The organism is Bacillus sp. TL12, from assembly GCF_022625245.1.
Lineage (GTDB): Bacteria > Bacillota > Bacilli > Bacillales > Bacillaceae_G > Bacillus_A.
The window spans coordinates 57,672-115,342 of the sequence record NZ_JAJJBY010000011.1 but is presented as its reverse complement, the minus strand read 5'-3'; the positions used below and the strand labels follow the sequence as shown (position 1 = coordinate 115,342).

The following is a 57,671-nucleotide window of genomic DNA, read 5'->3' as shown; positions in this document are numbered from 1 at the left end:
AACACTCTCTAGTTTACAACGCTTAATAAATAAAGGCATTCCAATTGTTCTCGTTTCCCGCTGCTTTAACGGAATTGTCCAAGACATATACTCCTATGAGGGCGGAGGGAAACAATTAAAAGATATGGGTATTGTTTTCACATACGGTTTGAACGCCCAAAAAGCCCGTATTAAACTACTTGTCGCTTTAGAATGTGCGCACTCGCAAGACAAAATTCAACAAATGTTTATGCAGGATTAAAAAATAAGCTGTCGAATTCGACAGCTTATTTTTGTTCTCTTGATACAACTGTTTGTGTAATTGCTCCACCATGAAATCTTCCATTCTCAATAAAAATTTCATTCGCATTATTGCCAGCTGCAATAACACCCGCTATAAAGATATTTTCAACATTCGTTTCCATTGTTTCTTCTGTAAATAGTGGGCGCCCTGTTTCTTTATCAATTTCTACTCCCATTTTTGTTAGAAAACTATGATCCGGGTGGTATCCCGTCATCGCAAATACAAAATCATTTTGAATTGTAAATGACTCTCCGTTACTTGTATACGTAAGTGTATGTTCGGTAATTTCTTTCACATGAGCATGGAACTGCATTTGAATTGTACCATTACGCACTAATGCTTCAAATTCAGGTAAAATCCACGGCTTAATACTCTGTGAATATTCTCCCCCGCGATACAACACCGTTACACGCGCTCCAGCTTTTACAAGTTCTAACGCCGCATCTACACTTGAATTTTTCCCTCCTATTACAACTACATCACGGTCAAAATACGGATGTGCCTCTTTAAAGTAATGAGATACTTTGTCTAAGTTTTCTCCAGGAACGTTCATATAGTTGGGGTTATCATAATATCCCGTTGCCACTACAATATATTTTGCAGTATATGTCTCCTTATTCCCATCACGCTTCGTCGTATTTACTCTAAAGAAGTTCCCGTCCTTTTGCACTTGTTCTACACGTTCAAATGCGTTGACACGCACACCTTTACGTTTTACCACTTCGCGATAGTACGCAAGCGCTTGATTGCGTACCGGTTTACGATTTTCTGTAATAAACGCAACATCACCAATCTCAAGCTTTTCACTAGAGGAAAAAAATGTTTGATGAGTTGGATAATGATAAATCGCATTCACAATATTTCCTTTTTCAATTACGAGTGGATTGATTCCCTCTTGCTGCAGCGAAATCGCCGCTGCTAACCCACATGGTCCGCCCCCGATTATTATAGCTGTTTCTTTTTGCATACTCGGTTCACTCCTAGTCCTATGCTTCAATCTCTATTTATTAAAAAACAAGAAAAAACCTACTTTCAGCAGTAGGCACCTATCTTTATTGTATTCATTTTTCATATATTTGTCATCTAAACGATACGTACATTCGATAGACGTCCGCTAAAAACTGTCTGAATCTTATTCCTTGTTGCCCCAATACATTTTCTGGATCAATTTTTCTTGCCGGATCTAGTGTTTTATGAGATACAATATCCGTTTTAGGATTTAAATTGAATGTATGGCATAAATAGGCATGGTACCATGTAAATCGTGTATATGAATCCCAAAAGTTAACAGTTCCTCCGTAGCACATTTCAACACCAATTGATGCTTTATTTGCATCATAACCAAACAAGTCATTATCTGTCGGTACGCCATATCTTACGTGATATGCTACCTCACTAATTGGAATAATTTCTAAAATAGTTGTATCATCTACAAAAGTATGTGCCGATGCTTTCGGTTGTACTTCATTAAAGTAATCACGATTTCCTATCGCATTACTACCAGGATTCCCCGTATCATGGCTTACAATAAATCTTACCTTTGAAAGGCGGATTCCTGGTCGCGAGCTTCCGTACCCAATATAATTTCGCTCTATAGGGAACATCACCATGTCTATCAACTCCGCTCTAGAAAATTACCTTTCTTCCTTATATATGTATTCAACCTCGATATCTATATGGCACATTTCTTACGCAAAGAGAAAATCAAAAATATTTGAAGTAAAGACCATAAATAATAAAATACTTACAGCAGTTCCATAAAACCCATAAAACCAAACACAGTCTTCTTTTGTATCTAAACCGAAAAATTTATTCACGGATTGTAACAAAGATGAGCGTTTCACATGTTTTTCTCGTAAAACTTCTACCCGTTCCATAACATCTGTTGGCATCATAAATCTTTGGTTTGCTGTCATTTTCATTATTAATCTCTCCTTATTTTGTTTCCGTTTTGTTTATCTAAGGAAAGTATAGCACAAACGTTCGTGTAGAACAAGCGTTCTTTTTTGTTTTTTATGATTGCACTTCCACTCTTAACATATCCCCTTATATTAACAGTCACAATTTATCCCGTATTAACAGGCAGTAAGGCTCGCACTGATGAAAGTTTCACTTTATCCATCCACTTTAAAAGTAATATTATAATTCCCCAAACTATAGCAATCACTGATCCAACAATACACACTCCAAACAATAAAGATATAATTCCTTCCCCAAAGATTTGTAGTACACTCACCTTTTCACTTGAATTTCTTTTTTCAACTCCCTTCTAAAAATACAATTCTCTTTTCCAACTCAGCCACTCGCTCACTTACATCACTCTTCCTTTGCAAATCTTATCCCTCCTTTTCTATAATCTTTATAATGCACTTCAATAAAAAAACGCGGTTCCCTTGAAGGAAACCACGTTCTCTCTTAACTTTCCGTTCTATTATACCCAACCTCTAAAGCGACTAGCTTCTGCCATCTTACGTACACCAACCATATAAGCTGCTAAACGCATGTTCACTTTACGAACTTGTGATGTTTCATAAATGGAATCGAATGATCTTACCATTACTTTCTCTAAGCGTTGTTCTACTTCTTCTTCTGTCCAATAATAACCTTGATTATTTTGTACCCATTCGAAGTAAGATACAGTAACACCACCAGCACTTGCTAATACGTCAGGAACAAGTAAAATACCGCGTTCTGTTAAAATTTTAGTTGCTTCTAATGTAGTTGGACCATTTGCTGCTTCTACAACAATTTTCGCTTTAATATCCGCAGCATTCTCTTCTGTAATTTGGTTCTCGATTGCAGCTGGAACTAGAATATCACAATCAAGTTCTAATAGCTCTTTGTTTGAAATTGTATTGTTAAACAATTTTGTTACTGTTCCGAAGCTGTCACGACGATCAAGTAAGTAGTCGATATCCAATCCATTTGGATCATGCAGTGCACCGTAAGCATCAGAAATTGCAATTACTTTTGCACCAGCATCATGCATAAATTTAGCTAAGAAGCTTCCAGCGTTCCCAAACCCTTGGACAACAACGCGAGCACCTTTAATGTCGATACCGCGTTTTTTCGCAGCTTCTCGAATACAGATTGTTACACCTTTCGCAGTCGCTGTTTCACGGCCATGAGATCCACCTAATACAAGTGGTTTACCTGTAATAAATCCTGGTGAATTGAATTCATCAATGCGGCTATATTCATCCATCATCCATGCCATAATTTGTGAGTTTGTAAATACATCTGGAGCAGGAATATCTTTTGTTGGACCAACAATTTGACTAATTGCTCGTACGTATCCACGGCTTAATCTTTCTAATTCACGGAAAGACATTTCTCGTGGATCACAAATGATACCACCTTTACCTCCACCATATGGTAAATCAACAATACCACATTTTAAACTCATCCAAATAGAAAGTGCTTTCACTTCGTTTTCTGTTACGTTTGGATGGAAGCGAATTCCACCTTTCGTTGGACCAACAGCATCATTGTGCTGTGCGCGATATCCTGTAAATATTTTAACAGTCCCGTCATCCATACGAACTGGAATTTTCACTGTCATCATACGAATTGGTTCTTTAAGTAATTCATATACCTCGTTTGGATAACCCAATTTTTCTAGGGCTTCACTAATAACAATTTGTGTTGAATTTAATAATTCAAAGTGTTGTTCCCTTTGTTGTGTTTGTGTTTGAGCTCCCTTTTCGGCTACCATAGTAAGTAAACCCCCTGTAATTTCACTTGTTTAGTAAACCTTCATTGCCTAGTATACACCGTTAAATTTGGAATGCAATAGAAAACGCTAACAAATATATACAAACTTATTTTTATTGCAAGCGTTTTCAATATCATTATAGTCCTTTTATCACTTTTAGAAAAGTAAAATACTTAAATATTTAAATATTTTTTATACTATAATGTATTTTAATCTCTCGAATATCGTAAAACACTAACAAAACCTCAAGCCAATTACATTAGCTGAGGTTTTGTTTTAAGATAAAATACTTGTATATTTGCTGAATTGCTTGAGAATCCATTAATTCTTTTCCATATTCTATAATACGATAAATTGTTGCTGTAGAAGAATTACCGTATTCCGCTAAAATTGCAATAATATCCGCCTTTAATAACGCTGGTTCTTCTTCCATCCAAAGATAAAAACGTCCATCCCATGTGTAAAGTTTCCCCCCGGTTACACCGAGATTATACAAACGACTTGCCAAAGTAATCACATCTTCAAACGTTGCAAATTCATACAATATATGCTCACTCTCATCTAGAGTTACTTGCATTTCAATAAACTCATCACGAAACTCATCTTCTGTATCTGTTTCATGATTTTCTTTTGTAACAATCACAACCATTCCTTGTGCCTGTAAAGAAAAAACTTCAACTGCAATTGGACCATCTGCTTCAAACCCAAGTTCTTTATTTGCTTCTTGCATCATATCACGAAATAACTGTTGCACTTTTGGAGCATTTTTCCATAAATCCTCCTTAGTCAACCCTCGCTCAGATAAATCGTCAAATGTTAGGAAAATTTTAATTTTATTATAATTCAATCGTTCCAACCTCATCTTGTAACCTCCCTACGTAACCGTTGTATCTAATTTTTATTATATGAAATAGAAAATAGATGGTTCTTTTCGAACAACTATTCCGACATTTTTAACCATTCATCCCATTCTTTTTTTGTATCGCCAATACATATATTTTGAAGTTCAACCTTGTCTTCATCTGAAACAAGCTGGCTTGCAAACCCAATAAGTCCAGTGCAGATTTTCGGATTCTGACTTTGCAACTTCTCAATCAAATTCAGCGCGCTTTTCAAATATCGTTCTTTTGAACATGCTATAAATACATATTTAGGTGTGAATTGCTTGATGGCTGCACAGATCTCATTTTCCTCTAGGCCTGTCCCCAAATATATTGCTTGATAGCCCTTCAAACGTAAATATATCGTAAAAAGAAACAAATGTAATACATTCATTTCTCCTGGTGCACAAATAGCCAAGGCTTTTGGCAAAATAAAATTAGTTTGCGTATTATGATAAATCATTCCAACGCGTGAACATAAAAACGAATCCACATACCGTTCTTGTACAGCTGTTATCTCATCATTTTTCTGCATAGTCTCTAACTTATCAGCAATCGGGATAAATATATGAGTGATTACTTTTTCTATTGTATAAATAACAAATGCCTCGTTTAATAATTCACGGGCATGTATTTCATCAAATTTTAACAAATAACCAAGGATATCGTCCACTAATAAAATTTCTTTGCTATACGTCATCTCAATTGGATTGTGATTTTGCAATCGGTTGCTTTCTAATAACTGGACTGCTTGACCAATTGTAAATCCTTCATTTACTTTATTCATTAACCATTTTAAGATTCTCACATGCTCTTCTGTATATAGACGGTACCCTGCATCATTGCGCTTTGGAGCAATAATATGATATCGTCTCTCCCAAGCCCGCAGTGTACTTGGCTGAATCCCAAGCATATTCGAAACAGCTTTTATATTATATTTTCCTTTTAAAGTTGGCATATTTTCCCCACCTTTAAACCGAATATCTCTTAATTTTCTCTTTGCAATGTAATTAAGTGTGTTTGAGCTGGAGCTCGAAAACGTAGTGGTATTAATGTCGTTCCATACCCATTACTCACAAATAGAGTTGTACATGGATACTCATATACACCGCCTTTTAGATAACGTTTAGAATGGAATAAACGAATTTGCCCTCCATGAGTATGACCACTTAATACGAGAGAAATTTTCTCTTGTCCAGACATTTTGTTTACAATAGCAGAGTTGTGGCTAATAAGAATGCGAAAGCCATCTTCTTGACAATCCGCTAGCGCCAAATCTAAACGATCTCGTTCTAATCCAACATCATCCACCCCTAATAAACAAAGTTTATCGCCACTCTCTGATTCAAACAGCACTCGTGTATTATCTAAAATCTTCACACCATTTTCTAGTAATAACGCATCTAATTCATGATAGTCAATTTCATAATCGTTATTTCCCCATACAAAATATATAGGACCAATTCCGCTTAATGTTTGAATATTAGCAGCAATTTGTGATAACGATACCCCCTTCTCAGCTAAATCACCACCAATAATAACAAAATCAGCGTTTCCTTTTACATTTTCAATTAAGGAAGGTGAGATAACTCTCCTATGAATATCTGAAATAAAAAATATCCTAACTTTCCCAAAACTTTTTGGGAAATTCACAAATGATAAAGTATGTTCTAGTAACGTATTACGCACTGCTTCTCTATACATCAAAAAAAGAAAAATGAAACCAATACATATGAATGTGCCACCTAATCCAATCCATAACATATACGTTTCTCAACTTCCCTCTCAAAAAATATAATCCCATCAGACTATATTGCCGAAAAGGCGAATAATGCCTTATCAAATATGAACGGCTTCATTCACCTTTTTCAGTTCACTCCTACAACAATTATTTTACTGTTGCTATTCCTTCTCTATCTTTTCTTTAATAGGAATTTTCAATTCTTTTCCTACTTCTAATTGGTCATCTTGTAAATTGTTATAGCTTTTAATAATTGTAGCCCCATCTTCATTCGGAAAGTACTGTTTCCCAATACTTTCAAATGTCTCCCCCTCTTTTACAATGTGCGTTTCAAATTTTTCTAGCTGCTTCTTTTCTCCTTCACCGTGTTTATTTGAATCGAAAAAAATCACTTCAAACGCATTTTTTCCAGAGGTATCATTCTTGTTGGCACTTTTTACTTCGATATACTTATCCGTATACCATAAAATACTAAGCGGTAACAAAATAAATAAAAATGTTAAAACCCGAACAAAAAAGTGGTTAATCTTAAATTTAGATTTTTTCTTCTCTTTATTTCTATGAACCTCACTTCGCGGCGGTAAACCTTCTTCTGTTTGCTCTTCTTCCAACTCTTCTTCCAACTCATCTTCAAAATCAGGAATTTGTTTTCTCATGTTGTTCACCACCACCTTCCACTTATTTTCTTAATTGAAGTCCCATAATAAAATCAACAAGAAAGTGTGCAAATATTGTTATAAATAAATTCTCTGTCCATTGGAACACATATCCAAACAGAAAACTAATCATACATACAAAGCAAAACAGAAATGGCTTTCTCACATATCGAATATGTAAAACAGCAAAAATAAGGCTTGCAACTACAAGTCCAAAATGCGTCTGTAATACACCTCGAAATAAAAATTCTTCAGCAAATCCAATAACAAACGTAATACAGAATAATTGTATTACAGAAGTTCCTTGGAACATTCGATCATTAATTCCCCCATCATCAAACCACGATTCTGGCAGCACTTGCATTGCAATATAATCAAATAACACAACAACGCCCGCAACCACACTACCTATTACAAGAATTGAAATGGGTTCCCATTTCCACAAATCATAAAATTCACTCCTATTTGGAAATAATATATAGGCTAACACACAGCCAACACCTATAATTATTAATTGTGTTATATAGAGATTCAGCCGTATTTCTTTCGGACCTATGTCTTCAATACTACGTCTTTGAATGTTAATCATTCCTCCGTTCTTTCATACCAAAGAGAAATTGTAACTCTGCTTCCCAATTATAGTCGAAAATTGATTGTCTTGCTCGTCTTTTTTTGTAATCTTCTTTTGAAATACCACAGTAGTTACAGCAATTTTTCACCTGCACTTCCTTCTTATATCCAAATAGATGTAGCATCTGTTCCCGTCTGCATCCTTTATACTGTAGCCATGATTTCATATTTTCTAGTTGACTATATTTATTCCGAAGACGCTCATCTACTTCTAACATTATTTTTCCCCTTGTTTCATCTGACAAGGATTCCATAATGAGCTTCTTCTGTTGCATGATTTTCATCTTTTCTAAGTGATAACGTACAAAACGCCAATGTTGCTCACTAAACCTTGCAGCATTATAACAAATTTCTTCCACATCTTCTATTGGCAATACTTTCGTATGAAACATCTTTTCTTGTAGTAAGGAAAATAAAAATTGAATTTGTTGTTTATTTGGTAATTCATCTTCAATGATAGAAACCGGTAAATCGTGATCTAGCGGACTACAAAGTAGAATTGCAATGCTCGACTCTCCATCCCTTCCCGCTCTACCAATCTCTTGTAAATAAGAAGCAATATTTGCTGGATAATGAAAATGAATAATATACCTTGTATTCGGCTTGTTTACCCCCATACCAAATGCACTTGTACATATAACGAGTTGTAGTTGATTATTCATAAATTGCTGCTGAATTAACATCCGTTCTTCGTGTTCCATTCCACCATGATAAAATGCAACATCTGCTATACCTTTACTCCTTAAATATTCTGCCAGACGCTCCGTCCAAGCCCTGCTCGAACAATAAATAATTCCTGGTCCTTGCAAATAAGTAACATGCTTGAGAAGCGCTTCCTTTTTCTCTTCTATTGTTTGTACAAATTGTACCTCCATTGCAATATTTGGGCGATCAATCGAGTACAAATGCTCTGCTACATTCGTAAGTTTTAAACTTTTTATAATGTCCTGTAATACTTCTTTTGTTGCAGTAGCCGTTAATGCCAACACAGGAGGATGTCCAATACCTGCTATAACTTGGTCTAATTTTTTATAGTCTGTTCGAAAATCATAGCCCCATTGCGAAATACAATGTGCTTCATCTATCACAAATAGTGAAATATGAATCTTTTTTAGTTCTCTTACTATTACTTCAGATTGCAACATTTCAGGTGAGACAAAGACAAATTTATAAGAAGATAATCTTTTTATCGCTTTCTTTTTTTCAATCAATGTACGAAAACTATTAAACGCGATCACACGGTCCTTCACTACATATTTAAGCTGCGCTACCTGATCTTCCATTAAGGATAGTAATGGTGAAACAATTACTACTGTTCCATCTTGCATAAGGCCTGGAAGCTGATAACACATTGACTTTCCTCTTCCAGTTGGAAGCATTGCTACAACATCTTTTCCTTGTAATAAATCCGCAATAACCTCTTTCTGCCCTTGACGAAATTCGTTATAACCAAACCACTTATGCAAATAATCCTCAAGCCTCATTTACAACCCCCATCTGCGCTAACACAAGACGAATTTCAAAATAAGAAACCGCTTCTCCTACTGCTTGCTTTAACACACGTAACTTCCGTGTTTGTAACGTTTCAATAATGCGCTGCACATGCTTGATTTTATTTTTTTCCATAAACATTTCAATAGAAAAATCTCTTTCTCGTAATGCAATTTCAACAAAATGATCTTCTATTGTTGCAACCTTTAAATTTCTAATTGTTGCAATTTCATCCAAAGAACGCCCTTGTTTCCAAAGTTGATATGTTTTTTGTGTTGATAAACTAAACAAATCTGCCCTTTCATTCGGATAAGCAATAATTTTTGTTAATAGCGGGAATTCTTTTTCATTATCTCGAACAGATTGAATAAAGAAATGAACGGTGCCCCAAAATAAAAGATGTACGCGAAATACATCTTGACTTGTAATTTCCGCAAGTTGCTTTAATGTATATCCAATTCTTTCATATCCAGTTAATCGATATGTAAAAATTGTTGCTTCTATCGGTAAAGCATCTTGTAACAGCGTATGCATCTCTTTCCATAACCTTTTTGCAAGTTCACTTCTTGCATATGGCATCCCGATGAGAAACTGCTTAACCCACATCATTACCTCTGTATCTTGTTGGATTGGAATAAACTTTGCATTTTGCTGTTGTAAATTTGATACGGTTTGAATAATTAACGAAAGTCGTTTCCAAAACATTTCACCAAGATCACCATAGTGCAAACCGTGTAAATACTGCGGGAAAAAAAGTGTTTCTTCCCAAGTTCCCAGCTGTCGTTTTCCTGTGTCAGTTAAAATGTACGTATTTTCATGCACGCTCTGAATCCATTCTTTATGTAATACATGTTCAATTTCCTGATCATAATCAGAACGTTGTAATGATTTATATATCCCAAACAGAAAAGAAATGTGAAATATATTTCCGTCTTGTAATGTTTGTGAAGAACGTTTCCCTTTTAAAAGGTGATAAATGGAAGAAACAGTTCGTTCACCATTTAATTGTTTTATACAATATAATAAAGTATATTGTAACTGCATCGCCGCTTCCACCTTTCAATTCCATCTATATTTTCTATTGTATCAAACTGTACAGCATTTAGGCATTTTGAAAATCTTATGAAATAAATCAAAAATAAGTTGACACCCTAATTGATAAGCATTATCATTATAATTTTATGTTGAAAAGTTTAAAAAACCGTTTTACAATAAGATTATAATTTTTATAGCGACTATTTTCACATACATATTATCAGGAGGGAAAAAAATATGGCAAAATATACAATTGTTGATAAAGACACTTGCATCGCATGTGGAGCTTGCGGAGCTGCTGCACCAGACATTTATGACTACGATGATGAAGGTATTGCATTTGTAACACTAGATGATAACCAAGGTATCGTTGAAATTCCAGACGTATTAATTGACGACATGATGGATGCATTTGAAGGTTGTCCAACTGACTCAATTAAAGTTGCTGACGAAACATTCGATGGCGACGCTTTAAAATTCGAATAGTCTTTTTATTAACTTCAAAAACCCCCCTTATTTTTATGAGGGGGGTTTTGGTTATTTATCTAACTCACAAATAAAAAAAGCCATCAGCGATGCTCTCCCGCTGATGACCAAAGTTTCTATGCATTTTTCATTTTTGCAAATACCCACACTTTTAAGCGTGAGAACAGTGCTACAAATACAACTGTTACAACAATTCCCTTAATTAAATTAAATGGGAGAATTGCCGCTACAATCATTTGTCGCATACCACTACTAGACATAGCAGGCTGATTTAAAAACCAAGTGTAAGCTGGTAAAATGATGAAATAATTTAACACACTCATAATTACCGCCATAGTAACTGTCCCTAACATTAACCCTGTTGTTAAACTCTTTACTGTGCGATACTTCCGGAATAAGAAAGCTGCTGGTCCAATAAATAGACATCCTGCAATAAAGTTTGCTATTTCTCCAACTGGAACTCCCGTTAAACTGCCTTGAATCCCGTAGTGAAGAATATTTTTTATCGCTTCTACAACTACACCTGCAATTGGGCTAAAAATAATCGCTGCAATTAAAGCTGGCACATCACTAAAGTCAATTTTTAAAAACGGCGGAAGTCCTGGGAATGGGAAATCCAACATCATAAGCAAATACGCAATACTACTAAGCATCGCTACGCTCACCATTTGTACTACACTGTTTTTTTGTTTCATCCTTCTCTCTCCTTTTCCATCGATCATCTCATGGAAAGTGGAAAGGTTCTGCTATGCCTATTTTTTTCCTATCATGAAAAAACCCTTTGTGTTTTACACAAAGGGAGAATTTTTTAGGCACATCAAACAGACGTTCAAATACTTATCTTTTTTGAACGCTTGAACCTCCATCTTCTCCCATCCAGACTATACTGTCGGCTTTGGAATCTCACCAAATCCTGCCTTAACGGCTCGCGGGCTTAGAACGAAAAGCAACTGTTCATCACCGCCGGTCGGGATTTTCACCCTGCCCCGAAGATAGACCGATATTCTATTTTCTCCACCATTATACAACATCATCGTACAGTTGTGAACAAAAATGTTTATAACTTATAAATAGTAAGTAGTATTTTTATTATAAATTGAACCTTAATCAGCTCGATCCCTCCTACCTTCTTTGTTTTCCTCTGAATCTTGAGGCAGGGTCTTACTGCCCATGAATAGTGGGATACATACAATATAAAAACAGTCATCGGATTATGTGACAACACAATCCATATTTTTTACAATTCGATTTTTTCCTTCGCAATTCCCTAGTCATCCATACAGAAAAGTGATAAGATGTTGAATTGTTAAGATAAGAGCATTTTCTTAATACGGAGGAAATGTCATGAGAAAAGAAAAAAGACACTCTATTCAAGAAACGATGAAAAAAAACTTAAGAAAAGAATACTTTTATTTAAAAAAAGAGTTACTTTTCTACTGTCCAATTGATTTAGGCGCATTTTCAAGAGAAACATACTATGCTACTTTTGATGAAGAAGGAATTAGTATTTATCAGTATGATAAAACAACAGAAAGTAAACTAAAGCTATGTGAACGTCATCCATGGAACAGTTGGGATAAAGTGAAAATTGATCACTATTTAACAACATCGCAATTTATTTTCCAAGGAAAGCGTAATTGGATTCTCTCTCTCTTTCATAAAGGAAAAGAAGCACAAAAAATAATCGAAGATCATACTTCTTTACAAACAGAAGTTGTTTCTCGATCCTTTTTGAAAAAGCTTCCTGGTTTTCGTTCTAATACAATTTTAAACAAATACATTGGCAGCATATGTTATACCGCACTTATTGCATGTTTATTAAAATGGATTATTCCATTCCAACAAATACAAGTTGCCCTGTATTCTTTTTCTATCGGTTGTATGCTCCTTGGTCTACTGTGTTTGACAATTGGACTAATTGAACCAACCATAGTATTATTTCGAACAACGGAAAAAACGAGGGCGAAGGTCTTTTATTATTATAGCTATTTAGCCATTTCTGGATTTATATGTGTCTTTATTTTTTGGTAAAAAAGAGCTAGTTTTGCTAGCTCTTTTTTAATTTATATATAATTTTTGATTTGGATAAATCAGATCTTGCCTCAATTCATTTTTCACTTTTATTTCACGAACTGTCATACCGAACTTATGTGCAATACTGACCAAAGTGTCTCCTTTTTGCACAATATATAGTGATGCTGATGCTATTTGATTCATCTCTTCCTTTAAAACAAGCAAAGGATCCATTGCATTTCTTTTCCCGAACGTCCAAGCACCCTTATGAACTTCTAAGTGCAGATGCGCTCCTCGTGATTCACCTGTATTACCTACTTCACCAATTACCTCACCTCTTGCAATACGCTCCCCCTGCAGTACATATCTCTTATTTAAATGAGCGTAAACAGCTTCATATTCTCCATGTTTAATAAACACTACATGTCCATAACTATTTGAAAAATAGGATTTTGTTACCGTTCCACCCCGAATCGCCGCAACCGGCGTTCCGATTGAGGCAGCTATATCAATACCGTAGTGCTTTCCATTCCTTGTTCCAAAATAATCACTAATTCTTCCATCTACAGGCCATATCCATCGTTCATCCTCAGCATAAGCGTATACTTGAGAACTAAAAAACATCCCAACGACAAGTATACCGATTTTTAAGACTTTCATATACATCCTCCGTTTTTTTGATAACCGTCACACTTTCTCTATTGTGGTATATTACGGAAAAAAGTATACAAAAAAAGAAAGTGAATCACTCCACTTCCTTCTCTTCCTTATTACGAAAAACAATTGCACTTCGTTTATATTCAACATCTCTTACATTAAGACGAGCGTTTATCACCCTAGCTATTGCAAATAAATAATCAGATAATCGATTAACATATCGCAATACAACTTCATTTATTTCTGCTTGCTTTCCTAACGATACAATATGACGCTCAGCTCTTCTCGTTACCGTACGTGCAACATGAATCATCGCGGACGCTGCGCTCCCACCAGGCAAAATAAATCGCTCCAGCGGTGGAGCTTCTTCTATGTAGCAATCAATTCGTTCTTCTAAATATATAACCATCTCTTCCGTTACTTTATACGGCATTGTTTGCTGCATAATTGCTAAATCACCACCACAATCAAACAACTCATGCTGAATCTTTTCAAGCTCATCATATATATCCTGAAAGCGTTCTTCTCGAATCATAGTCATCGCATATCCAATATGAGAGTTTGCCTCATCAATTGTTCCATATGCTTCTACACGAATATGATTTTTATCAACTCGCCCACCGATAATACTTGTTTGTCCTTTATCTCCTGTTTTTGTATATAGTTTCAAATCTTCTACACCTCTCTTTTTAAGCTTTATTCATTACACTAGTTATTACAAATATAAGTATACATTTTAAAAACGAATTAAAAACTTTCTTTTTTTGTGGTGAGAGAGCATCCAGTCATGGGTAGAAGCGGTCAGTTCCTTTTTCAGCCCCATACCATGTGAAAACAGAAGGAGAAAATGAGTGGGGACCTTCTTTTATTTTCATAGCCGCGACTTATATGTCGGAAAGTTAAAATAGATTTATATACATTGAAAAACGGTATAAACCTTTTTTTGACGAAAGAGAGGAACCAGCCGTGCGTAAAAACTGTCAGGCTCTCTTTCAGCCCCATGCCATGTGAAAACAGCAGGAGAAAATGAGTAGTGATTACCTTTTGTTTTCATAGACACGAATGATATACCAGCAAATCAATATGGATTTATTCTTTCCCTAGTGTAACCTTTTTATCTTCCAATCAATTTTCATAAAGGGACTACCCTCTACCAATAGCACACTAAAATAAAAAGTTCTAATATTCTTCATTCCATTGAGAAGATATTAAAACTCAAAAAGAATAAAAAATATTAGAACTTCAGTATTCACTCACAACAATATCACTTATATGGATTGACCTGGTAAATATACAGAGAATGTTGTCCCTTCTCCAACAACACTTGATATGGAGATTTTCCCGTCATGACCTTGCACAATGTTTTTAGCAATTGCAAGCCCTAAACCAGTACCGCCCGTTTTCCCACGTGTTCTTGCTTTATCAGCTTTATAGAAGCGGTCAAATAAGAATGGAATATCTTCTTCAGGGATACCTGCACCTGAATCTTGCACTTCAAAGACTAGTCCATTATTTTTCGTATCAATAATAAGCTTAACATGACCACCTGCGTTTGTATGCCTAATTGCATTATCTATTAAGTTCGTTAATACCTGTTCCATACGATCCGCATCAAATGGATGCTCCTCAATCGGATTACGGAAATCAACGGTTAACTGCACTTCTTTATCCTGCGCAATCCCTTGGAACTTACGGCCAATTTTCTCAACAAACGGATGAATATCCACTTCAGATATATGCAGTTCTACATGACCACTTTCCATCCGAGCTAAATCTAACAGTTCATTTACAAGGCGTCCTAAACGAACAGACTCATCATAAATAATTTGCACAAACTCATTTATCTCCTCTTTCGTTTGAACAACATCATCTAAGATTGCCTCACTATAACCTTGAAGCATAACCATCGGAGTACGCAATTCATGAGACACATTCGCAATAAAATCTTGACGCATTTTCTCAAGACGACGTTCTTCCGTCATATCTCGAAGGACTGCGACAGCACCACGAATTTTTGTTTGATTATATAGCGGAGTCATAAGAACAACGTAATTACCCTTTTGTAAATTAATTTCAATAACTTGCTGCTGCTCACTCTCTACTACAAGATGAAACAACTCAACAAGCTCAGGTGGTAAATTTCTACTTAATTCCAACTCTTTTTCTTCTTGCCAAACTTGTAAAAAGCGCTCCGCTGGTGGATTGATAACAACAACTTCACCTTCTTGATTCAATGTTACAACCCCATCTGCCATACTACTTAAAATACTGGAGAGTTGTTCTTTTTCTTGTTGCAGCGCATTAATATTAAACTTCAATTGTTTTCCCATTTGATTTAATGCCGTTGCTAGCTCTCCTATTTCATCTTGCGAAACCATAGGTGCTTTCGTATCAAATTTTCCGCGTGCCACTTCAAAGGCTACTTCACGCATTTTACGAAGAGGAGCTGTAATTCGTGTCGATAAGAAAAATGCAAAGAACGTTGTTAAAATAATTGCAATTCCCGCTGATAGAAAAATGAAATCAGTCGCTTTTTCCATACCTTGTTTTGGAACTTGCAATGATTGATATACAAACACCGCACTATGATTTGATGATTGGAGTGGTTTACCAACAATCATAATATCATTTTCGGAATTCTTATTCGTCTTGTCATCAGACACTTTTTTTATTTTTTCTTTATTTTCTTTTTTATCTATAAAAACAGCTGCTAAATCTTTATCCTTTTTCAGATCTTCTATTGTAAGATCTACCAATCCTTCTTGTTTCGGTGAAGAAGAAACTTCATGATCCCCCTTTACAATAATAATTCGTGAGAGCGGATCAGCAAACTTATATGCGATATTTTCAATCGTTTCTTCGTCTGCACCTTCTTCAATTAATTCCGAAACACTTGTCGCTACTTTTGTAAGCCGATTTTCGCTCATTTCAATATAGTAATTATCAAAAAACTGTGAAAGCAAAATGGCAACAAAGCCAAGGACAAATGAAACAAGAAGCAATATTGTCATCCATAGCTTTCCTACTACACTTCTCCAAAGCATCAGCCGTTCACAACCTCAAACTTATAACCAACACCCCATACAGTTACAATCATCTTTGCTGCTTCAGATGATTTTTTACTTAACTTTTCACGCAAACGCTTTACGTGTGTATCTACTGTACGCAAATCTCCAAAGAATTCATATTGCCATACCTCTTTTAACAATTGTTCACGATCAAACACTTTATCAGGAGCCTTTGCTAAAAATAGCAATAATTCATATTCCTTTGGTGTTAAGTTAACTTCATCACCATCCGCTGTAACGCGATGCGCATCGTTATCAATTGTTAAATGCGGGAATACAATAACATCTTTTGTTGTTGTATCTTGTGTAAAGAATGTTGTTGTTACAGAACGGCGTAATACTGCTTTTACACGAAGAACTACTTCACGTGGACTAAACGGCTTTACGATATAATCATCGGAGCCAACTTCAAATCCTTGCACCCTGTTTACTTCTTCGCCTTTAGCTGTCAGCATAATAATTGGTGTTGCTTTTTTCTCACGAATCCCTTTACATACTTCAATTCCATCTTTTCCAGGCATCATGATATCTAATAAGATTAAATCATAGTCATTTTGCAATGCTTTTTCTAAAGCTGTATCACCATTATCAGCCTCATCAATCGTATATTGTTCTCTTTCTAAATACATTTTTAATAAACGACGAATACGATCTTCATCATCCACAATTAAAATTCTTGGTTCGTTTTCCATTGCTTCCCGCTGCCGTAAAAAATATGACAACGGTTTACACCTACCCTTCTATAATGTAATACCGTTTTTACTCTTATCTCATAATAGATAGTTCTAAAATGTTAGTCTTCCACCTTAGATATTATGCTTCACAAGAATAATAAAGTTTGTTCATTTCTTTTCCAAAAATATGTATTTTTTTTGAACAGGACATTTAGGCCCCGACATCATTTTACAAAATCAACCTTTATTTTGCCATGTTTTTCTCAAAAAAGAAAAGAAATTGACAAAAATAAAATAGGAAAGTGACAACCACTCTCCTATTTTATCATGCTGAACTGCAGCATGCGCTTCCTTATGCATATGAGTGTAAACCAGCGATAATTAAGTTTACCACTATAAAATTAAACATGATAATCGCAAATCCAATTACCGCAAGCCATGCTGACTTCTCACCATGCCACCCTTTAGATAAACGTAAATGTAAAACTGCAGCATAAAAGAGCCATGTAATAAGTGCCCATACTTCTTTTGGATCCCATCCCCAAAAACGAGTCCATGCAATTTGTGCCCAAATCATCGCAAAAATTAGTGCCCCTAACGTAAAGACTGGGAATCCAATCGCAATAGAGCGATATCCAATTTCATCGAGTAAATCACTGTTAACATTTCTCACTACTGGCTGAAGAGCCGCAGATACCCTTTTTCGTAAAATTAATCTTAATACAATATAAAGCCCTGTCCCAACAAGCAATGACCAAATGACTGTATTTAATTTCTTTGCATTTATAATAGCAGGCATTTCTGCAATTGGTTCAAGTTTCCCAGTTGTTAGTAATTCTCCTTCATGTGGGCCAACTAGCGCAGGAAGATTATATTTCATCTCTACTTTCTGTTCATTTTTATCCACCCATTGAAATTTCGCTTCATATTTTGTCGCTGAATAAACCGTTGTTACAGCGATAAATCCGACAGTACAAACGAGTGTAAACACCACTGTTTCTAACCAAAATGTTCGTTTCGATTTTTTGGATTGATCTACATTTTTAAGCAAATACATAACACCTGTAATAAAACTAATTGCTAAAATAGCTTGTCCAGCTGCCGCTGTTGTTACATGAATATGTAGCCAATTACTTTTCAGCGATGGAATAAGCGGTGAAATTTCTCTTGGAAACATACTTGCATATGCAATTAATAACAGCGCTACTGGTAAAGCAAATAATCCGACGATACTAACACGATACATGAAGTACATAGCAATAAAAGCACCAACAAGCATCATGCCAAAGAATGTACCAAACTCAAAGAAATTACTTACTGGGGCATGCCCTGAAGCAATCCATCTTGTTACAAAGTATACAGTTTGAGCGGCGAACCCTAAAATTGTTATGGTTATACCTATATTTGCCCACTTCCGTTCTTTCTCTTTAATTGCTCCTCCAAAGAACAGTGTTGCAATTAAATATAGAATAAAAGCGGTAAATAGAAAATTACTGCTTATTTGTACCATTTATTCTCTCTCCCCACCTTAACTAATTTTTTGGTCATTTACTTTGTCGTATGGTTGTGGAATTGTTGTTCCTTCAAGTACTTTTTCAATATCTTTCCGCAAGCCAAACCAATTTTTATTTGTATGACCCGCAATCCACCATTCATCTTTAACACGTTGTATCCAAATGCGACGATGATTCCAATACATCCCTTGAATCACACCAACCATGAAGATAAATCCTCCGATACCAAGAATCCATAGCGTCAAATCTTTTCTTACAATCAACCCTGTAGCGTTTCGCATTTCTACTCCCGCAAAGGTCATTTTATATTGATTATTTCCTTCTGGTTCAATATTTTGTTGTATCCCTACAAAGCTTACTTCTCCTTTTGGTGTCTCTGGCGTAAACATTTTAAATACGAAAGCTGGATTATTCGGAATCTTTGTTTTTGTATTCGGCTGACCATTCTCATCAAAATAAAAATCAGGGAAATAACTTAATAGTTTAATAGAATATCCATCTCCTAAATCGTACGTTTCTTTTGGATTTTCTAGATTCACTTTAATAGGTGTCCATTTTTGTTGATTGTCTTTTTTCTGTAAAGAAAAAGACATACTACTAAATTCATTTTCTTTAAAATCTAATTGATATAAGGCAAATTGATCAAATTTGAGCGGTTCATTTACCCGAATCTCACCTTTTTTTACCTTCTCTAACTTTGGTTTTTGTCCGGCAACATTTTCCCCTACCACTTTGTATAATACAGCATTCGTTTGATAGTTTTTAGCAATCATTTTATCGCCCACACGCTCAATCGCATCATTAAATACTTGATCATCTTTACTTTTGTCATAAACTTCTTTTATAAACTTTTCATTTTTTAAATAATACTTGCCATCCGTCCCTGGTATCTCTTTTGTTTCACCATCACGTAGCCATAGCGATTCATCCACATACATGCTCGGAAGAAACCGTAGCATTGCTCCAAATAGAAAAATAATAAGACCGATATGATTGACATATGGACCCCAACGAGAGAATCTTCCTTTTTCTGCTAAAATATTTTCACCATCAACTCTTACATTATAATTTTTTTTCTTTAAATTAGCTTGAATCTGTTCTAAATCTCCTTCTTTTGGAGATCCTGTCCCATACAACCGTTGTCTCTTTAAAAAACTTGGGTGCCTTTTTACCCCCTGCTTTTTTAAAGCTTTATACAGCGGGATTACACGATCCAAACTACATATCACAAGTGATACACCAATCGAAGCAATTAAAATCATATACCACCATGAGCTATATAAATTATTAAAACCTAGTTGATAATATAATTGCCCTAGAAAACCATATTCCTGCTCATAATATTCACTCGGCGTAACACCTGGAGGTATGTACATTTCTTGTGGGAATATTGTTCCAACTGCTGATGCTAATAGAGTGATAACTATAAGCCATACTCCTACTTTTACAGAAGAAAAAAAGCTCCAAATCTTATCCACGATTGTTTTCGTATGAGTAAGAGAGCGCCGAGCACTCCCCTCATATCGCATATCTAATAATCTTGTACCTTCCTTACTTTCAAAAGGTTTCCCACAAGCTTCGCAAAAAATTGTGCCAATTGGGTTTACATGCCCACATTCACATTTTATTTGTTCCAATATTCTCACCGCCTTTTGTTTCTATTTATCATTGTATCTTCCAAGTGTAAGTTACCGCAATACTCAGAATTTTCAAGAGGGGTACTAAGACAAAGCAAAGCACCTTCATCTAGCAAACATATTAACTATCACATTATGTAAAGGCTTTCTTTATTAAGGAGTAATCTTCTTTAAATATCCCTCTATTTGATCCTTCGTTTGTGTACCCGTGATTTTTTCAATTACATTTCCGTCTTTATCAATTAAAAATGATGTTGGCAATGGTCCCACGCTGTATGTACCGATTATTTCTTGCCCTTTATCAATTGCCACAGGGAACGTTAATCCATATTGATTCACAAAATTTTTCACTGCAATATTCGTTTCATCTGCATCTAACGCAATGATTTCAACGCCTTTTTCTTTATATTTAGGATATAATTCATTCATATAAGGCATCTCTTTTTCACACGGTTTACACCATGTTCCCCAAAAGTTTAAGAATACTCCTTTTCCCTTCAAGTCATTTAACTCGATTTTCTTTCCTTCTAAATCTGTAACAACAAAGTTAGGCGCTTTTTTCCCGATTTGCATTTTTTCCTTATCAACAAAAAAACCTTGATAGAGTGTAAATCCTACTGCTACGCTTAAAATAAGCAAAATAAGAATGCGAAATAGCAAGCGATTCTTATTCATACTCGCTCCCCTCTCTTTGATGAATTTGTATGTAAACAATTTCTGTAACTACTAACTTGTCCCTTACTTCGAGCATTTGTTTATTTTCGTGTATATATCTCTATAATCACCCGCGGGAAATAACACTCCCCACGGATGAAAATTTGACTTTACCACTTATCTTGGTTTTGTAGAAGCAAGCGCACGTAGTTGTTTTACTTCATGAGGTGATAACTCTCTCGCATCACCAGGACGTAAGCTTCCTGCTTCTAAGAAAGCGTAACGTTCACGTTTTAATTTCATTACTTTACAGCCAAGCGCTTCGAACATGCGGCGAACTTGACGGTTACGTCCTTCATGGATTGTTAATTGAACAATTGCCATTTCTTTACGTTTATCCCAAGAAAGAATTTTCACACGTGCTGGTGCTGTCTTTCCATCTTCTAGTTCAACACCTTTTTCTAACAAGCGAATTTTTTCTCCTGTTAATGGTCCTTTTACTTTTGCAACATATGTTTTCTCAACTTTATATTTTGGATGCATTAATATGTTTGCAAAGTCACCATCGTTTGTCATAAGGAGTACACCAGACGTATCATAGTCTAAACGACCAATTGGGAATAAACGCTGTGTGATTTCAGGGAAAAAGTCCGTAACAACTTTTCTTCCTTTGTCATCTGATACACTCGAAATAACACCTGTTGGTTTGTATAGTAAGAAATACACAGGTTCTTCTTTTTCAAGAGGAATATTATTTACTTCTACTTTATCTTGAGGAGTTACCTTTGTTCCTAACTCAGTCACTACTTTACCGTTAACTTTCACTTTTCCTTGCTGAATAAGCTCTTCAGCTTTTCTTCTTGACGCAATTCCAGCTTGCGCAATCACTTTTTGTAATCGTTCCATTTCCTTAATTCACCTCAAATTTATCTTACCTTCATTAGAAAGACTTGGCAACCGCCGAAGGTTTACAGCGATTTTCCTCGTCTATCATAAACAACATAGCTATAGTGCAAACTTTTAAAGGCTGAATGCTAGTTTTATCCTTTATTATTGTTTACGTTCATACAGTTGTTCACAACAAAAGTTCATTATTTTGTCAAAAATACTCCACAAAAAAAACCACTATTAAGCCTACTCTTAATAGCGGTCGTATACGTATTATAAGCGAATTGACGCAAAAAATGAATACCGATTACTGAAACAATAAAGAAACGAACACAATAGAACAAATAATCCCAATTAAATCTGCGAACAATCCTACCTTTAAGGCATCTCCCATTTTACGAATCCCAACAGCTCCGAAGTACACTGTTAAAATATAAAATGTTGTATCTGTACTTCCTTGCATCGTGGAAGCAAGCCTACCAATAAATGAATCAGGCCCATATGTAGCAATTAAATCTGTAGTAATACTTAATCCTGCAGAGCCAGAAATGGGACGTATAAGCGCAAGCGGCACAATTTCTGCTGGCACGTGAATCATATCTAACATTGGCTTCATGACGGAAATCATGGCATCTAGTGCCCCTGATGCCCTGAAAATAGAAATAGATACAAGCATCCCTACCATAAATGGTAAAATAGAAATAGCAATCTGGATTCCTTCTTTTCCGCCCTCTACAAATGATTCGTACGTTGGAACTTTTTTTATCGTCCCATACAATAGGATAAAACCAATAACACATGGAATCACCCATAATGAAATTGTATTAACAATACTCACTTTTTCCGCCCCTTTCTGCTCCGTCTTCGGTAAAAATAGCGGTCAATCCAAATCGCTCCAATCATTGATAACACTTGTGCAATAAACGTAACACCAACAATTTCAGTCGGATTCGCCGACTCATACGTCATCCGAATTGAAATTACAGTAGTCGGTATCAATGTAATTGCAGATGTATTTAAAGCTAAAAATGTCACCATAGAACGACTTGCCGAATCCTTTCCCCCATTCAATTCCTTAAGCTGTTCCATGGCTTTAATACCAAGTGGCGTCGCTGCATTTCCTAATCCAAAAAAATTTGCCATCATATTTGATAAAATAAACCCCATCGAAGGGTGGTCTTTTGGCACTTCTGGAAACAACCTTTTTACAACTGGCATAAAAAATGAGACTAATTTCTTTAATAAGCCTGCTTCTTCAGCAATTTTCATTAAACCGAGCCAAAAGACTAAAACACTAATTAGCCCAATACAAATTGTTACTGCATCTTTTGACCCTTCAAAAACTGCTTTATTCACTTCCTCCATCGTTCCGTTTACCATCGCATATACAATCCCAATGACCGCCATCGCCACCCATACGAGGTTAACCATCTGTTCCGACACCTAACATATGAGAGAAAATCTCTCTCACATCATTCCAATATACTCCCGTTGTGGCAACTAGCTTTCGTTTACTATAAAATAAATTGCGCTCGCCTACTTTCTCGTTACCTACATAAATAATTGTTTTCCCTATTTTTTCTCCACTCTTTAACTTCGCATTTTTATCAAGTTCAACTTTTAGCAAGACTTCTTTTCTCTCATCTACTGTTAAAGGTACCGAAAAACCATTTTTGGTATAAACATGATTTGTATACTTCTTTTCTTTCAGTCCAGAGAGCGCTCCTTGCTCTAGAACTTTCGTTAACTCATACTGTTTAAATCCTTGATCAAATAAATACATATGGTCATCCCAATCACTAGATGCATTAAGCGTCACTACAATTAAATCTAAACCATCTTTCGAAGCTGTTGTAACAAGTGTACGCCCAGCTTTCTTTGTAAATCCCGTCTTTCCTCCTGTTGCAAATTCATAATAAGAGGTTACAAGTTTATGCTTGTTTTTCCATGGATAATCCCATGCTTTCGATTGATATGTTTTTGTTCCGAAAATTTTCCGAAACGTTTCATTTCCCATTGCATACCGTGTTAAAAGCGCCATATCATATGCAGATGAATAGTGCGTACCGTCTCCATCTAAACCATGCGGATTTGAAAAATGTGTATCTTTCATTCCGATTTGTTGCGCTTTTTCATTCATCAAATAAACAAATCCTTCTATGCTTCCTCCAACATTTTCAGCAATTGCTTGGGCTGCATCATTACCTGAACGGAGCATTAAACCATAAACTAAATCTTCTAGCGGTACTTTCCCCCCAGGTTTTAAATAAATGGCCGAGCCCTCTACTCGAACAGCTTTATCGCTAATAGGTACAGCTTCTTTCATTCTTCCTGATTCAGCAGCAAGTAAGGCAGTCATAATTTTTGTGATGCTAGCGATTTTCTGTGGTTCATGTTCTAATTTCCCATATAAAACTCGTCCTGAATGTTCTTCCATCAATATAGCATTATGGGCGCTTACATCATTCATTTGTGCATATGTATGAATCGGTATAATACTCGCACACATTAAAATAAGTGCAATCCAAATTAGTCTCATATTCCCCCACCACGTCCTTTTGGCACTTTTTGTACAAGTGTATGCTTGGCCCTATAAAATATGAACGAAATATTCTATTCTATACCAGCAAAAAAAGACGCACAAATATGCGTCTAGTACGGGGTCCACTCAAGCTGCTTCGCACTTTCAAAGCGCTTTTCCACATCTGGCCAATTTACAACATTCCACCAATTTTTAATGTACTCATCTTTTCGATTTTGGTACTGCAAGTAATATGCATGTTCCCATACATCAAGCACAAGTAACGGTATCGTATCCCACTGTGTGAATAATTGATGAAGGGTACTCTGTAAAATCTCTAATCTTCCCGAACGAGGTACCCACACAAGAATCGCCCAACCAGATCCTTCTACCTTCGATGCAGCTTCTGTAAAATGCTTTTGAAAACGTAAAAAGCTTCCAAAATCTTTCTCAATTTGTCGAGATAATGCACCTCTTGGACTTCCGCCCCCATCTTTTTTCATGTTATTCCAAAATATCGTGTGTAAATAATGACCTGAACCGTGAAAAGCCGCTTCCCTTTCCCAATGCTTTATTAAATCAAATTTGTTTGTTTTCCTTGCTTCTTCCATCATTTTTTCTGCTTTATTCAGCCCTTCTACATAACTGCGATGATGTTTATCATGATGCAGCATCATAATTTCTTGAGAAATATACGGTTCTAACGCATTGTATGGATAAGGAAGTGGAGGAAGCGTATGCCCTCCAATCGGAACAGATCGTTCAGTATATGCTCTTTCGTACAATTCATATTGTTCATTCTCGTACATAAATACTTCTTGTAAATGATTTTGAATGTGCTCCACATCTTCACTTATCTCATACAGCAATTCAGCATCTGTCTCATATTCATTTTCTTTCATACGGTCTAATAGCATTTGAATTTTATAGGCAAGCATATGGACGTCATACACTTCAGTTGCACGACTATCTAGTACGTGAAGAACACTTTCACACCAATTTTCTACCTCATGAAAGTAATCCGTAAATGCACCTTGCTGGTTCATACAACGCGACACCTCCTTGATGCTATCCACTTTAACTATATTCAGTTCCCACATTGTATATACCGTACAAAACAGCAAAAGAAGCCTCCACTCTTTCTCTCCTTTTGTTCTCACATCGCATGGGATTAAAAAAGGACCTGACCGCTTCTATCCACGGCCGGATCCTATCTTCCATCTGAAAAGAATGGTTTTCTTTCAACCATATTTTAATACTTGTGTAATATCTTTGTTTGATAGTCCGTTTCATAATATTCTAATTCCTCACGCATCGTTTGGAACTTACCTTCTAATTCTTGCATTACTTTTTCAATTGAGCGAGGTGGTACTTGTTGAAAAGCAATGGAATTTTTTCCTGTATATGCCGAGCGACTATTTTCATACCATTGATCACTCTTTGGTGAAAAGAATTCAGCAATTACTTGATGGTAGATTTTATATAATGTTTTCTCAGCAGCCGCTTTTCGAAATGGTTGACTACTCAATAAAACAAGGCACGCATCCAATCCTTCTTCACAAAATACAAGTAATCGTCTTAATGCCGATAATAAACCTTCATAATAATGCTTATTACCTTCTGGTGACTCTTCTAATAAAGAAGGTAATGTATGATAATTTACAAAATCAGTCATTAAAGTAATAACCTCTTCTAAAAACCCCGAAATTTGATTCGTTTGATTTTCAACCATTGAATTAGACATATCCTTTTCTCTCCTTTGCCATTTTACGCTATTTCTACTTTTTTATTTTTATGTAACTCAGCCATTATGTTTTGTACTTTTACCACTGTTTTGTCATCAAAATATTTTTGAAAATCTTCTATTACATTAATATATACACGCTTTTGCCCACGAAGTTCTTTATTTTTTACAAAACAAGCTATAGCAACGATATCACGTAAATATATGTCTTGTTCTTCTATTTTAAAAACTGGATTTCCTTCAAACGGAGTAATTTCTTGTAAAATTTCTTCAAAATAACGGACATATAATACAGAAAATGTTTTTTCTTGCTCACCCAACATATAAGTTACTTCAGATCGATTAAAGAAATCTTCTGATGTATTAGGTTGTGCTTTTTCTAGTTCATAGCCTGCGTAACCTATTATAACCATCTGCTTTCCCTCTCTTCCTTATTTTGTTCTATTTTAACTTATTTTTCTGAATAAACAAAATTCTGATCCTTCATTAATTCTTAACAAAATATATATGATATTTATATATTTATATAAAAAATAGCTTTTATATCCTGCAATTTACCTTTTTATTTTTCCTGAAGTTTGTCATAATAAGAATATTGTCTCAGTTTTCTTATGCAAGGAGAGTTGTATTTATGTCGTTTTCGTGGAAACGTTTCTTACAAATTGGAAAAATTATTTTCCCATTTGTTGTCTTAACAATTGTATTCTTTCAAGCTCGAAAAGAATTGTCTGGTATTTCATTTCGAGAAGCAATTGAAACAATTAAAAACATTCCAACTGGAGGAGTCTTTTTAGCTATTACGCTCGGCGCATTTGCTGTTTCAACAATGTTCTTTTATGACTTTGTTATGCTCCGCTATTTAAAAGCAGATGTACCTATTCAAAAGATTTTCCGTGTTTCATGGACTGCCAACACTTTAAATGGATTTCTCGGCTTTGGTGGCCTTGTTGGAGCGGGCGTACGAACAATGTTATATCGGCCTCACGTAAAAGAGAATGGTAAACTTATCAAAAGTATCGCTTGGATGACAACCGCCTTTATTAACGGATTAGCTCTTCTCTCATTCCTCGGTCTTATCGGAATACTAGATACACGTTTTATTCTGCATGAAAAACCTTGGCTATGGCCTGTACTCGTCTTCTTTGCTCTTTTTGTACCGATATATATCGGGTTTTCTAAACTTAAAAATCGAAAACAAAAAAACGTAGACGGACAAGAAGAAGAGAAAAACCCAACCGTTTTATACTCCATTGTTTCTTTAGTGGAATGGCTATCTGCCGGTATCGTCATGTATGTTATTTTAATATTATTTGGAATTGAGATCGATTTTCGGAAGTTTTTAGGAGTTTATGTTATTGCAGCTTTAGCTGGCGTTGTTAGTCTTGTACCAGGTGGTCTTGGTTCATTTGATCTTGTCTTTTTGACTGGTTTAGGACAATACGGTATCGATACAGGCGTATTACTACCCGCTATGTTACTATACCGCCTTGTATACTATATTTTACCGTTTTGCCTCGGTTTAATTTTTGCAGCTTTTGAAATGACAGGAGCTGCACTGAAAAAAATTGAAGATAAGCCATTTATCGCACCTGCTTTAGAAACAACAGGTGTCATTTGGACATTGCAACGTGATTTTTTAGGGAAATTAGGATCATGGGCATCCGCTGCATTAACTGTTTTTGCTGGCTTAATGGTTATCTTATCAACCATTTTACCAACAAGCATAAACCGTGCTCACGCGTTACATATTTTAGCTCCAAAACATCTCATTCAATTTTCTTTTAGTTTATCTTTAACCTTTGGTATCCTTCTTCTTATTCTGTCACGAGGGATTTATTACGGAACGAAACGCTCCTACTATATGACGATTGTTTCTTTAATTGGAGCAGCAATCTTTAACACATTAAAAGGAATTGATATTGAAGAAACCTTTATTTTATTAATTGTACTTGCCGTATTATATATGCTCCGTAAAAGATTTGTGCGTGAGAAAATAGAAGTATCGCTCTCTGATGTAGTCAAATTATTTATATTTTTACTACTAACATTATATTTGTACAAAAACCTAGGTATTTTATTTGCTGGAGCAAAAGAAGCTTTTAAACCAGATTTTGTTGTTCGTAACATTACCCAAGTAAAACGTAGCGCACTTGCAGCAGCTTTCTTTGTCCCAACCTTTTTACTTATCGGTTCCCTTATTGCAAATCGCTACCGTAGTGTATTTCCTGGGCAACCAGCAAACGATAAACGTTTGCAAAACTTCTTAGATGAATATGGCGGAAATGTACTAAGCCATTTAGGTTTTTTAGGAGATAAACAATTTTTCTTCAGTAGTGATGGAAAAGCACTTCTTTTATTTTCAACAACAGGAAAACGTCTTATTATACTCGGTGATCCAATTGGGGATCCGTCTTCTTTCCGCATGGTACTACAAGAATTTCTAGCTGAAGCAGATCGCTTCGGATACATTTGTGTTTTCTATCAAATTGAAAGTAAATGGATGAGCTTATATCATGATTTTGGCTATAACTTCTTTAAACTTGGTGAAGAGGCTGTTGTTGATTTAAATACCTTTACTATATCAGGTAAAAAACGTGCTGGATTACGTGCAACTTTTAACCGCTTTGAGCGTGAAGGTTATACATTTTCCATTCATCAACCACCATTTTCAGACGAGTTATATAAGGAATTAAAAAAAGTTTCAGATGCTTGGCTTGGAGGAAAAAAAGAAAAAAGTTTTTCTCTTGGATACTTTGATCGTGACTATATAAATCGTGCCCCTATTGCAACTTTATCTGATGCTGAAGGAAAAATCATCGCATTTACAACCTTTATGCCTGTTTACCAAGCTGGTGAACTTTCTGTTGATTTAATGCGCTATTACCCTGATGCACCTGGTGGAATTATGGATGCGATTTTCATCCATTTATTCCAATGGGCAAAAGAAAACGATTATCATTCTTTCAATATCGGTATGGCTCCGCTCTCTAATGTTGGTCTATCTACACAATCTTTCTGGTCCGAGCGCGTCGCTGCAGCAATTTTCAATAATGTTCGTTATACGTATAGTTTTAGTGGTTTACGGCACTTTAAAGAAAAATATAAACCTACGTGGAGCGGCAAATATTTAGCATTCCGCAAAAATCATTCCTTACCAATTACAATGCTTGCTGTAACAAAATTAATAGGAAAACGAAAAAGTAGCTAGTATCACTAGCTGCTTTTTCGTTTCTGAACTTGGAGGATAAACTCTTTTTCATACTTTTTTCCGTTTATATAAAATGTGCCCCATATTTTATATATTCCTTCTTCTGGGAAGGTAATACGATATTGCAATTGCTCTTCTTCATTTATAGGGACTGCATATAAAAAATGTTCTCGTTTTTCATCGACTATATAAAGTGCCCCCTGTTCTCCAGTGCCTGAGCTAAACTTCACCCTTTCTCCTTTTTTCATTTGCAATTGAAATGTCAATGTAGCTGCTTCATTTGGATGTAAAGCTCCAAATAAAAGCGACATTTGGTAATCGCCAATTTTTTTTGTAAGCACTGTGTCTTCTATTAAATTCTTTTGTTTCTTCTCTTTTTCCTCTTCCCCAAAGTTTTTCTTAGAAAAGGACTGTTCTGTTTTACCGTGATCCTCATATAAGAAAATCGTATAAGCTTTACCTTTTGTTCCTCTTGAAGATAGCTTATAAGAACCATTCCCAGCAAATGCAGGGTTGATTTGCTGAATTCCTTTTAACTGCTCGTCCACAATAATAGCTCTAATACGATCATTCACTCCACGAATCTCGTTGTTATTTTTATTAAACAGTTGAAATGTAATATCTATTTTTTCATTTCCTATTCTATTTTTCATCTCCCATTTTACTTCTCGAATATCTCCCGCTGTTTCTGTTGTTCCTTTAAACTTTTGCATGTAGAATCCACCAGCCACAATAAGTAGTAAAGCAACTAGTCCAATGACAAGATTTTTCAAATCATCACCTGCTATACTTTTTATAAGTCGTGAAATAATCCGTACAACTATGCCTGTAAATAGAATATTGTTACAAAATTCATTCTATTTTTTCTATAAAAATCCTCCATAAAATAAAGGAAAGTTCTCACTTAAAGAAAAAATAACCATAAATCGGAAAACGAATAAAGAATTACTGAAGACAGTGTATCTTGTATATACTACAAACAAGAAAAAGATTTTAATTGGTAGGATTCCTAGTGTATAATGCAGATGGTGTTAATTTATATCTATACATAACAAGGAGGATTTTTTATGAGCGTTCATATTGAAGCAAAACAAGGTGAAATTGCTGAATCTATTTTACTACCTGGCGATCCACTACGTGCGAAATATATTGCAGAAACATTTTTAGAGGACGTAACTTGCTATAACAATGTACGCGGCATGTTAGGATTCACTGGAACTTATAAAGGAAAGCGTGTCTCTGTTCAAGGGACAGGCATGGGTGTTCCATCTATCTCTATTTATGTTAACGAATTAATCCAAAGCTATGGAGTGAAAAATTTAATTCGCGTAGGTACATGTGGAGCAATTCAAAAAGATGTAAAAGTGCGTGACGTAATTATCGCAATGACGGCTTGTACAGACTCTAACATGAACCGTTTAACATTCCCTGGATTTGACTTTGCACCATCGGCAAACTTTGATCTTTTAAAGAAAGCATATGATGCTGGAACAGAAAAGGGATTACACGTTCGTGTTGGTAATGTTTTAACAGCCGATGTGTTCTACCGTGAGAGCATGGATATGGTGAAAAAACTTGGTGAATACGGTGTATTAGCTATAGAAATGGAAACAACTGCACTTTATACATTAGCAGCGAAATACGGTGTAAATGCATTATCTGTATTAACAGTAAGTGATCACATTTTCACTGGAGAAGAAACAACATCTGAAGAGCGTCAAACTACATTCAACGAAATGATTGAAATCGCTTTAGATGCTGCAATCCAACAATAATGTACAGGAGAACTTGTCATACGTCTGGCAGGTTCTTTTTTATCATTTCTAAATTAAATAATCACTTTATATGACTTTTTATAAAAAACTGCTCCAGATAGAGACAGATTTTCAGTCCCTACTGTCTATTATCGTTTGTTATAATAAAGAAAATATTTATGCGAGCACTCTGTTGTGAGGTGAAGAAGTGAAAAAAAGAAGTATTGTCTTTAAACTATTTTTATTAACATCAACATTATTTACGGTTACCTTTCTTCTTTTTTTTCTAGGACAATCATTATTTTTAGAAAAATTTTACATCAATAAAAAAGTTCAAACCGTTCAAACTGCTTTTGAAAAGTTTTTATCCAGCTACGAAAAGAGTGACAAGACATTTGAGGAAATAAGAAAACTCAAACAAGAATTTCATGAGAAAACAAACGCTGATGTCGTTTTATTAGACCCATATGGAATTATAAAAGATGAAAATAATTACTATATTGAAATTGTAGATGAAGCAAATAAAACCTATTCAATTCCACTCAACAACATTTTAACAAACGATGAATACACGAAATTTATGAATCTACAGTTAAAGGTGAATGATGTTCTTCTTATAGAAGGCATTTTAAAGAAAAATGTGATTATTCCTGTTACACTAACAAATCGCTATAATTCATGGCAAAATGATAATATCATTTCTGACTTTAAATTATTTAATATCGATTGGGGCGACTTAAAAAGAAACAGGTATACAAAAGATGCAAAACTTGGTATTCATAAATTTCAAGGTACTGTATCTAAAATACACCTACCTTCAAAAAATGACATTCGCCTTGCGAATAATTTGGAAACTTTACAAGGCGTTCAGCATTGGGAATTGTCTGTCATACTTGGTAAAACAAATTCAAATAAATTAACTACTTACCAAATAGGTGGAGACGATGAAGTCAAAAGTCAAATTTTTGTACAACCAGTTATTGAAAAAGGAGAAATTAAAGAATTTGCTTTCGCAATGACTTCCCTACAGCCCGTTAATGAAGCAATGCTCGTTTTAAAAGATTATTACGTTTATGCCTTAATTATCGTATTTCTTGTTATTATTTTATTGTCCTTTTATTATTCAAAAATCATTGTTAAACCGCTTATTAAAATGAATCGTGTTACAAAAAAAATGGCTAATTTTGATTTCACTGAAAAATTACCTGTTTCAGCAGATGATGAAATTGGCGGTTTGTCTAGCAGCATTAATACATTATCAGTAAACTTAAAAGACCGAATAGATCGATTAAACGTCGCAAATACAAAATTACAACAAGATATCGAACGAGAACGTCAATTAGAAAAAACGAGAAAGGAATTTATTTCTGGTGTATCTCATGAATTAAAAACACCACTGAGTGTGATTAGAAGCTTTGCAGAGGGGATTAAAGATGGCGTGAGCAAAGATACTACTTACTATACCGATGTTATTTTAGAAGAAACAGAAAACATGAACCGACTCATTGTTGAGATGCTAGAATTAGCCAAACTAGAATCGGGCACATATAAACTAGAAATGAATACTTTTTCACTTGGTGAACTCGTTCAACAAGTGTATACGAAGCTATTATTTAGTATGGAAGAGAAACAATTACAAGTAAAAATCAATGCAAACCCTTCTATATATGTTGAAGCGAATCGCAATCGTATTGAGCAAGTTGTTGTGAATTTACTTAGCAACGCAATTCGCTATACACCTGATGGCAAAGAAATTTTTATTCGTGTCATCGAAAATGAAGAAAAAGTTAAAGTAGAAATTGAAAACACTGGTAACCCAATTCCAGATGAAAGTTTACAAAAAATCTGGGATCGCTTCTATCGTTTAGACGCTTCCCGTAGTCGTCATACTGGAGGAACTGGACTTGGCCTATCCATTGTTAGAAACATATTAGAACTTCATCATGCTGAATACGGTGTATACAATACCGATGATAGCGTCGTTTTTTATTTTGATTTACAAAAAGTAAAAGAAGTCAAATAATTTGTCTTAACTTCACGAGGAGTTCACATGAAATTCACACTCTCCCTTTATAGTAGTAACCAAGTTAATCCTTTCCTTTACACACATATAAAGAGGAGAGTGCGTGAAATGAAACAAGCAGGACAACCTATTCAAAATGAAAAACAATTAGAAAAAATCAAAAATATACTCTTACAATCTTCGAAACGTGATGGCTTACTATTCGTATTGGCTGTAAATTCTGGTCTAAAAGTAAGTGAGATTTTACAATTAAAAGTCGGTGATGTTATCGATGAAAATGAAAATGTTCGTCACTCCATTTTATTTTACAATGAAAAAGTAAAAAAACATAAATGGTTTGCTGTAAATGAAGACTTACAACATGCAATCGAAGATTATATGAGAGAACGTAAAACGTGGAAACGAAATGAACCTTTATTGAAATCACAAAAAGGAACAAAATCCATTACAAGACAGCATGCATGGTATATTTTAAACAAAGCTGCAAAAGAAGTTGGTTTAGAAGGGATTAGCTCACATACACTTCGTAAAACTTGGGGATATTGTGCATACAAATCGGGTGTTGATATTGCATTTTTACAACACTTTTTTGATCATAGCACCCCATCAAAAACTTTAAAGTATATCGGGATTGCATAAAAAAATATACATTCTTATACATAAAAAAGGTTACCAAGTTTAAAGCTGGTAACCTTTTTTATGTTTCATATTCTCTTTTCTTGTTTCTCCTATTTTGTAGTGGTACTCTAGTAATAAGGGGGAGAAATTATGAACACATTCACAATTGAATTACCAAAAGAAACTGCAGAAAAACTTGGATTGTTAACACAAGCCTATCAAAAGAAAACGGGTACTACAATTTCAGAAAGCACACTCGTTCAAACTCTTATTTCAAAAGAGTTTATTCAAGAAATAACTCCATTTGATTTACAACAATATGTAATTGAAAAAGAACAGCGCTAGAAGCTGTTCTTTTTCAATTTCTTCCCTCGCTGCGTACATAATCCATTATATATTCCCCTCTTTTTCTCACTTCTTACCTAGCCTCTTATTTTTATTTACGTATGCAAATTGAACTACCACCACCTACTTTCCTTGTTTCTCTCTGAACCTTGAGATGGAAATCTTACTGCCGATTAATGTGGGATAAAATATTTTTTTATTTTATTACTGAAAAACTATTGACATTGATAATGATAACCATTATCATTTATTACGAAGCCAACAATTGATGAATCAACCAAACGCTCAGTAACATTGTTACCCCTCTTTTTCATATAGAAAAACACTGTACATTCCCCCTGTTTGTACAGTGTTTTTCTTTTTATCCTGCTACTGTTCGTAAAAGTTCAATTGGTGAGAGGCAATAATCAGTGGCGGATCCCCTACTGATTAAGTTTCGCTTTATATTTATTCAAATAAATTGAGCTGTTCCGGCTTTGGTTCTCCATATGTAATATTCATCATTTCCATGAGTTGCTTGGCATTATCCGCAGCATCCCCACCTGAATTATTGTTAAATAAAACATATATATTCTTCGTCTTCTTCTGTAATTTCTCTAATCGTTCTACCCATTCTTCAAGCTCTTTTTTATTGTAGCGATATAAGCAGCGAACCGCTCGCCAATTTTCCCCTTTATCAAGCCATCCATGAATATTGCGACCATGGAATCGAATCAGCGTCATTTCTGAATCCGTTGCTTCTAATACAAGTGGAACAGAACCAATTCCAGCTTGTGGTTCATCACAAATCGTGTGAATCCACTTTTCTTGTTCTAAAAATTGTAATGTTTTATCATGCATATTCGGATGAAACCACGTTTGATTTCGAAACTCTATGGCACACGGCAATCCTTCCATTTTTTCTTTTGTATAACGAAGTAAATCTACATTTTTCTTCTGACAATCAAACCAAGGCGGATACTGAAATAATATCGTCTTTAATTTATACGCTTCTTGAAGGGGAACAATGGATTGTTTAAATATTTCAAACATCTCATCCATATTTGAAAATGGAATCTCTCCTTGCATATGTCCCGTCATCCCTTGATATGCTTTAACAACAAACGAAAAATCTTTTGGCGTTTCCCCAGCCCATTTCATATAATTACGAACTGGTTGCATAGCATAAAACGAACTATCGACTTCAACAATAGGAAAATACTCACTATATGTACGCAATTTATTTCTATTTTCATAGGAATCTGTATATAAAGAATCGTGATCTCCCCATCCTGTTAATCCAATAGAAATCACTCTTACCCCTCCTTATCTCATTTCTATTAATCAGTACATACCTAATTAAAGAAAACACTCCAGCCTACTGAACAAAGTTTCAATTTTCTTCAAGAGCATCTTTATAAAATATGATATACTAAATGGAAAAATTTTAAAATTGAGGAGTTATTTATGTATGATTCAAGAGAATACTACTTTATCTCATGAAAAGCAAATAAAAGAATTAGAAAAAAAAGTACAGTTTTATGAGCAGTTGGTGAATCAATTACCACATCATTTTACATACAAAAACTCACAACTAGGTTTACAGTTGCATAAAAAGGAACTTCCCATTCCATTACTCACATACCAAAAGAAGATATAGAATCCAACTTTGTGCTAACTTGTGATTCCTTATTTCTATTTGAGCAACTCGAAAAACATTTTATCCATATTTTTGATGCATTTTCACATCATGTCACTTTCATTGACAATAAGGGCATTATCACATTATGCAACCAATCCGCAGCAGATGATTTTGGCATATCGCGAAACGATATAATTGGCAAACCAATTCAAAAGTTATTAAACTTACCAGAAGAAAAAATTAAAGCTTTAGAAACATTAAGAAGCGGCAAAGAAATTTACAACGAAGAGGTATTAGATACAAACTATGGTATTTCTAACAATCGCATTATTCGTGATTATAATGGGGATATTTTCCGTATGATTAGCGTCTTTCATTATTTAAATACCCGAGCGCGATGCTGAAAAACTTGCATTAGCCGGTCGAATTGCAGCTGGAATTGCACATGAAGTACGTAATCCACTTACAACAGTACGCGGTTATTTGCAATTTTTACAAGAAAGCGTTTCACCTTCTAATAAAGAACTTTTTCAAAATCTGCTCATTCCTGAATTAGATCGTGCAAATAGTATCATCACTAAATTTTTATCTATTTCAAAAGCACACGAATTTAAAAGAGAGCCATTTCCCATCAATACTTTTTTACGTGAATATATACAACAACTACTAGCTAGCGAAGTGTTTTTGCATAACATTTCTATTGAATATAATTTATCCTCCGATTTAGAAGACATATTAGTGAATATTGATCGACATGAGCTCGTTCAAGTTTTCCTAAACTTATTTCAAAATGCTGTGGATGCAAAAAGTGATAAACCTTTATCCATTCAAATCACTAGTCATCGCTTAGATAATTTTGCTCGCATTACTTTCCAAGATAACGGAACCGGTATCCCTCCAGCGATTCAAGAATATATATTTGATCCATTCTTCTCTACAAAAGATGCAGGAACTGGACTCGGATTATCCGTAACAAAAAAAATCATTCAAAATCACAATGGAACTTTAAAAGTTTCTAGTAAGGAAAATGGTACAACTTTTATCATCTCAATTCCGTTAACAACAAAAAATGCGGGCTTATAGTATTTTCCTAAAAAGTAAAGAGAAACTTCCATCAGTGGGGATAAAACCTCACTGATATAATTAAGTGAATATATTCAAAATATACGATTCACTAACTTCCAGCACAGGACCGAAGTTCTTCACTAATCTGTACCCCAACCAACATGTATTATAATTCTCTTTTATGGAAAGTATTATAAAACTTCATTAGACTCACGTTCTCTTCAACTCTTTCATTTATTTCAACATATCAATATAACCGCTCTAGCTGTAAGCGTACGGTTAAACAATGGCTCTTCCTCTATTCCACAGTAAAAAATAACTAGCGACTATCCATTCTATATATATTCATTTTGATTTTCCGACATATAAGTCACGGCTATAAAAATAAAAAGAGATTCCCACTCGTTTTCTCCTTTTGGTTTCACACGGCATAGGGCTAAAAAACGGAACTGATCGCTTCTATGCATGAACGGATACTCTCTCCCACCTAAAAGGAAAGGTTTTACCTCGTTTTTTCAATCTGTCTATATGTGAAATACTTAATCTCCTTCTTTACGTTTCTTTACTTCAAATTTACTCTAGCTTAATGCTTATTTTGTATGATAGATACTGAAGACGATGATATGAAAGAGGGATGAAAATGAAAATCTTATTGCCAATTCGCTTTTGGATCGCTCTTATGTCATGCATAATTTTATGTTCAGGACTCTTTTTAACTTTAGAATACACTTCTACATCAAAAGCAGCAGAGAACAGTAGTATAGCACCATATAAACTGCTATATGCAACACCAAATGCAGTACCCAAATCTTCTTCCTCATCTCAAGAAAAAAGAGTTATCAAAGGAATGATGATTACAGAAGCCTCTTCTCATCATGATCTGGATCGGATTGCAAAAAAGATTAAAGAACAATATAAGAACCAGAAAATCGATGAAATCATATTATCTATTCACAATAAAAACACTGGACGATACGAAGAAGACCTACCTTATGAGCCACTCAGTAAAGGAACAATTTCGATTATTTATAATTCACAATCTCATTCTAAGGCAACCGTTCGTCTCAATGAATAGTACTACACCTGTTGAAAAAACTTTCAGTTCATAAAAAAATCGAGGCCACTGAAAAACGTACGTTTTTCAGTGGCCTTTTAATCATTCACCTTTTTATTATTTTACCAAAATGGAATCCACTCTTTTACTTTATCCATCCACTCTTTCTGTTGCTCTCTTCTCAGTTTTTCTTCTTCTTGACGTTTTTTCTCTTCTTCTTTTCTTCTTTTTTCTTCTTCAATTGTCTTTAATTGTTTTGAATAGTCAGCCTCTGAGATCAGGGACAACTGAAATGCTTTTTGAGCGGAATTTCCGGCAGCCTTTTTCATAATATCTCGAAACATTGTCGTTGTAATTTGACTACCACCTGGAACATAATGTTCGCTATCGGTTTTATCATATCCAACCCAAATTGCGCCAACAAGATCCGGAGTATAGCCAACAAACCATGAGTCTTTCGCTCCACTGCTTGGACCATCTACAAGTTGAGTAGTTCCTGTTTTACCAGCAGTATCAATATTTTTCACCTTTGCTTTTTCGCCCGTTCCACTTTCAACAACACCTTTTAATAAATACGTCATTTTTTGAGCAATCTTCTCACTCGTTACACGAGTTTCTTTTTTATACCATTTCCCTACTATCTCTCCCTCAGCATTCTGTATTTCACGAATTGCATGTCCTTCAATTTGTACTCCATCATTTGCCAATGTTGCATAAGCCTGGGCCATTACAAAGGGAGAAGTTCCATTATGCATTCCTCCTAGAGCGATAGGGAGAGTGCGGTCTTCCTCCTGCAAGGGAATACCGAAACGCTCTAATGACTTCAAACCTTTTTCTAATCCAATTTGTTCTAACAGCCAAACAGCTGAGACATTATAAGACCTTGCAACTGCTTCATACATAGTAACATCCCCATGAAAAGTATGATCACTATTTTGAGGCGTATAATCCTTTATACTAAGTGGCTCATCTTTTAAAACATCATACACTTCATAACCTTGCTCTAGTGCTGGTACATATACTGCAAGAGGTTTTAATGTTGAGCCTGGTTGTCTTTTTAACTGCGTTGCATGATTAAATTGTAGAAATTGATACGTCCCCCTCCCGCCAACTAATGCTGGAACACCACCAGTTTTTGGATCCATGAGCACAATACCTGTTTGCAATAACTGATCTGAACTACTTCCTTTAAAATAGCTATCATTATTCACAACATCTTCTACCGCTTGTTGCTTTTTCGGATCAAGCTCTGTATAAATACGATATCCACCAGCTAAAATTTCATTTTGTGTCAATTCATATTTCTCCATTGCCTCTCGAACAATATAATCGACATACTGTGAATATTTCCCTTTGTATTTATCATCAACGCCTCGACGTAAAGCAAGGCCTGTTTCTTTTTCTTTTTTATATTGATCTTCTGTAATATATCCTTGCTCTTTCATTAAAGCTAAAACAACATTACGTCTTTCAATTGATTTATTAAAATTTTTATATGGTGAATAGGTTGATGGTGCCTTAATTAATCCCGCTATTGTCGCAGCTTCTGCTATTGTTAATTCTTTTACTTCTTTATCGAAATATGATTTCGCTGCTTTTTTTATCCCCCAAGCCCCTTCACCAAAATAAATTTGGTTCATATACATTTCAATAATTTCATCTTTTGTATACGCACGCTCTATCTTCTTCGTCAAAAAATACTCTTTAAATTTCCGTGAAAATGTACGTTCTTGTGTTAAAAATACATTTTTCGCAAGCTGTTGTGTAATTGTACTGCCACCAGCAACTACTTCTCCCGCCGTAATATTTTTTAACATAGCACTTATAATTCCACTATAGTCAATACCATGATGGCTAAAAAACTCTTTGTCTTCTACTGCTACAATCGCTTGAACCATAATATCAGGAATATCTTTTCTTTTAACTCCTTCCGCCTTGGAAGAAGATAACTTTGCTGCCACTTCTTTATTTGCATCATAAATAAGTGTTGGCTGCGGAACAGCCTGTTTTAATGCAGATATGTCTTGAATGGAGATTATTATATTTACTACAATAAATAGGGCAACGAAAAAACCACCAAAAACGTATAATGTATTACGCAGTTTCTTCCTCCTGTTGAACCACTCAAGCATTTTCTTGAAATGAGTGTTGTTCAATTTCATTTATTCACTTCCTTCATTTGTTTACACTTCCGCTAGAAAAAGGAAGAAACTCCCTCCTTTTAAATTTATTATAATAACGTAGTAGTTCGCCAAGTGTAAAGTATTTCTTTCACATTCATACTTTTTACAAGAAAAGGACATTCTACAAGTAAGATATTCATTATTGATTATTAATATTATTAATACATCAACGTGAGTTATGTTAAGTTTTTGTAAACTTTTCGATAAAATGTTTTAAAAACCGACAGTTTTTTGTTAGAATTGACTAGCCAATATATTTTACATATATTATTTTTGTGGGGGTAACAATAATGGTCTTTAAATCTAAAAAAGATAAATTTTCTGAAATGTTAATGAATGTTTCCGAAAATTTAAAAGAAGGCGCGCAATTTTTCGTGGAGTATAAAATTAAAAATGCTAGCGATTTAAAAGAATTTTCTATGCGCATGAAAGAATACGAGTCAAAAGGTGACTCATTTATTCACGAAATCATTATGGAGCTAAACAAAGCGTTTATTACTCCTATCGAACGTGAAGACATCCTGCAACTTGCAATGAGCATGGATGATGTACTAGACGGATTAGATCACAGTGCAGGTTTATTCGAAATGTATTCTATTACAGAGGCAGATGAATACATGATTAAATTTGTGGAAGCAATCAATCAATGTGCGATTGAGATTGCAAATTCCGTTGAGCTTATGTCGGATAAGAAATTAGTAGACATTCGCACAAATGCAATTAAAATTAAGGATTACGAATCACAGTGTGATGATATCCGTCGTCATGCGATTAAACACTTATTCTCTCGTGAAAAAGATCCAATTAAGATCATCCAGTACAAAGAGATTTATGAAGAGCTAGAGGAAGTTGCTGATAGCTGTCAAAGCGTTGCAAACGTATTAGAAACAATTATTATGAAGAACGCGTAAGGAGTTTGATCATGGATACACTCTTAATACTGACTGTTTTAGTAGTCATTTGCGCTTTAGCGTTTGACTTTATCAATGGATTTCACGATACAGCAAACGCTATTGCAACGGCTGTTTCAACGAAAGCTCTAAAGCCTAGACATGCAATTATTATGGCAGCTATCATGAACTTTTTAGGTGCAATGACATTTACAGGTGTAGCAAAAACGATAACAAAAGATATCGTTGACCCATTTGCCTTACCAAATGGTTCTCTTGTAATTTTAGCTGCTTTGCTTGCGGCAATAGCTTGGAATTTGATTACTTGGTACTATGGTATTCCAAGTAGTTCTTCGCATGCAATCATTGGCTCAATCGCAGGTGCAGCAATTGCTGCTGCTGGTTTTAGCTCGTTAAATTTTAAAGGGTTCATAAAAATTCTTGAAGCTTTAATCATTTCACCAATTATCGCTTTTGTTATTGGTTACATCGTATATAGTATTTTTAAAGTGGTCTTTAAAAACTTTAACTTAACAAAAACGAACAAGAACTTCCGTATATTCCAGATTTTCACCGCTGCATTACAAGCTTATACGCACGGTACGAATGATGCACAAAAAGCAATGGGAATTATTACGATGGCTCTTATGGCAAATAACTATCACACTTCTAGCGATATCCCGTTTTGGGTACAATTATCTTGTGCAATCGCAATGGGTCTTGGTACTTCCGTCGGTGGATGGAAAATTATTAAAACTGTCGGTGGACAAATTATGAAAATTCGTCCTGTAAACGGTGTAGCTGCTGATTTATCATCATCTCTTGTAATTTTCGGAGCAACATTTATTCATTTACCAGTTAGTACAACGCACGTTATCTCTTCTTCTATTTTAGGGGTAGGTGCTTCACATCGTGTAAAAGGTGTAAAATGGGGAACTGCAAAGCGCATGTTAATTACATGGGTGATTACACTTCCAATTTCAGCTTCTTTAGCTGCTTTATTCTACTACCTATTACATTTAATTTTCTAATTAAAAGTCGTCTTCCTTATTTTTCTAGGAAGACGACTTTTTTTGTAAACAATCTTATTTCTTTTCAAAAAGCGTGTATAATGAATGTTGTATTAGTTATACAGAGGAGTTGGCAATTTTGGAATACATCATGTTACTTTTTATTGGATTAATTGCAGGAACAGTCGGAAGTCTAGTTGGACTTGGTGGGGGAATTATCATCGTTCCTTTACTGATTGGACTGCATAGTTTATCACCACAGATCGCAGTTGGAACATCAATTGTGACCGTAGTTTTCACTGGTCTCTCCTCTACTCTTACTTATATGAAACATAAGCGAGTAGATTATAAAAGTGGACTTATTTTATTTATAGGAAGCGGTCCTGGGGGCATCATTGGATCGTGGGCAAACAAATTTTTGAATCAGGATTCTTTCTCTTTATACTTTGGAATTTTTCTTATTTTTGTATCTATCCTTCTCATGTTACGTGATAAATTGAAACCTCTTTCCCTCTTAAATGCAACTGTTATTAAACGTTCTTTCACAGATGCTGAAGGTAATACTGTTCATTATCAATTCCCACCGTTTCTTTCAATTATTATCGCATTTGTAGTTGGGTTCATATCTGGATTATTTGGAATTGGTGGCGGGGCATTACTCGTTCCAGCAATGATGCTTCTTTTCGCATTCCCTGCACAAATTGCTGTTGCAACTTCCATGTTTATTGTCTTTTTATCAGCAATTGTAAGTTCTTTGACTCATATTTCTCTTGGAAATGTTAGCTGGATTTATGCATTAATTCTTATTCCAGGCGCTTGGATCGGTGGAAAAATTGGGGCTTTCGTTAATACAAAATTAACCGGTAATGCAATTATTAATTTATTACGTATTACATTGATCATTCTTGGAACTAGATTAATTATTACTTCATTTCTATAACGCGTTCTTTTTAGAATGCGTTTTTTTATACGCAAGAATATAAAAATGTTCCTAACACAACACATAATACTACGCACACACACAACAATATTAAGTTTGAAATATGCAGATTATTCAAGTTGATCACTCCTATGGCTGCGACTGTTATCCCTATAATAGCGAAAAACCAGACACTTTGCCTTTACAATGTGCTAACAATGCAAAATCAATTATTACAAATTTTATCTATTTATTACATAAATTCGTATAATCTATCGATTCAACAAAAAAAGATGTCATATTGACATCTTTTAGTGAAGGAGTGACCACCCCATAAAATCTTCATGCACTTGACGTGCTCGTTTATCATTTCTATCATACAATTCAGCGTAGCTATCCGTTTCTTCATCATAAGCCATTGTATAAATAATTTGACCTTCTATTTCAACTGATAGAACGACTCCACCCTTCATCTCTTCCACATGTATGACGGCATTAGCTGGAATTCTCATATCAGTCATCTTCGCATCTAACAATATATTAAACCCCCTACAGCGTATTTATTGCTAGTACTATTACACACTAAATAGTATACTACTGTAATAGCATACATTTCGTCAATACAATTGCTGTTTTGTAGGCTTTTCTTCTTTTTAACATGTATACTTGTGATACACACATATATCAGTAAAATGAACAAATAGGAACACTTAAAAGAGGTGCTAACATTGATTCTACATAAAGGGGATATATTATTTCGTCAAGGTGAAGAAGGGCCTTTATACTTTATTAAAACAGGTCTATTAAAAGTCGTTCGATTACAAGAAGATGGAACACCATTTTTATTTAACATTATCGTTCCTGGTGAGACAATCCCTCACCACTCTTTAATTTCACCGAAAGAGTATCATGGTACAGCAATTGCTTTAATTAAAACAGAGGTCGAACCTATTATAGGAACTACATGGTACGAAAAATTACAAGCGAATCCAGAATTATATGCGAATGTCGCTCTGCAGCTACAAACAAAATTACGCATGATGCAACAGCGAATTGATCAATTAACAACTGTTTCTCCAAAAGAACGTCTCCATCGTTTGCAAGAGTGGTTCTCACTGTATTTAGATGGAATTCCTATCTATGAGATCTTAACACAAACAGAAATTGGACAACTTATCGGCGTACGCCGTGAAACAGTAAATCGCTTGTTACGAGAACAAATAAAAAACGAGGCGAACTAACACCTCGTTTTTTATTTGCCTTACGCTAGGCTTGCTGCCGGTCCGAAAAATTCATAATGAATGTGTTCAGGTGAAACTTCCCATTCTACTAAAGCCTTATTAATATGCTTCATAAATGATACCGGGCCGCAGAAATAAAAGTCCGCTTCATTTGTAGGAATAATTGATTGTAACCAATCTAAATCAACAAAACCTTCTTTATCAAAATTTTCCGCTTGTAAATCTTGTTCTGTTGGTGAAGAGTAACAAGTGTATACTTCTACTTGTTCATAATCTTTCTCTATCTGCTGCACGTGCTCTTTCATCGCATGCACGTTGCTATTTAATGCTGCATGAATAAAGTATACCTTACGATTTGAAGTTTGCTTAACCAATGTATTTAACATGCTCATCATTGGCGTGATACCAACGCCACCACTGATTAATACAACCGGTAAGTTTGAATCCATATTTAATACAAAGTCCCCTGCTGGTGCACTTAGTGGCAATATATCCCCCTCTTGAACATAATCGTGTAAATAATTAGATACCTTTCCATCCGGTGTCTCTGCAGCTGTCTCCCGTTTCACACTAATACGATAGTAGCCTTTTCCAGGAGCGTCCGATAAACTATATTGGCGATTATGTGTATACGTTTCACCGTTTATATTTATTTGAACCGTTACATACTGACCTGGTAAGAATGAAGATAACTCCTCTCCATCTTCTGGTTTTAAATAGAACGATGTAATCACATCGCTTTCTTTCTCTTTCTTCACAACGACAAAGTTACGGAAATCTTTCCAACCTCCTTCTTTTTTTGCCGCTTCTTCATACATTTCTGCTTCGATGCTAATAAACGCATCCGCAATTACACCATAGGCTTCTCCCCAAGCATCTAACACTTCTTGTGGTGCTTCTGCAACCTCTTTAATTGCTTGTAGTAAACATTTTCCGACAATTGGATAGTGTTCTGCTTTAATTCCTAAACTTCTATGTTTATGACCAATTTGTTTTACAACAGGAATAATAGTTTCTAAATTATCAATATACGTTGCTGCTGCATACACTGCACTTGCTAATGCCTGTTGCTGTCTTCCTATTTTCTGGTTTGTATGGTTAAAAATATTTAATAACTCAGGATGTTCTGAGAACATAATTTGATAAAATCGAGTTGTAATTTCAACACCTTTTTCTTGTAATAATGGTACTGTTGATTTTACAATTTCAATTGTTTTTTCACTTAACATTATATCCCACTCCTCTCTTTCCTTGTATATTGTTATTGTAAACGAAGCCAAAATGGAAGGTTGTGATTTTAATCACTATAAACATGGTGTTTTTGTGAAAAATGTATGAACGATTTCAATTTAACCTTCATTATGTACACTCATTTCATATACACTTTCCTATCTTTTCCAAAAGAAAATAAGCTAACCAAAATAGGCTAGCTTATGACTGAGATTGTAGAGCTTGTTCAATTACTTGTGCATCTTTTCCGTCTCCAAACTCTGTGTATCCCCATACATTTGTTTCACCTGTATATTTATTTACCAAGATATCCAAGTCGTGATAAACACGATGAGCATACACTACATATTCAATCTTCCTAACTTCTATGCCCTTTTTCAATATCTCATAGCTTCTCCTTACATCCCGCTTTATCTTTTCATCCTTTATTTCCCTATGTATATCTTTTAAAGACGGTTCTTGTTTTTGAAACCACCGTACGAGATGGTTCCAATCCCCTTCCGTATATCTCTCAGCCTTTCCATAATTTAAGAGATTGTTATAATCTTCGTGTGTCGTACGGATGAATTGCAATACTTTTTTCTTTTCTTGCACATCTTCTACTTGTGGCAGTGCAGATATTCCAACAGGTTTACTTGCATAATGTAACAATACTCTCATTAAACTATAACTTGTAATGCCCATCACAATCACAATTCCAAGTATCGCCCACACTCTCTTCATACACCAAACTCCTTTTCTACCATGAATGTTACATCTATTTCTATATGCCGTTATATTTGTAACATTCTCTTGTAGAAGCAAAATTCCTGTATAAATTCTTCTGACCATTTCGACACTGTTTTTCTACACATTTCGCTGTGGCAAATATTCTTGTAAAATTGCATATCCTTCATAAGCAGTGTAACCAAGTATCGCAAGTAAACCAATATAACAAGCAAACACCGTCCACCTTGTTTTAGCATCTACTTTATAATAATCTTCTTGTTGTTTCTTTTCTTTTTCCCATTCGTTCATTTTTCTTTCTGAGACTTCTAAAGTTTCTCTTATCCGAATGAAATATTCTTCTTTTTCATCTTCATATGGTACATAGTCAAGCGGTTCAAATTTTGGTAATACGTACTCCAACACTTCAATCTTTTGACGTTCTCCTACTTCTAGTTGCTTCTCTTTTTCTTTTTGCTTTAACAGCTTCATTTCATGATGGATCATATAGAGCGTTCGGTGAACAGCTTCTGTTTCCTCTAGTTCTTCTTGAAGTTTCGCAAGATAAACTCTCATCACATCTACTTTATATCCTAATTCTTCAATTGGTTTATTTCGCTTCATCACCCGATAGAGCTCCATACAACCGATTATAAAGATGAATCCACCCATAATACTCTTAAAGAAAATAGAATATCCAAGTAATACAGCGAGACCTATCATCCAAATTTTTGTACTTACAACAGAAATAATTCGTCCCCCGTCTAGCGGAGAAACTGGAATCAAGTTAAAAAAGTTCAACATACTTCCAAGTAAAATAACAAGAGCCCAAAATGGTTCCTTTGTTATCATATAGAGCGGAATTGCTGGTAAAAATGACAACAAACCAAAAAGAGGGCCCATATAAGCAAGGTAAGCCTCATCCTTTGCGTTTTTTGGCATCTCTTTCATTCCAATAAGAGCACCCATAAACGGAATAAAGATTGCTGGAGACGTAGGTATACCTTTTCGTTTCGCCGCCCACAAATGTCCCATTTCATGAACAAAAAGCAGATAAATCAGTGCTACACCAAATTTCCATCCATATATAGCCGCATATGCCCCAAGTGATAATAGCATACTAAATACTGTTGAAAATTTTGCGAGTTTAAAAATCGCAAATACCCATTTCAACTTAGAAAGCAAAAATATGCCTACGGCCGCTACAATTCCCCATAATCCTTTTGTATTATTTTTCATACCTCTCTCCTTTCTCTTTCTTTTTCTCTATTATGCCATATTTTTTTCTTTTATTGGAAATCACGTTTATTTCATCCAATTTTAGCCAAAACTAATAACGAAAGGAGGTAGAAAAAAATGACATTACAATCTTTCATGATTAGCACTCTTTCCTTTTTAGCTTCGTCACTAATCTTTTATACCGTTGGCTACGTCTTACTATTAGATTTGTTACCAAAGCATCTATTTATTATTCTTATTATTCTTTCTGCTCTTATGATTTCCTATCTTATTACACGAAAATCACTAAATGAGCTATCTACAAAAACAAAATAATAGAGTGAACCTTTTCGGTTCACTCTATTATCATTTCCTAGGAAAGAGTTTCGCTATCTTTGTAAATTCATTTTTTCACCATAATCTTTTACAATTTGAATAATATTTTGAAATGCACCTATTTTTTCTTTTTTATGATTCAATACTTGTAGATCATAATTATCATAGTAAGTTTCTAATGCTTTTATTTGAGAAGCCGATGCATTCTCTATTGGTACAACAATATTCACTTCATATTGTCTATACCCCTCTTTCACTTTCTCGCCTTTCATGATTTCACTTGTTGTCTTTCCAATCACTTGTTGTACTTTAGCAGGAAAAGTCAACTGAAAATAGTATTCTCTTTCTTTTTCCAATATTTTATATAAAGAATCCGAAATCGTATAAAATACTGTATAATTTATGTTCTTTTCATTTGTTTTAATGTGAAAAGCGGTAATTTGCAAATCCTTTTTTGTCACTTCTGTTAATACATTCACTTTTGTATCATCACTTGTTGATTCCGGAGCTAATGGAAGTATAGATAAAAGTTGTTCCGTATCAGACTTTGTAAGCATATACGTACCTTTTTCATCTTGTAACCACCCTTTCCGATCTTCTCCTCTTAACCATGCGCGATATGATTTCTTCTTTCCGTTGTTCTCAATTTGAATTTCGTACTCTGGCTCTCCAAAACTCCCTGTTATTTGTTGTTTTTCAGCCTTATTAATAATATTCACTACTTTTTTTGCTTCCTCTTGTTTTAAAACCTTTTCGATCTTCCCTTTCTGCATAATTGTTACTTGTATACTTTCCTGCATAGAATTCACCGTCTCTTCTACTTGTTTTTTCTCCTTTTTTTGTTCAACTTGGCTACACGATACTAATAAAAAAATGAATACCATTAACAAACATTTTCTGCTCACTCCAAATCCTCCTATCTAGAACAATAAGAAAAGCTTATAGTTACCCAAAATGAAACAAAAACGTTATGTATGTTGAAATGAGATATAATAAACACGAAGGGGGGTTTTCATATGTCTATTAATTTTCATGACGCGAATAATAAGTACACCTACGCTACACGGGATGCAGATCTTTCTTGGCGCCAAATGATCCAAAGTATAATTAATGTAAGCGATAAAAATATAGTCGATATTGGCTGCGGTGGTGGTATTTATACGAAAGAACTAGCTCTTATGGGAGCTAACAATGTCGTTGGTTTCGATTTTTCCGAAAAGATGTTGCAAGCAGCAACAAAAAATTGCACTTCCTTCCAAAACATCTCATTCGTTCACGGTGATGCTCAACATATGCCGTTTACTAATGAAACTTTTGATATTGTGATTTCCCGTGCTGTTATCCATCATTTACAAGACATCCCAAAATTTTTGCAAGAAGCCTCACGTATCTTAAAGAAAGATGGAATGCTTATTCTTCAAGATCGCACCATCGAAGATTGTACGATTCCCGGAAGCCTAGAACATATTCGTGGATATTTTTTCTCCATCTATCCTAAGCTCATTCAAATAGAGGAAAAGCGAAGACCAAAAGCAACGCATATACAGGAATTAATAGCACAAAACGGCATGCACCCACTTCCACTTCAAACAATGTGGGAAATACGAAAAATCCATGGTTCCATCGAAGCACTACTACAAGATTTATCACCACGAACAGGTCGATCTATTTTATACGAGTTAACGGATAATGAACTTTCTCAGCTTCTGCATCGTATTCATACTAAGCTACACAACATAGCTCCAATTATCGAACAAGATCGCTGGACCATTTGGAGTGCCACAAAATCTGAAGAAAGCCCCACATAATTTTGTGAGGCTTCTTTCATAACCTAATTTTGCAACACTCTTGATATCCTCCACTTCTGGCCTGTGCACTTCCACACTTGGAACATACTAAATATCTAGATTGACTTGTCAACAAACTTCCTTTTTGAAAGAGTAACACTTCTGCTTGTTTAAAAGAACGCGCATAATATAACCATATGAAACCACAAATTACTATAATTCCAAACAATACACCCATCGCAAGCATTTCCGTCACCTCTTTTTGGTTTGTTCTTTCCAGCAAGTGGATTGTAGTATTATTCTCTATCGATAAAAAAGATTCCTGCTTTCTTATTTAAATTGTCATATTTCTCAAAAAACTTTACATTCCCTCTATATTTTTACGTACTTTTTACAAAATATTCCCTCTCACTCCTCATACAATAAAGTGAAACTTTAATCATCCTTCACCAATCGAACTTTTACAGACCCCTCATCACCTACCTAACCGCTTAATTTTGAGATAAAAATGCTACTGTCCGCAAATAGCGTGATAAAAATCTACAATCTAAAATAAGTTTAATAGAGGAGTGTTAATATGAACTATTTTCTATTACTCTCTTTTCTTATCCAACTGATTTTTCCCTCTCTATTCTATCCTTCTCCACCTACCGACGTATCCGTGCAAATTCTTGGACTCAATGACTTTCACGGCCAATTAAATACCACTTCAACATTGCATAGTAAAGCTGTAGGACGCGCTGATTACCTAGCTGCTTATATTCAATCCTACCGCGATAAGAACCCTAACACCTTACTTGTTCATACAGGAGATATGATTGGCGGGAGCCCTCCGATTTCAGCACTATTTCATGATGAACCAACGATGGAATTTTTAAATCATCTTCAATTTGATGTTGGCACAATAGGGAACCATGAATTTGATAAAGGGCCTACTGTTCTGCAACAACTAATTAATGGTGAACTTACTACACAAAAAAATTCGTTTTCAGGTAGTTCATTTCCTTATGTATGCGCCAATGTGTTAGATAGTAGTACGAAACAGCCACTCTTCTCTCCTTATACAATTAAATGGATTGATAGTATTCCAATTGCCTTCATTGGTGTCGTTACAAAAGATACTCCATTTCTAACCATGCATACGAATATGTCCTCTATCTTCTTTTTGGATGAAGCTTCTTCCATTAATTTATATGTACAGCAACTACAAAAGAAAGGGATTCATGCATTTGTTATTCTTGCCCACCTTGGTGGTAGTACAACAGGCGGTAACACAAACGGAGCTTTAGCTGATTTAGCAAATCAGCTAGATACTGACGTTGATATTATATTCGGTGGGCACAGCCACTCCTATATAAATGGAAAGGTAAACGGAAAACTACTTGTGCAAGCATACTCATATGGAAAAGCCTTTTCAAGCGTAACTGCTACATTAAATCGTCAAACAAAAGATATTACGAAGAAAGATGCAACAATTGTCCCAGTCTATCAACATGCACTTTCTCCTGATTTACATATAAAAAGCTGGATTGATTCCTACACCACAAAAATTCAATCTAAAGTAGATGAACAACTGGGCGTAACCGAATACGAGTTAACACGAGAGCAAAATGAACACGGTGAATCAAAATTGGGAACTTTTCTTGCGATAGCTCAGCGTCAAACTATGCAAGCAGATATTTCTTTCGTAAATCCTGGAACCATCCGCCATAATTTTAAAAAAGGGATCATTACATGGGAAGATTCTTTCCTGATACAGCCATTTGGTAATAAGTTAATCAAAATGGATTTATCAGGAAAAGATATCCGAAATATTTTACAAGAGCAACGGAAAGAGGAAACTCGTATGCTACAAACTTCAGATATTCGCTATACTTGGAAAAATAGCATCACCCAATCTATTTTCTTAGAGGATGGAACACCATTACGAGATGATCAAACATACTCCGTTGTAGTCAATTCTTTTTTAGCAAATGGAGGAGATAAATTTATAACATTTCAATCCGGAAAAAATCGTACGGAAGGCCCGACAGATCAGGAAGCTTTTGCAGATTACATCCGGTCCATCTCTCATATAGATGCACTTCCTCAAAATTTTATTCAAAAAAACTATTGACTTTATAAAAAAAACATGTGAAAATACTGTCAGAATACTTGAACAAAATTCATTGAAGAGAACGAGTACGTTATAGGGCTGTTCCCCAGAGAGTTGGCATTTTGCTGAAAGCCAATGTTCAGTACGTAACCGAAAATCATCTCCGAGAAGTAGAACAGAACGATGTAGTAAGTTCTTACCGGCCGTCCCCCGTTACAAGGAACACGTATCATGTTGTACGTTGTAAAGCCGCATACATATAGATGTATTTCTACATGTATGAACTAGGGTGGTATCGCGGGTAAATATAACTCGTCCCTTTATTAAGGGGCGAGTTTTTTGTGTTCTTACAAATGAATTTTTATAAAAAGGAGGAAAAACAATGAACACTGTATCGAAAAAACATGTTTTTTCCACAGGTCTTATGCTATTTTCTTTATTTTTTGGAGCAGGTAATTTAATTTTCCCTCCAATGCTTGGACAAAATGCTGGTGAGCACTTTTGGCCAGCCATGTTTGGCTTTTTACTAACAGGGGCTGGATTACCACTATTAACTGTTATCGCAATCTCTCTTTCAGGTAACGGAATGCAGCAACTTGCAAGTCGTGTTCACCCAATATTCGGAATCTTCTTTACCGTTGTCGTCTATATTGCAATCGGTCCATCTATGGGAATACCCCGCGTTGCAAACGTTGCATACGAGATGGGTGTAGGTTCTTTTTTACCAGTAGATATTCGTACAAGCGGATTCGCATTATTGACGTATACTGTTATTTTCTTCGCGATTGTATATTGGCTAAGTTTAAACCCTTCTAAATTAGTAGATCGAATTGGCAATGTATTAACGCCTATCTTATTACTTTCTATTTTCTTTTTATTTATAAAAAGTGTGTTTACACCACTTGGGGAATCAGGTCCAGCAATGCAAGAATATCAATCTTCTCCAATTTTCAAAGGATTTATGGAAGGCTATTTAACAATGGATACAATTTCGGCTCTTGCATTTGGAATTATCGTCGTGAATGCAATCCGCTCAAAAGGTGTAAAAGATCGCAAGGCAGTTGCAATCGCAACAACAAAAGCAGGGCTGATTGCAGCTACAGGGCTCGTTCTTGTATATGGAGCACTTGGATGGCTAGGTGTAACTAGTGTTTCACTTGGGTATGCAAAAAATGGCGGGCAATTACTTACCGTTATCGTTCAACAGTTATTTGGTCCATACGGCCTTTCTTTACTAGCTGTTATCGTAACACTTGCATGCTTAACAACATGCGTTGGACTTGTATCAGCATGCAGTCAATATTTCTCAACTTTATTTACAAAATTTTCATACAAAACTTTAGCAAGTATGATTTGCGGCTTAGGACTTTTAGTAGCAAACTTAGGATTAACAAAACTCATTGCGATTTCTGTACCCGTTTTACTTGTTGTATATCCAATTGCTATCGTACTTGTACTCTTATCGCTACTTCATAAGTATTTCGGCGGTTACCGCTCTGTTTACGTTGGCGCTTTAATTGGAGCTGCAGTCGTAAGTATATTTGATGGCTTAAAACAAGGAAACGTATCTGTTACATCTATTACTTCTTACTTTGAATATATTCCACTATATACTGAAGGAATCGGCTGGCTCTTACCAGCACTTACTGGAGCAATGATCGGTCTTGTCATTGCAAAATTACAGGGTGAAAAGCCTGTACCATTAATAGAAGATTCCTCTGAACGTAGAGTGTCCTAAAAAAACTCCCATTTCGGGAGTTTTTTTACATTTGGTAAGTCATACGACTAAAACTACTTACTTTATATGCTTTTGTATAATATTCAAGATTCGTATCAACTGTTTCTACTTTTACAACATCATAACATTCTATTTGTTTTACTAAAAATAAATAATATTCTTCTGTCGCTTCAATGATTGCTATACAATCTGTTTCAATATCATATTGCTTCTGAATCGCTTGCAATGCATTCACGTAATTTCCTAACTTTTCTTTTTTACTCTTTTCAAATATTGTTTGAACTAACATACACTTTCCCCCTTTGTATGTAGTGTTTCTAATGGAGTGATAACGCTTTCAAATGGATGCGTCAATAAAGAAAACTTCCACTAATGAAACAAGTCATCTCGAGTGGAAGTTCATCTTATTTCGTTAATTGATGTCTAAATGCATAAATAACCGCCTGCGTACGATCACTTACATTCAATTTATTTAATATATTACTTACATGTGTCTTCACAGTTTTGAGTGCAATAAATAGCTCATCCGCAATTTCTTGATTACTTTTTCCCTCTGCAATTAATAATAAAATTTCAGACTCTCGTTCTGTTAAATCTTCATGAAGAGGTTGTTCTTTCTTTTGACGCATACGAGACATCATTTTCCCAGTAACTTTCGGCTCAAGTACTGTTTCCCCATCATAAGTCGCTCGCACTGCATCAGCAATATCGCTTGCTCTTGATGTTTTTAATAAATAACTTGTTGCACCTGCTTCAATGACAGGATATAATTTTTCATCATCTAAAAAGCTCGTTACGACTACAATTTTCGCTTCAGGCCATTCTTGAATAATGGCACGTGTTGCCTCAACACCATCCATTTCATCCATAACAAGATCCATTAAAATAATATCCGGCCTTAATTCTAACGCTAGTTCCGAACCTTTTCTTCCATTTTCTGCTTCCCCGACTACCTCAATATCCGGTTGAGTTGATAAATATGCTGATACACCCATTCGCACCATTTCATGATCATCAACAAGCAATACTTTAATCATAATCCTCCCCCTCTCTCTATCATAATTGGTACCTTCACCTCAATCTGTGTACCTTTATTTGGAAAACTAAGCACTTTTAACGTTCCACCAATTTCATGGACACGCTCTTGAATAGACCTTAAGCCGTATGATCCAGCTTTATTGACACCTACCTCAAATCCAACACCATCATCAATGATTTTCAAAATCGCATACTGATCGATTTGGCGCAGGCGTACCTCCGTTTTCTTTGCTTTTGCATGCCGTAATGTATTAGACAATGCCTCTTGTACAATACGGAATAAATGATCTTCCACACCTTTTTGTAATTGAATCGGTTCAATCAACCATTCTATTTTCATATGTTGTTTTCTAGAAAGTTCTGTTAGCAGTTCTTCGATGCCTTCTGTTAACTTTTTACCTTCTAATTGTACAGGACGTAAATGCAGAAGTAATGCTCTCATTTCCGATTGCGCATTTACAACCATATTTTCCACAAGTTGCAATTGCTTTTGGGTTGTTTCTGGCATATGTTCTACCTGTTCATTAATCGCTGACATCATCATAGACATTGCAAAAAGCTGCTGACTCACTGAATCATGCAGTTCCCTTGCTAATCGATGCCTTTCTTGTGAAATCGCTTCTTGTCTCATTTCTTCATTCCAATGCGCTCGTTCATTCGTTACCTTTTGAAATAACCCAGCCTGTTCCTCTAATCTTCGAGCAAGCGCAATTACTTTTCGCTCTACTTCATGAAATTCATCTTCCGCAGTAAACGAAACATCCTTTGGGAAATTCCCACGCTCTACTTCAAACAAGAAAGTATTCAAGCCTTGAATACGTTGCTGCATATAATAACCAATCGCATACCCTACAATTCCACCCATAAGAAGACTTGTACTTATAATTAACAAGCCAATTGGAACAGAAGCAATGGATTCTTTCCATAATAAATCATATACTTCTTGCCCACTTTTCCACACATATACAACTGTACAAATAAGTGCAATACTAACAGAAGATAACATAGAATAACGAATATACATCCATGAAATATTTCCTTGCTTTTTCATTATACTTTCCTCACTTCCGTATCGCCTACGACAAGCGAAGAAATAATTTTAATACGGCGTGGAGCTTCTTTGTACTGTTCTGTCTTAAACGTAACATTTCGATTAAAACCTGTTTCTTCATGCCCCGGAAGTAAAACTCTTCCCATGATGACAGAATGATTTAAAGATAGCTCAATATCATATGGAACATACAAACGAATGTTACCAATAACGCCACGAATAACAATGACCGTTTCCCCTTCTGGAATCATCGCCGTCGTCAAATCAATTTCAACATCACCGACTCCATACTGGACATTAATATCTTCTAACTCATAAATGTGGTCCATCATTCTTATGTTCCCAAGCATTATGTTCTTAAGATATGGTTCTGTTCGATAGATTTGTTTTTCTTCATCTATATATCCTTTTTCCTTAATTTCCACCTTTACAGTTTTTGGCTTTTGCTGTCCTTGAATAAGCTGATAACCGATGAAGGCTAAGCAAGCAAATACAACGAGTACGAAGGCCGCTGATGAAAACAGGAAGAATAAAAAAACAATCCCTCCGACAAATAAAAACACATTCCCTCTCACATATCGATTCTTTTTCCGATAATATCTCCCGAACATAATCATAATAAATGCAAAGATAAGAGCACCTGGTTCAAAATGTCCGAGAACCATATCAAGAAAAAGACCAAATCCAAATATGATGAGGAGCATCCCCACTAGTTGTGATTTAGAAAATTGTTTCTTCATTTCAGCTCCCCCTTCTTGTTACATATAAATAGAAGAAAAAGGTATTGCTTTCCAACACCTTTTCTTCTATCACTATATCATAAGCTCGTTTTATAATATACTACAATTATTTTATTACTTCTTTGTCTAAAGATACTTCATTTTTTTCTTTCATTTCGCGTTCCAGTTTTGCAATTTTCATATCAAATGTATCACGCTCATGCTCTTCATTCATGCGAAGCTCTAAATCACGAATGTGATCTTCAATTTCTTCAAATCGTAAGAACGGATTATTCTCATCCATTTTATGAAAAGCCGTATTCATGCGACGGTTGGCATGAGCCATATTTTCGCGAGCCATTAATTCCATACGCTTTGCATTCATTTCTTTTAACTTATTCTTCATTTTAGAAAGGCGACGTTCTAACTCATCAATTTGTTCCAATACACCTGCATACATTTCCTCTAGACGAGCGACTTGCCCTTCATAATATGCAACTTCTTCTAATGCACGTTCATGTAGTTGCATTTCCCCTGCTTCTTGTGCGATTATCGCCTGCTTTGATCTCTTATTTACGAAATAACGAGCCTGCTCAAGTTCACGAGCAAAGTTAGATTTTAATGTTTTATGGCGCTGAATTAATTTTTCAATTTTTGTTACTTCACGCTCACTATCGCGTAAATATTGATTTAACATAGCGATTGGATTTTTTCTTTCTTTTTCATCTAAAACATTATGAAAATCTGCTAAAATTGCATCACGTACACGCCCGAATAAAGATTGTTTCATTATAATCTTCCTCTCTTTTACTTTATGATTTAAATTGTTTTATATTAGTTTTTCATTAACTTGTTCCACTCATCTTCAAAGTTGCTATATGGTTTAGATCCTTCTGAAGCGGAATCAACTACTGCATCTTTATCTTTTTTCCACTCACGGTATCCATAGTATAGTACTACTAATGCTGCGATACCGATTAACGCTGGAGAATGGGAAAGAGCAATTGACAATCCGATTAAACCGATAATACCCCAAGCTAACTTTCCAAAAAATGATTGTGCTCGCACAAATGATTTATAGCTCCAGTACACAATTCCTGCTCCAATTGCAAATCCTACAATACCAGCAAGACTACCAAGAGCAATTAAAGCCAAAATACCAGCTGCGATAAACGCTAAAAATTGTTTCATCTTGTGCTCGCCTCCCTTCGATTTGATACTCTTATCTTAACTATTTTTTCATTTTTCCATAACGAGCTTAAGAACCGTTTTCTAATCAGACTTAAGACCTATTCCAAGTCAGTCTTATATTAAGGTAAATATAAAAAAGGATGCCTCGTATAAAGCATCCTTTTTCTTTATGCTGTTTTATGATATTGCTTTTTTTCCGCTACTTTTGAAAACTTTGGAAAACCAATTAAAATAGAAACTATACCGCATACCCCAACTAAGATTGGATAAAACGCATATGGTAACAATTCAACAGGTGACAATGCTGCAAATCCTGCTGCCGTTAACATTTGAGCACCATATGG

58 protein-coding genes, 2 pseudogenes, 1 riboswitch and 1 other annotated feature (2 of these 62 cut by a window edge) are annotated in these 57,671 nt (G+C 35.1%); of the genes and pseudogenes, 18 read left to right on the top strand and 42 right to left on the bottom strand.

Annotated features, from left to right (window positions below):
* Positions 1–241, top strand: partial view of an asparaginase gene (locus LOK41_RS12965; RefSeq protein WP_174099611.1) — the 3' end only. It extends 734 nt beyond the left edge of the window; only the last 241 of its 975 coding nucleotides appear in the window; its start codon lies off the left edge, out of view; it ends in the stop codon at positions 239–241.
* 25 nt (positions 242–266) lie between these two features.
* Here LOK41_RS12965 and LOK41_RS12960 read toward each other — a convergent pair whose 3' ends face one another.
* The 11 genes from LOK41_RS12960 to LOK41_RS12910 all read right to left on the bottom strand — a co-directional run bounded on the left by LOK41_RS12960 (position 267) and on the right by LOK41_RS12910 (position 10,441).
* Positions 267–1,250: a YpdA family putative bacillithiol disulfide reductase gene (locus LOK41_RS12960; RefSeq protein WP_241816875.1), complete on the bottom strand. Its 984-nt coding sequence runs from the start codon at positions 1,248–1,250 to the stop codon at positions 267–269.
* Positions 1,251–1,362: 112 nt separating this feature from the next.
* Positions 1,363–1,893 (bottom strand): peptidoglycan recognition protein family protein, encoded by a 531-nt coding sequence (locus LOK41_RS12955; protein ID WP_241816874.1) that lies wholly within the window; start codon positions 1,891–1,893, stop codon positions 1,363–1,365.
* A gap of 78 nt (positions 1,894–1,971) precedes the next feature.
* The gene (locus tag LOK41_RS12950) at positions 1,972–2,208 is read right to left on the bottom strand and encodes a DUF3961 domain-containing protein (RefSeq protein WP_174099687.1); all 237 of its coding nucleotides are present in this window, start codon (positions 2,206–2,208) and stop codon (positions 1,972–1,974) included.
* Positions 2,209–2,714: 506 nt separating this feature from the next.
* Positions 2,715–3,998 carry an NAD-specific glutamate dehydrogenase gene (gene gudB, locus LOK41_RS12945; protein ID WP_174099608.1) on the bottom strand — a complete coding sequence of 428 codons (1,284 nt, stop codon included), beginning with the start codon at positions 3,996–3,998 and terminating at the stop codon, positions 2,715–2,717.
* Positions 3,999–4,257: 259 nt separating this feature from the next.
* The gene (locus LOK41_RS12940; RefSeq protein ID WP_241816872.1) at positions 4,258–4,860 is read right to left on the bottom strand and encodes a genetic competence negative regulator; all 603 of its coding nucleotides are present in this window, start codon (positions 4,858–4,860) and stop codon (positions 4,258–4,260) included.
* A gap of 77 nt (positions 4,861–4,937) precedes the next feature.
* A complete protein-coding gene (locus tag LOK41_RS12935; RefSeq protein WP_241816871.1) occupies positions 4,938–5,837 on the bottom strand; it encodes a MerR family transcriptional regulator in 900 nt (299 codons plus the stop codon).
* A 29-nt stretch (positions 5,838–5,866) separates the two neighbouring features.
* Positions 5,867–6,643, bottom strand: coding sequence for a metallophosphoesterase (locus LOK41_RS12930; RefSeq protein ID WP_241816870.1), 777 nt, complete (start codon positions 6,641–6,643; stop codon positions 5,867–5,869).
* Between the two features lie 138 nt (positions 6,644–6,781).
* Complete coding sequence (locus LOK41_RS12925) at positions 6,782–7,276, bottom strand: LysM peptidoglycan-binding domain-containing protein (RefSeq protein WP_241816868.1); 495 nt, start codon at positions 7,274–7,276, stop codon at positions 6,782–6,784.
* A 22-nt stretch (positions 7,277–7,298) separates the two neighbouring features.
* Complete coding sequence (locus tag LOK41_RS12920; protein ID WP_241816916.1) at positions 7,299–7,862, bottom strand: CPBP family intramembrane glutamic endopeptidase; 564 nt, start codon at positions 7,860–7,862, stop codon at positions 7,299–7,301.
* Positions 7,858–9,390 carry a RecQ family ATP-dependent DNA helicase gene (locus LOK41_RS12915; RefSeq protein WP_241816867.1) on the bottom strand — a complete coding sequence of 511 codons (1,533 nt, stop codon included), beginning with the start codon at positions 9,388–9,390 and terminating at the stop codon, positions 7,858–7,860. The genes LOK41_RS12920 and LOK41_RS12915 overlap by 5 nt, the downstream gene beginning before the upstream one ends.
* A complete protein-coding gene (locus tag LOK41_RS12910) occupies positions 9,380–10,441 on the bottom strand; it encodes a YpbB family protein (RefSeq protein ID WP_241816865.1) in 1,062 nt (353 codons plus the stop codon). The genes LOK41_RS12915 and LOK41_RS12910 overlap by 11 nt, the downstream gene beginning before the upstream one ends.
* Positions 10,442–10,669: 228 nt before the next feature.
* On the opposite strand from LOK41_RS12910, the gene LOK41_RS12905 reads away from it, so the two are divergent.
* Positions 10,670–10,918 carry a ferredoxin gene (locus tag LOK41_RS12905; RefSeq protein ID WP_020059638.1) on the top strand — a complete coding sequence of 83 codons (249 nt, stop codon included), beginning with the start codon at positions 10,670–10,672 and terminating at the stop codon, positions 10,916–10,918.
* Positions 10,919–11,034: 116 nt separating this feature from the next.
* Here the strand turns inward: LOK41_RS12905 and LOK41_RS12900 are convergent, their stop codons facing one another.
* Positions 11,035–11,613, bottom strand: coding sequence for an ECF transporter S component (locus LOK41_RS12900; RefSeq protein WP_174099601.1), 579 nt, complete (start codon positions 11,611–11,613; stop codon positions 11,035–11,037).
* 165 nt (positions 11,614–11,778) lie between these two features.
* Positions 11,779–11,916, bottom strand: a riboswitch (FMN riboswitch).
* 346 nt (positions 11,917–12,262) lie between these two features.
* Here LOK41_RS12900 and LOK41_RS12895 point away from each other — a divergent pair.
* Positions 12,263–12,949: a hypothetical protein gene (locus LOK41_RS12895; protein WP_241816864.1), complete on the top strand. Its 687-nt coding sequence runs from the start codon at positions 12,263–12,265 to the stop codon at positions 12,947–12,949.
* Positions 12,950–12,976: 27 nt separating this feature from the next.
* Here the strand turns inward: LOK41_RS12895 and LOK41_RS12890 are convergent, their stop codons facing one another.
* From LOK41_RS12890 to LOK41_RS12825, 14 genes are all read right to left on the bottom strand, one after another.
* Entirely contained in the window at positions 12,977–13,591 is a 615-nt protein-coding gene (locus tag LOK41_RS12890; protein WP_241816863.1) for a peptidoglycan DD-metalloendopeptidase family protein, read from the bottom strand.
* An 85-nt stretch (positions 13,592–13,676) separates the two neighbouring features.
* Positions 13,677–14,258, bottom strand: a complete 582-nt coding sequence (locus LOK41_RS12885; RefSeq protein WP_241816861.1) for a cob(I)yrinic acid a,c-diamide adenosyltransferase — start codon at positions 14,256–14,258, stop codon at positions 13,677–13,679.
* A 598-nt stretch (positions 14,259–14,856) separates the two neighbouring features.
* On the bottom strand, positions 14,857–16,632 hold the full coding sequence (locus LOK41_RS12880; protein ID WP_241816859.1) for an ATP-binding protein: 1,776 nt from the start codon (positions 16,630–16,632) through the stop codon (positions 14,857–14,859).
* Complete coding sequence (gene resD / locus LOK41_RS12875; RefSeq protein WP_241816915.1) at positions 16,632–17,348, bottom strand: DNA-binding response regulator ResD; 717 nt, start codon at positions 17,346–17,348, stop codon at positions 16,632–16,634. The genes LOK41_RS12880 and resD overlap by 1 nt, the downstream gene beginning before the upstream one ends.
* 334 nt (positions 17,349–17,682) lie before the next feature.
* On the bottom strand, positions 17,683–18,840 hold the full coding sequence (gene ccsB / locus LOK41_RS12870; RefSeq protein ID WP_241816858.1) for a c-type cytochrome biogenesis protein CcsB: 1,158 nt from the start codon (positions 18,838–18,840) through the stop codon (positions 17,683–17,685).
* Positions 18,841–18,858: 18 nt separating this feature from the next.
* On the bottom strand, positions 18,859–20,484 hold the full coding sequence (locus LOK41_RS12865; RefSeq protein ID WP_241816914.1) for a cytochrome c biogenesis ResB family protein: 1,626 nt from the start codon (positions 20,482–20,484) through the stop codon (positions 18,859–18,861).
* Positions 20,485–20,634: 150 nt separating this feature from the next.
* A complete protein-coding gene (gene resA / locus LOK41_RS12860) occupies positions 20,635–21,156 on the bottom strand; it encodes a thiol-disulfide oxidoreductase ResA (protein ID WP_241816856.1) in 522 nt (173 codons plus the stop codon).
* 156 nt (positions 21,157–21,312) lie between these two features.
* On the bottom strand, positions 21,313–22,041 hold the full coding sequence (gene rluB / locus LOK41_RS12855; RefSeq protein ID WP_241816855.1) for a 23S rRNA pseudouridine(2605) synthase RluB: 729 nt from the start codon (positions 22,039–22,041) through the stop codon (positions 21,313–21,315).
* A 289-nt stretch (positions 22,042–22,330) separates the two neighbouring features.
* The gene (gene spmB, locus LOK41_RS12850) at positions 22,331–22,861 is read right to left on the bottom strand and encodes a spore maturation protein SpmB (RefSeq protein ID WP_033796016.1); all 531 of its coding nucleotides are present in this window, start codon (positions 22,859–22,861) and stop codon (positions 22,331–22,333) included.
* Positions 22,858–23,454, bottom strand: coding sequence for a spore maturation protein SpmA (spmA, locus tag LOK41_RS12845; RefSeq protein WP_000247813.1), 597 nt, complete (start codon positions 23,452–23,454; stop codon positions 22,858–22,860). Before spmA ends, spmB begins: the two co-directional genes overlap by 4 nt.
* Positions 23,447–24,562 (bottom strand): D-alanyl-D-alanine carboxypeptidase family protein, encoded by a 1,116-nt coding sequence (locus LOK41_RS12840; RefSeq protein WP_241816853.1) that lies wholly within the window; start codon positions 24,560–24,562, stop codon positions 23,447–23,449. The genes spmA and LOK41_RS12840 overlap by 8 nt, the downstream gene beginning before the upstream one ends.
* Positions 24,563–24,675: 113 nt before the next feature.
* Positions 24,676–25,590 carry a superoxide dismutase gene (locus LOK41_RS12835; RefSeq protein ID WP_241816852.1) on the bottom strand — a complete coding sequence of 305 codons (915 nt, stop codon included), beginning with the start codon at positions 25,588–25,590 and terminating at the stop codon, positions 24,676–24,678.
* A gap of 206 nt (positions 25,591–25,796) precedes the next feature.
* Complete coding sequence (locus tag LOK41_RS12830; RefSeq protein WP_241816850.1) at positions 25,797–26,288, bottom strand: YpuI family protein; 492 nt, start codon at positions 26,286–26,288, stop codon at positions 25,797–25,799.
* Between the two features lie 23 nt (positions 26,289–26,311).
* Entirely contained in the window at positions 26,312–26,701 is a 390-nt protein-coding gene (locus LOK41_RS12825; RefSeq protein WP_241816848.1) for a hypothetical protein, read from the bottom strand.
* Between the two features lie 218 nt (positions 26,702–26,919).
* On the opposite strand from LOK41_RS12825, the gene mprF reads away from it, so the two are divergent.
* The gene (gene mprF / locus LOK41_RS12820; RefSeq protein WP_241816847.1) at positions 26,920–29,496 is read left to right on the top strand and encodes a bifunctional lysylphosphatidylglycerol flippase/synthetase MprF; all 2,577 of its coding nucleotides are present in this window, start codon (positions 26,920–26,922) and stop codon (positions 29,494–29,496) included.
* A gap of 5 nt (positions 29,497–29,501) precedes the next feature.
* On the opposite strand, the gene LOK41_RS12815 is transcribed toward mprF, so the two are convergent.
* Entirely contained in the window at positions 29,502–30,284 is a 783-nt protein-coding gene (locus LOK41_RS12815; RefSeq protein ID WP_241816913.1) for a hypothetical protein, read from the bottom strand.
* A gap of 279 nt (positions 30,285–30,563) precedes the next feature.
* On the opposite strand from LOK41_RS12815, the gene deoD reads away from it, so the two are divergent.
* The 4 genes from deoD (at position 30,564) to LOK41_RS12795 (ending at position 34,236) form a co-directional block, all read left to right on the top strand.
* Positions 30,564–31,271 carry a purine-nucleoside phosphorylase gene (deoD, locus tag LOK41_RS12810; protein WP_241816846.1) on the top strand — a complete coding sequence of 236 codons (708 nt, stop codon included), beginning with the start codon at positions 30,564–30,566 and terminating at the stop codon, positions 31,269–31,271.
* 187 nt (positions 31,272–31,458) lie between these two features.
* Complete coding sequence (locus LOK41_RS12805; protein WP_241816845.1) at positions 31,459–33,273, top strand: sensor histidine kinase; 1,815 nt, start codon at positions 31,459–31,461, stop codon at positions 33,271–33,273.
* A 108-nt stretch (positions 33,274–33,381) separates the two neighbouring features.
* On the top strand, positions 33,382–33,912 hold the full coding sequence (locus LOK41_RS12800) for a tyrosine-type recombinase/integrase (protein ID WP_018764243.1): 531 nt from the start codon (positions 33,382–33,384) through the stop codon (positions 33,910–33,912).
* Between the two features lie 129 nt (positions 33,913–34,041).
* On the top strand, positions 34,042–34,236 hold the full coding sequence (locus LOK41_RS12795; protein WP_174099585.1) for a DUF3924 family protein: 195 nt from the start codon (positions 34,042–34,044) through the stop codon (positions 34,234–34,236).
* Positions 34,237–34,683: 447 nt separating this feature from the next.
* Here LOK41_RS12795 and LOK41_RS12790 read toward each other — a convergent pair whose 3' ends face one another.
* On the bottom strand, positions 34,684–35,529 hold the full coding sequence (locus tag LOK41_RS12790; RefSeq protein WP_241816844.1) for a DUF72 domain-containing protein: 846 nt from the start codon (positions 35,527–35,529) through the stop codon (positions 34,684–34,686).
* A gap of 157 nt (positions 35,530–35,686) precedes the next feature.
* Here LOK41_RS12790 and LOK41_RS12785 point away from each other — a divergent pair.
* Positions 35,687–36,940, top strand: a pseudogene (locus LOK41_RS12785) (ATP-binding protein).
* A gap of 622 nt (positions 36,941–37,562) precedes the next feature.
* The gene (locus tag LOK41_RS12780; RefSeq protein WP_241816843.1) at positions 37,563–37,997 is read left to right on the top strand and encodes a hypothetical protein; all 435 of its coding nucleotides are present in this window, start codon (positions 37,563–37,565) and stop codon (positions 37,995–37,997) included.
* A 101-nt stretch (positions 37,998–38,098) separates the two neighbouring features.
* Here the strand turns inward: LOK41_RS12780 and LOK41_RS12775 are convergent, their stop codons facing one another.
* Positions 38,099–40,138 carry a transglycosylase domain-containing protein gene (locus LOK41_RS12775; protein ID WP_241816842.1) on the bottom strand — a complete coding sequence of 680 codons (2,040 nt, stop codon included), beginning with the start codon at positions 40,136–40,138 and terminating at the stop codon, positions 38,099–38,101.
* 311 nt (positions 40,139–40,449) lie between these two features.
* Between LOK41_RS12775 and LOK41_RS12770 the strand changes: the two genes are divergently transcribed.
* From LOK41_RS12770 to LOK41_RS12760, 3 genes are all read left to right on the top strand, one after another.
* The gene (locus tag LOK41_RS12770; protein ID WP_174099580.1) at positions 40,450–41,070 is read left to right on the top strand and encodes a DUF47 domain-containing protein; all 621 of its coding nucleotides are present in this window, start codon (positions 40,450–40,452) and stop codon (positions 41,068–41,070) included.
* Positions 41,071–41,081: 11 nt separating this feature from the next.
* The gene (locus LOK41_RS12765; protein WP_241816841.1) at positions 41,082–42,080 is read left to right on the top strand and encodes an inorganic phosphate transporter; all 999 of its coding nucleotides are present in this window, start codon (positions 41,082–41,084) and stop codon (positions 42,078–42,080) included.
* 118 nt (positions 42,081–42,198) lie between these two features.
* Positions 42,199–42,999, top strand: a complete 801-nt coding sequence (locus LOK41_RS12760) for a sulfite exporter TauE/SafE family protein (RefSeq protein ID WP_241816839.1) — start codon at positions 42,199–42,201, stop codon at positions 42,997–42,999.
* A gap of 290 nt (positions 43,000–43,289) precedes the next feature.
* Here LOK41_RS12760 and LOK41_RS12755 read toward each other — a convergent pair whose 3' ends face one another.
* Positions 43,290–43,514: a hypothetical protein gene (locus tag LOK41_RS12755; protein WP_098489849.1), complete on the bottom strand. Its 225-nt coding sequence runs from the start codon at positions 43,512–43,514 to the stop codon at positions 43,290–43,292.
* 192 nt (positions 43,515–43,706) lie between these two features.
* Here LOK41_RS12755 and LOK41_RS12750 point away from each other — a divergent pair, with 192 nt between their 5' ends.
* Positions 43,707–44,219 carry a Crp/Fnr family transcriptional regulator gene (locus LOK41_RS12750; RefSeq protein WP_174099576.1) on the top strand — a complete coding sequence of 171 codons (513 nt, stop codon included), beginning with the start codon at positions 43,707–43,709 and terminating at the stop codon, positions 44,217–44,219.
* 20 nt (positions 44,220–44,239) lie between these two features.
* Here the strand turns inward: LOK41_RS12750 and hmpA are convergent, their stop codons facing one another.
* The 3 genes from hmpA to LOK41_RS12735 form a co-directional block, all read right to left on the bottom strand.
* On the bottom strand, positions 44,240–45,448 hold the full coding sequence (gene hmpA, locus LOK41_RS12745; RefSeq protein ID WP_241816837.1) for an NO-inducible flavohemoprotein: 1,209 nt from the start codon (positions 45,446–45,448) through the stop codon (positions 44,240–44,242).
* 202 nt (positions 45,449–45,650) lie between these two features.
* Positions 45,651–46,172 carry a hypothetical protein gene (locus LOK41_RS12740; protein ID WP_241816836.1) on the bottom strand — a complete coding sequence of 174 codons (522 nt, stop codon included), beginning with the start codon at positions 46,170–46,172 and terminating at the stop codon, positions 45,651–45,653.
* A 123-nt stretch (positions 46,173–46,295) separates the two neighbouring features.
* Positions 46,296–47,393 (bottom strand): site-2 protease family protein, encoded by a 1,098-nt coding sequence (locus tag LOK41_RS12735; RefSeq protein WP_241816835.1) that lies wholly within the window; start codon positions 47,391–47,393, stop codon positions 46,296–46,298.
* A 117-nt stretch (positions 47,394–47,510) separates the two neighbouring features.
* Here LOK41_RS12735 and LOK41_RS12730 point away from each other — a divergent pair, with 117 nt between their 5' ends.
* Entirely contained in the window at positions 47,511–47,708 is a 198-nt protein-coding gene (locus LOK41_RS12730; RefSeq protein ID WP_174099572.1) for a hypothetical protein, read from the top strand.
* 53 nt (positions 47,709–47,761) lie between these two features.
* Here LOK41_RS12730 and LOK41_RS12725 read toward each other — a convergent pair whose 3' ends face one another.
* Positions 47,762–48,592, bottom strand: coding sequence for a YhfM domain-containing protein (locus LOK41_RS12725; protein WP_277818614.1), 831 nt, complete (start codon positions 48,590–48,592; stop codon positions 47,762–47,764).
* A gap of 132 nt (positions 48,593–48,724) precedes the next feature.
* On the opposite strand from LOK41_RS12725, the gene LOK41_RS12720 reads away from it, so the two are divergent.
* Positions 48,725–49,516, top strand: coding sequence for a class I SAM-dependent methyltransferase (locus tag LOK41_RS12720; RefSeq protein WP_241816831.1), 792 nt, complete (start codon positions 48,725–48,727; stop codon positions 49,514–49,516).
* Between the two features lie 16 nt (positions 49,517–49,532).
* Here the strand turns inward: LOK41_RS12720 and LOK41_RS12715 are convergent, their stop codons facing one another.
* Complete coding sequence (locus LOK41_RS12715) at positions 49,533–49,742, bottom strand: hypothetical protein (protein ID WP_174099683.1); 210 nt, start codon at positions 49,740–49,742, stop codon at positions 49,533–49,535.
* 330 nt (positions 49,743–50,072) lie between these two features.
* Here LOK41_RS12715 and LOK41_RS12710 point away from each other — a divergent pair, with 330 nt between their 5' ends.
* Together LOK41_RS12710 and brnQ3 are read left to right on the top strand one after the other, a co-directional pair.
* Positions 50,073–51,611, top strand: a complete 1,539-nt coding sequence (locus tag LOK41_RS12710) for a bifunctional metallophosphatase/5'-nucleotidase (RefSeq protein WP_241816830.1) — start codon at positions 50,073–50,075, stop codon at positions 51,609–51,611.
* A gap of 43 nt (positions 51,612–51,654) precedes the next feature.
* Positions 51,655–51,913, top strand: a binding site (T-box leader).
* Positions 51,914–51,972: 59 nt separating this feature from the next.
* Positions 51,973–53,328, top strand: a complete 1,356-nt coding sequence (gene brnQ3, locus LOK41_RS12705; protein ID WP_241816829.1) for a branched-chain amino acid transport system II carrier protein BrnQ3 — start codon at positions 51,973–51,975, stop codon at positions 53,326–53,328.
* Between the two features lie 25 nt (positions 53,329–53,353).
* Here the strand turns inward: brnQ3 and LOK41_RS12700 are convergent.
* From LOK41_RS12700 to LOK41_RS12670, 7 genes and pseudogenes are all read right to left on the bottom strand, one after another.
* Positions 53,354–53,682, bottom strand: a pseudogene (locus LOK41_RS12700) (DUF3992 domain-containing protein).
* Positions 53,683–53,732: 50 nt separating this feature from the next.
* Positions 53,733–54,365 (bottom strand): response regulator, encoded by a 633-nt coding sequence (locus LOK41_RS12695; RefSeq protein WP_174099567.1) that lies wholly within the window; start codon positions 54,363–54,365, stop codon positions 53,733–53,735.
* On the bottom strand, positions 54,362–55,417 hold the full coding sequence (locus tag LOK41_RS12690) for a sensor histidine kinase (RefSeq protein ID WP_241816826.1): 1,056 nt from the start codon (positions 55,415–55,417) through the stop codon (positions 54,362–54,364). Before LOK41_RS12690 ends, LOK41_RS12695 begins: the two co-directional genes overlap by 4 nt.
* Positions 55,417–56,157 carry a cell wall-active antibiotics response protein LiaF gene (liaF, locus tag LOK41_RS12685; protein ID WP_241816824.1) on the bottom strand — a complete coding sequence of 247 codons (741 nt, stop codon included), beginning with the start codon at positions 56,155–56,157 and terminating at the stop codon, positions 55,417–55,419. The genes LOK41_RS12690 and liaF overlap by 1 nt, the downstream gene beginning before the upstream one ends.
* Positions 56,158–56,263: 106 nt before the next feature.
* Complete coding sequence (locus tag LOK41_RS12680; RefSeq protein WP_241816822.1) at positions 56,264–56,926, bottom strand: PspA/IM30 family protein; 663 nt, start codon at positions 56,924–56,926, stop codon at positions 56,264–56,266.
* 44 nt (positions 56,927–56,970) lie between these two features.
* A complete protein-coding gene (locus tag LOK41_RS12675; RefSeq protein WP_241816821.1) occupies positions 56,971–57,327 on the bottom strand; it encodes a lmo0954 family membrane protein in 357 nt (118 codons plus the stop codon).
* Between the two features lie 167 nt (positions 57,328–57,494).
* Positions 57,495–57,671, bottom strand: partial view of a Na+/H+ antiporter NhaC family protein gene (locus LOK41_RS12670; protein WP_241816820.1) — the 3' end only. Its footprint extends 1,140 nt past the window's final position; only the last 177 of its 1,317 coding nucleotides appear in the window; its start codon lies beyond the right edge, outside the window — the gene reads right to left on this strand; its stop codon occupies positions 57,495–57,497.

What these genes read in the sequence shown, in the direction of transcription:
- LOK41_RS12835 (WP_241816852.1), bottom strand. Translation starts at nt 25,590, where the DNA reads ATGAACCAGCAAGGTGCATTTACGGATTACTTTCATGAGGTAGAAAAT.
- LOK41_RS12740 (WP_241816836.1), bottom strand. Translation starts at nt 46,172, where the DNA reads ATGAAGAGAGTGTGGGCGATACTTGGAATTGTGATTGTGATGGGCATT.
- LOK41_RS12925 (WP_241816868.1), bottom strand. Translation starts at nt 7,276, where the DNA reads ATGAGAAAACAAATTCCTGATTTTGAAGATGAGTTGGAAGAAGAGTTG.
- LOK41_RS12795 (WP_174099585.1), top strand. Translation starts at nt 34,042, where the DNA reads ATGAACACATTCACAATTGAATTACCAAAAGAAACTGCAGAAAAACTT.
- brnQ3 (WP_241816829.1), top strand. Translation starts at nt 51,973, where the DNA reads ATGAACACTGTATCGAAAAAACATGTTTTTTCCACAGGTCTTATGCTA.
- hmpA (WP_241816837.1), bottom strand. Translation starts at nt 45,448, where the DNA reads ATGTTAAGTGAAAAAACAATTGAAATTGTAAAATCAACAGTACCATTA.
- LOK41_RS12905 (WP_020059638.1), top strand. Translation starts at nt 10,670, where the DNA reads ATGGCAAAATATACAATTGTTGATAAAGACACTTGCATCGCATGTGGA.
- LOK41_RS12800 (WP_018764243.1), top strand. Translation starts at nt 33,382, where the DNA reads ATGAAACAAGCAGGACAACCTATTCAAAATGAAAAACAATTAGAAAAA.
- LOK41_RS12770 (WP_174099580.1), top strand. Translation starts at nt 40,450, where the DNA reads ATGGTCTTTAAATCTAAAAAAGATAAATTTTCTGAAATGTTAATGAAT.
- mprF (WP_241816847.1), top strand. Translation starts at nt 26,920, where the DNA reads ATGTCGTTTTCGTGGAAACGTTTCTTACAAATTGGAAAAATTATTTTC.
- LOK41_RS12935 (WP_241816871.1), bottom strand. Translation starts at nt 5,837, where the DNA reads ATGCCAACTTTAAAAGGAAAATATAATATAAAAGCTGTTTCGAATATG.
- LOK41_RS12675 (WP_241816821.1), bottom strand. Translation starts at nt 57,327, where the DNA reads ATGAAACAATTTTTAGCGTTTATCGCAGCTGGTATTTTGGCTTTAATT.
- LOK41_RS12690 (WP_241816826.1), bottom strand. Translation starts at nt 55,417, where the DNA reads ATGAAAAAGCAAGGAAATATTTCATGGATGTATATTCGTTATTCTATG.
- LOK41_RS12895 (WP_241816864.1), top strand. Translation starts at nt 12,263, where the DNA reads ATGAGAAAAGAAAAAAGACACTCTATTCAAGAAACGATGAAAAAAAAC.
- LOK41_RS12930 (WP_241816870.1), bottom strand. Translation starts at nt 6,643, where the DNA reads ATGTTATGGATTGGATTAGGTGGCACATTCATATGTATTGGTTTCATT.
- LOK41_RS12730 (WP_174099572.1), top strand. Translation starts at nt 47,511, where the DNA reads ATGACATTACAATCTTTCATGATTAGCACTCTTTCCTTTTTAGCTTCG.
- resD (WP_241816915.1), bottom strand. Translation starts at nt 17,348, where the DNA reads ATGGAAAACGAACCAAGAATTTTAATTGTGGATGATGAAGATCGTATT.
- LOK41_RS12910 (WP_241816865.1), bottom strand. Translation starts at nt 10,441, where the DNA reads ATGCAGTTACAATATACTTTATTATATTGTATAAAACAATTAAATGGT.
- LOK41_RS12955 (WP_241816874.1), bottom strand. Translation starts at nt 1,893, where the DNA reads ATGGTGATGTTCCCTATAGAGCGAAATTATATTGGGTACGGAAGCTCG.
- LOK41_RS12735 (WP_241816835.1), bottom strand. Translation starts at nt 47,393, where the DNA reads ATGAAAAATAATACAAAAGGATTATGGGGAATTGTAGCGGCCGTAGGC.
- LOK41_RS12680 (WP_241816822.1), bottom strand. Translation starts at nt 56,926, where the DNA reads ATGAAACAATCTTTATTCGGGCGTGTACGTGATGCAATTTTAGCAGAT.
- LOK41_RS12715 (WP_174099683.1), bottom strand. Translation starts at nt 49,742, where the DNA reads ATGCTTGCGATGGGTGTATTGTTTGGAATTATAGTAATTTGTGGTTTC.
- LOK41_RS12725 (WP_277818614.1), bottom strand. Translation starts at nt 48,592, where the DNA reads ATGGTATTCATTTTTTTATTAGTATCGTGTAGCCAAGTTGAACAAAAA.
- resA (WP_241816856.1), bottom strand. Translation starts at nt 21,156, where the DNA reads ATGAATAAGAATCGCTTGCTATTTCGCATTCTTATTTTGCTTATTTTA.
- gudB (WP_174099608.1), bottom strand. Translation starts at nt 3,998, where the DNA reads ATGGTAGCCGAAAAGGGAGCTCAAACACAAACACAACAAAGGGAACAA.
- LOK41_RS12890 (WP_241816863.1), bottom strand. Translation starts at nt 13,591, where the DNA reads ATGAAAGTCTTAAAAATCGGTATACTTGTCGTTGGGATGTTTTTTAGT.
- ccsB (WP_241816858.1), bottom strand. Translation starts at nt 18,840, where the DNA reads ATGGTACAAATAAGCAGTAATTTTCTATTTACCGCTTTTATTCTATAT.
- LOK41_RS12915 (WP_241816867.1), bottom strand. Translation starts at nt 9,390, where the DNA reads ATGAGGCTTGAGGATTATTTGCATAAGTGGTTTGGTTATAACGAATTT.
- LOK41_RS12720 (WP_241816831.1), top strand. Translation starts at nt 48,725, where the DNA reads ATGTCTATTAATTTTCATGACGCGAATAATAAGTACACCTACGCTACA.
- LOK41_RS12830 (WP_241816850.1), bottom strand. Translation starts at nt 26,288, where the DNA reads ATGTCTAATTCAATGGTTGAAAATCAAACGAATCAAATTTCGGGGTTT.
- deoD (WP_241816846.1), top strand. Translation starts at nt 30,564, where the DNA reads ATGAGCGTTCATATTGAAGCAAAACAAGGTGAAATTGCTGAATCTATT.
- LOK41_RS12960 (WP_241816875.1), bottom strand. Translation starts at nt 1,250, where the DNA reads ATGCAAAAAGAAACAGCTATAATAATCGGGGGCGGACCATGTGGGTTA.
- LOK41_RS12780 (WP_241816843.1), top strand. Translation starts at nt 37,563, where the DNA reads ATGAAAATCTTATTGCCAATTCGCTTTTGGATCGCTCTTATGTCATGC.
- liaF (WP_241816824.1), bottom strand. Translation starts at nt 56,157, where the DNA reads ATGAAGAAACAATTTTCTAAATCACAACTAGTGGGGATGCTCCTCATC.
- LOK41_RS12940 (WP_241816872.1), bottom strand. Translation starts at nt 4,860, where the DNA reads ATGAGGTTGGAACGATTGAATTATAATAAAATTAAAATTTTCCTAACA.
- LOK41_RS12840 (WP_241816853.1), bottom strand. Translation starts at nt 24,562, where the DNA reads ATGAGACTAATTTGGATTGCACTTATTTTAATGTGTGCGAGTATTATA.
- LOK41_RS12695 (WP_174099567.1), bottom strand. Translation starts at nt 54,365, where the DNA reads ATGATTAAAGTATTGCTTGTTGATGATCATGAAATGGTGCGAATGGGT.
- LOK41_RS12880 (WP_241816859.1), bottom strand. Translation starts at nt 16,632, where the DNA reads ATGCTTTGGAGAAGTGTAGTAGGAAAGCTATGGATGACAATATTGCTT.
- LOK41_RS12825 (WP_241816848.1), bottom strand. Translation starts at nt 26,701, where the DNA reads ATGGTTATAATAGGTTACGCAGGCTATGAACTAGAAAAAGCACAACCT.
- LOK41_RS12710 (WP_241816830.1), top strand. Translation starts at nt 50,073, where the DNA reads ATGAACTATTTTCTATTACTCTCTTTTCTTATCCAACTGATTTTTCCC.
- LOK41_RS12900 (WP_174099601.1), bottom strand. Translation starts at nt 11,613, where the DNA reads ATGAAACAAAAAAACAGTGTAGTACAAATGGTGAGCGTAGCGATGCTT.
- LOK41_RS12775 (WP_241816842.1), bottom strand. Translation starts at nt 40,138, where the DNA reads ATGAAATTGAACAACACTCATTTCAAGAAAATGCTTGAGTGGTTCAAC.
- rluB (WP_241816855.1), bottom strand. Translation starts at nt 22,041, where the DNA reads ATGGAACGATTACAAAAAGTGATTGCGCAAGCTGGAATTGCGTCAAGA.
- LOK41_RS12765 (WP_241816841.1), top strand. Translation starts at nt 41,082, where the DNA reads ATGGATACACTCTTAATACTGACTGTTTTAGTAGTCATTTGCGCTTTA.
- spmA (WP_000247813.1), bottom strand. Translation starts at nt 23,454, where the DNA reads ATGGTTAACCTCGTATGGGTGGCGATGGCGGTCATTGGGATTGTATAT.